Origin of the sequence: Ferranicluibacter rubi, from assembly GCF_011603255.1 — a bacterium.
Lineage (GTDB): Bacteria > Pseudomonadota > Alphaproteobacteria > Rhizobiales > Rhizobiaceae > Ferranicluibacter > Ferranicluibacter rubi.
Genome location: NZ_JAANCM010000021.1, coordinates 1 through 53,433 on the forward strand (window position 1 = coordinate 1; position 53,433 = coordinate 53,433).

48 protein-coding genes and 1 riboswitch are annotated in these 53,433 nt (G+C 64.0%); of the genes, 16 read left to right on the forward strand and 32 right to left on the reverse strand.

All coding sequences use genetic code 11. From position 1 onward, the window contains the following. Positions 1-85 precede the first annotated feature (85 nt). Both glyS and G8E10_RS24370 read left to right on the forward strand, forming a co-directional pair. Complete coding sequence (glyS, locus tag G8E10_RS24365) at positions 86-2,518, forward strand: glycine--tRNA ligase subunit beta (RefSeq protein ID WP_167131002.1); 2,433 nt, start codon at positions 86-88, stop codon at positions 2,516-2,518. 7 nt (positions 2,519-2,525) lie between these two features. After that, positions 2,526-3,023 carry a 2-thiouracil desulfurase family protein gene (locus G8E10_RS24370; RefSeq protein ID WP_343289875.1) on the forward strand — a complete coding sequence of 166 codons (498 nt, stop codon included), beginning with the start codon at positions 2,526-2,528 and terminating at the stop codon, positions 3,021-3,023. Between the two features lie 129 nt (positions 3,024-3,152). On the opposite strand, the gene G8E10_RS24375 is transcribed toward G8E10_RS24370, so the two are convergent. The 4 genes from G8E10_RS24375 to G8E10_RS24390 form a co-directional block, all read right to left on the reverse strand. Continuing rightward, positions 3,153-3,740 carry a plant virulence effector HPE1-like domain-containing protein gene (locus G8E10_RS24375; protein ID WP_167131004.1) on the reverse strand — a complete coding sequence of 196 codons (588 nt, stop codon included), beginning with the start codon at positions 3,738-3,740 and terminating at the stop codon, positions 3,153-3,155. Positions 3,741-3,838: 98 nt separating this feature from the next. Further along, entirely contained in the window at positions 3,839-5,107 is a 1,269-nt protein-coding gene (gene purD, locus G8E10_RS24380; RefSeq protein WP_167131005.1) for a phosphoribosylamine--glycine ligase, read from the reverse strand. 153 nt (positions 5,108-5,260) lie between these two features. Then, positions 5,261-7,657 (reverse strand): EAL domain-containing protein, encoded by a 2,397-nt coding sequence (locus G8E10_RS24385; protein ID WP_167131006.1) that lies wholly within the window; start codon positions 7,655-7,657, stop codon positions 5,261-5,263. Further along, positions 7,654-8,697, reverse strand: coding sequence for a polyamine ABC transporter substrate-binding protein (locus G8E10_RS24390; protein ID WP_167131007.1), 1,044 nt, complete (start codon positions 8,695-8,697; stop codon positions 7,654-7,656). The genes G8E10_RS24385 and G8E10_RS24390 overlap by 4 nt, the downstream gene beginning before the upstream one ends. A gap of 264 nt (positions 8,698-8,961) precedes the next feature. Here G8E10_RS24390 and G8E10_RS24395 point away from each other — a divergent pair, with 264 nt between their 5' ends. Both G8E10_RS24395 and ubiA read left to right on the forward strand, forming a co-directional pair. Next, the gene (locus G8E10_RS24395; protein WP_167131008.1) at positions 8,962-9,390 is read left to right on the forward strand and encodes a CopD family protein; all 429 of its coding nucleotides are present in this window, start codon (positions 8,962-8,964) and stop codon (positions 9,388-9,390) included. A 99-nt stretch (positions 9,391-9,489) separates the two neighbouring features. Further along, on the forward strand, positions 9,490-10,449 hold the full coding sequence (ubiA, locus tag G8E10_RS24400) for a 4-hydroxybenzoate octaprenyltransferase (RefSeq protein WP_167131009.1): 960 nt from the start codon (positions 9,490-9,492) through the stop codon (positions 10,447-10,449). Between the two features lie 267 nt (positions 10,450-10,716). On the opposite strand, the gene G8E10_RS24405 is transcribed toward ubiA, so the two are convergent. Continuing rightward, positions 10,717-10,878, reverse strand: a complete 162-nt coding sequence (locus tag G8E10_RS24405) for a hypothetical protein (RefSeq protein WP_165916875.1) — start codon at positions 10,876-10,878, stop codon at positions 10,717-10,719. A 147-nt stretch (positions 10,879-11,025) separates the two neighbouring features. After that, the gene (locus G8E10_RS24410) at positions 11,026-11,592 is read right to left on the reverse strand and encodes a DUF6101 family protein (protein WP_167131010.1); all 567 of its coding nucleotides are present in this window, start codon (positions 11,590-11,592) and stop codon (positions 11,026-11,028) included. A gap of 323 nt (positions 11,593-11,915) precedes the next feature. Between G8E10_RS24410 and G8E10_RS24415 the strand changes: the two genes are divergently transcribed. Continuing rightward, on the forward strand, positions 11,916-14,375 hold the full coding sequence (locus tag G8E10_RS24415) for a DUF1217 domain-containing protein (protein WP_167131011.1): 2,460 nt from the start codon (positions 11,916-11,918) through the stop codon (positions 14,373-14,375). Positions 14,376-14,395: 20 nt separating this feature from the next. On the opposite strand, the gene G8E10_RS24420 is transcribed toward G8E10_RS24415, so the two are convergent. The 3 genes from G8E10_RS24420 to G8E10_RS24430 all read right to left on the reverse strand — a co-directional run bounded on the left by G8E10_RS24420 (position 14,396) and on the right by G8E10_RS24430 (position 17,486). Further along, entirely contained in the window at positions 14,396-15,829 is a 1,434-nt protein-coding gene (locus tag G8E10_RS24420; protein WP_167131012.1) for an FAD-binding oxidoreductase, read from the reverse strand. A 24-nt stretch (positions 15,830-15,853) separates the two neighbouring features. After that, on the reverse strand, positions 15,854-16,825 hold the full coding sequence (locus tag G8E10_RS24425) for an L-threonylcarbamoyladenylate synthase (RefSeq protein ID WP_167131013.1): 972 nt from the start codon (positions 16,823-16,825) through the stop codon (positions 15,854-15,856). A 67-nt stretch (positions 16,826-16,892) separates the two neighbouring features. Beyond that, on the reverse strand, positions 16,893-17,486 hold the full coding sequence (locus G8E10_RS24430; protein WP_110727773.1) for a DUF6656 family protein: 594 nt from the start codon (positions 17,484-17,486) through the stop codon (positions 16,893-16,895). A 309-nt stretch (positions 17,487-17,795) separates the two neighbouring features. Further along, positions 17,796-17,989: riboswitch (cobalamin riboswitch) on the forward strand. Positions 17,990-18,158: 169 nt separating this feature from the next. Here G8E10_RS24430 and G8E10_RS24435 point away from each other — a divergent pair. Together G8E10_RS24435 and G8E10_RS24440 are read left to right on the forward strand one after the other, a co-directional pair. Beyond that, positions 18,159-19,403, forward strand: coding sequence for an aromatic ring-hydroxylating oxygenase subunit alpha (locus G8E10_RS24435; RefSeq protein ID WP_132446472.1), 1,245 nt, complete (start codon positions 18,159-18,161; stop codon positions 19,401-19,403). A 46-nt stretch (positions 19,404-19,449) separates the two neighbouring features. Further along, positions 19,450-20,580 carry an FAD-binding oxidoreductase gene (locus tag G8E10_RS24440; RefSeq protein ID WP_167131034.1) on the forward strand — a complete coding sequence of 377 codons (1,131 nt, stop codon included), beginning with the start codon at positions 19,450-19,452 and terminating at the stop codon, positions 20,578-20,580. A gap of 78 nt (positions 20,581-20,658) precedes the next feature. Here G8E10_RS24440 and G8E10_RS24445 read toward each other — a convergent pair whose 3' ends face one another. Then, entirely contained in the window at positions 20,659-21,636 is a 978-nt protein-coding gene (locus tag G8E10_RS24445) for a glycoside hydrolase family 25 protein (RefSeq protein WP_281517797.1), read from the reverse strand. A gap of 234 nt (positions 21,637-21,870) precedes the next feature. On the opposite strand from G8E10_RS24445, the gene G8E10_RS24450 reads away from it, so the two are divergent. Further along, positions 21,871-22,326 (forward strand): BA14K family protein, encoded by a 456-nt coding sequence (locus G8E10_RS24450; protein ID WP_167131015.1) that lies wholly within the window; start codon positions 21,871-21,873, stop codon positions 22,324-22,326. Positions 22,327-22,401: 75 nt separating this feature from the next. On the opposite strand, the gene G8E10_RS24455 is transcribed toward G8E10_RS24450, so the two are convergent. Next, on the reverse strand, positions 22,402-23,394 hold the full coding sequence (locus G8E10_RS24455; protein ID WP_132663698.1) for a transporter: 993 nt from the start codon (positions 23,392-23,394) through the stop codon (positions 22,402-22,404). A gap of 211 nt (positions 23,395-23,605) precedes the next feature. Here G8E10_RS24455 and G8E10_RS24460 point away from each other — a divergent pair, with 211 nt between their 5' ends. After that, positions 23,606-25,369, forward strand: a complete 1,764-nt coding sequence (locus G8E10_RS24460; protein WP_167131016.1) for an acyl-CoA dehydrogenase family protein — start codon at positions 23,606-23,608, stop codon at positions 25,367-25,369. A gap of 9 nt (positions 25,370-25,378) precedes the next feature. Next, on the forward strand, positions 25,379-26,131 hold the full coding sequence (locus tag G8E10_RS24465) for a crotonase/enoyl-CoA hydratase family protein (protein ID WP_132663696.1): 753 nt from the start codon (positions 25,379-25,381) through the stop codon (positions 26,129-26,131). 688 nt (positions 26,132-26,819) lie between these two features. Here the strand turns inward: G8E10_RS24465 and G8E10_RS24470 are convergent. The 4 genes from G8E10_RS24470 to G8E10_RS24485 all read right to left on the reverse strand — a co-directional run bounded on the left by G8E10_RS24470 (position 26,820) and on the right by G8E10_RS24485 (position 32,526). Beyond that, positions 26,820-28,070 carry a class I SAM-dependent RNA methyltransferase gene (locus tag G8E10_RS24470; protein WP_167131017.1) on the reverse strand — a complete coding sequence of 417 codons (1,251 nt, stop codon included), beginning with the start codon at positions 28,068-28,070 and terminating at the stop codon, positions 26,820-26,822. Continuing rightward, complete coding sequence (locus G8E10_RS24475) at positions 28,067-28,876, reverse strand: TlyA family RNA methyltransferase (protein WP_167131018.1); 810 nt, start codon at positions 28,874-28,876, stop codon at positions 28,067-28,069. The genes G8E10_RS24470 and G8E10_RS24475 overlap by 4 nt, the downstream gene beginning before the upstream one ends. Positions 28,877-28,973: 97 nt before the next feature. Then, positions 28,974-30,902: a 1-deoxy-D-xylulose-5-phosphate synthase gene (gene dxs / locus G8E10_RS24480; protein WP_167131019.1), complete on the reverse strand. Its 1,929-nt coding sequence runs from the start codon at positions 30,900-30,902 to the stop codon at positions 28,974-28,976. 265 nt (positions 30,903-31,167) lie between these two features. Then, a complete protein-coding gene (locus tag G8E10_RS24485) occupies positions 31,168-32,526 on the reverse strand; it encodes an APC family permease (protein ID WP_167131020.1) in 1,359 nt (452 codons plus the stop codon). A 276-nt stretch (positions 32,527-32,802) separates the two neighbouring features. Between G8E10_RS24485 and G8E10_RS24490 the strand changes: the two genes are divergently transcribed. Next, entirely contained in the window at positions 32,803-33,960 is a 1,158-nt protein-coding gene (locus G8E10_RS24490; RefSeq protein WP_167131021.1) for a thioesterase domain-containing protein, read from the forward strand. Here G8E10_RS24490 and G8E10_RS24495 read toward each other — a convergent pair whose 3' ends face one another. The 7 genes from G8E10_RS24495 to G8E10_RS24525 all read right to left on the reverse strand — a co-directional run bounded on the left by G8E10_RS24495 (position 33,961) and on the right by G8E10_RS24525 (position 39,640). Further along, a complete protein-coding gene (locus tag G8E10_RS24495; RefSeq protein ID WP_167131022.1) occupies positions 33,961-34,254 on the reverse strand; it encodes an exodeoxyribonuclease VII small subunit in 294 nt (97 codons plus the stop codon). It abuts the gene before it with no gap. A 5-nt stretch (positions 34,255-34,259) separates the two neighbouring features. After that, positions 34,260-35,189, reverse strand: coding sequence for a histone deacetylase family protein (locus tag G8E10_RS24500; protein ID WP_110726702.1), 930 nt, complete (start codon positions 35,187-35,189; stop codon positions 34,260-34,262). 86 nt (positions 35,190-35,275) lie between these two features. Further along, the gene (locus tag G8E10_RS24505; RefSeq protein ID WP_110732813.1) at positions 35,276-35,839 is read right to left on the reverse strand and encodes a biotin transporter BioY; all 564 of its coding nucleotides are present in this window, start codon (positions 35,837-35,839) and stop codon (positions 35,276-35,278) included. A 36-nt stretch (positions 35,840-35,875) separates the two neighbouring features. Beyond that, positions 35,876-36,478, reverse strand: coding sequence for an energy-coupling factor transporter transmembrane component T family protein (locus G8E10_RS24510; RefSeq protein ID WP_165929799.1), 603 nt, complete (start codon positions 36,476-36,478; stop codon positions 35,876-35,878). Continuing rightward, the gene (locus G8E10_RS24515; protein ID WP_132446494.1) at positions 36,475-37,155 is read right to left on the reverse strand and encodes an energy-coupling factor ABC transporter ATP-binding protein; all 681 of its coding nucleotides are present in this window, start codon (positions 37,153-37,155) and stop codon (positions 36,475-36,477) included. The genes G8E10_RS24510 and G8E10_RS24515 overlap by 4 nt, the downstream gene beginning before the upstream one ends. 843 nt (positions 37,156-37,998) lie before the next feature. Further along, on the reverse strand, positions 37,999-38,256 hold the full coding sequence (locus tag G8E10_RS24520; protein ID WP_167131023.1) for a hypothetical protein: 258 nt from the start codon (positions 38,254-38,256) through the stop codon (positions 37,999-38,001). A gap of 436 nt (positions 38,257-38,692) precedes the next feature. Further along, a complete protein-coding gene (locus G8E10_RS24525; RefSeq protein WP_167131024.1) occupies positions 38,693-39,640 on the reverse strand; it encodes a transglutaminase family protein in 948 nt (315 codons plus the stop codon). A 251-nt stretch (positions 39,641-39,891) separates the two neighbouring features. Here G8E10_RS24525 and G8E10_RS24530 point away from each other — a divergent pair, with 251 nt between their 5' ends. The 3 genes from G8E10_RS24530 to G8E10_RS24540 all read left to right on the forward strand — a co-directional run bounded on the left by G8E10_RS24530 (position 39,892) and on the right by G8E10_RS24540 (position 41,817). Next, a complete protein-coding gene (locus tag G8E10_RS24530; protein WP_167131025.1) occupies positions 39,892-41,082 on the forward strand; it encodes a winged helix-turn-helix domain-containing protein in 1,191 nt (396 codons plus the stop codon). A gap of 76 nt (positions 41,083-41,158) precedes the next feature. Then, entirely contained in the window at positions 41,159-41,449 is a 291-nt protein-coding gene (locus tag G8E10_RS24535) for a nucleotidyltransferase family protein (protein ID WP_132440614.1), read from the forward strand. Beyond that, entirely contained in the window at positions 41,446-41,817 is a 372-nt protein-coding gene (locus G8E10_RS24540) for a HepT-like ribonuclease domain-containing protein (RefSeq protein WP_167131026.1), read from the forward strand. Before G8E10_RS24535 ends, G8E10_RS24540 begins: the two co-directional genes overlap by 4 nt. Before the next feature lie 140 nt (positions 41,818-41,957). Here the strand turns inward: G8E10_RS24540 and G8E10_RS24545 are convergent, their stop codons facing one another. The 5 genes from G8E10_RS24545 to G8E10_RS24565 all read right to left on the reverse strand — a co-directional run bounded on the left by G8E10_RS24545 (position 41,958) and on the right by G8E10_RS24565 (position 47,703). Next, entirely contained in the window at positions 41,958-42,242 is a 285-nt protein-coding gene (locus G8E10_RS24545; protein ID WP_132446502.1) for a helix-turn-helix domain-containing protein, read from the reverse strand. Continuing rightward, a complete protein-coding gene (locus G8E10_RS24550; RefSeq protein ID WP_167131027.1) occupies positions 42,235-42,561 on the reverse strand; it encodes a type II toxin-antitoxin system RelE/ParE family toxin in 327 nt (108 codons plus the stop codon). Before G8E10_RS24550 ends, G8E10_RS24545 begins: the two co-directional genes overlap by 8 nt. A gap of 38 nt (positions 42,562-42,599) precedes the next feature. Continuing rightward, positions 42,600-43,700, reverse strand: coding sequence for a 3,4-dihydroxy-2-butanone-4-phosphate synthase (gene ribB / locus G8E10_RS24555; protein ID WP_132711112.1), 1,101 nt, complete (start codon positions 43,698-43,700; stop codon positions 42,600-42,602). Positions 43,701-43,769: 69 nt separating this feature from the next. Continuing rightward, positions 43,770-44,867: a chorismate synthase gene (gene aroC, locus G8E10_RS24560; protein WP_132446506.1), complete on the reverse strand. Its 1,098-nt coding sequence runs from the start codon at positions 44,865-44,867 to the stop codon at positions 43,770-43,772. Between the two features lie 133 nt (positions 44,868-45,000). Further along, complete coding sequence (locus G8E10_RS24565) at positions 45,001-47,703, reverse strand: bifunctional diguanylate cyclase/phosphodiesterase (protein WP_167131028.1); 2,703 nt, start codon at positions 47,701-47,703, stop codon at positions 45,001-45,003. A 271-nt stretch (positions 47,704-47,974) separates the two neighbouring features. Here G8E10_RS24565 and G8E10_RS24570 point away from each other — a divergent pair, with 271 nt between their 5' ends. Beyond that, positions 47,975-48,235: a DUF1344 domain-containing protein gene (locus G8E10_RS24570; RefSeq protein WP_110726688.1), complete on the forward strand. Its 261-nt coding sequence runs from the start codon at positions 47,975-47,977 to the stop codon at positions 48,233-48,235. A gap of 9 nt (positions 48,236-48,244) precedes the next feature. Here G8E10_RS24570 and G8E10_RS24575 read toward each other — a convergent pair whose 3' ends face one another. From G8E10_RS24575 to G8E10_RS24590, 4 genes are all read right to left on the reverse strand, one after another. Beyond that, positions 48,245-48,829 (reverse strand): histidine phosphatase family protein, encoded by a 585-nt coding sequence (locus tag G8E10_RS24575; RefSeq protein WP_167131029.1) that lies wholly within the window; start codon positions 48,827-48,829, stop codon positions 48,245-48,247. Positions 48,830-48,928: 99 nt separating this feature from the next. After that, positions 48,929-49,747 carry an enoyl-ACP reductase FabI gene (gene fabI, locus G8E10_RS24580; protein ID WP_092932534.1) on the reverse strand — a complete coding sequence of 273 codons (819 nt, stop codon included), beginning with the start codon at positions 49,745-49,747 and terminating at the stop codon, positions 48,929-48,931. A 288-nt stretch (positions 49,748-50,035) separates the two neighbouring features. Then, a complete protein-coding gene (locus G8E10_RS24585; protein ID WP_167131030.1) occupies positions 50,036-51,169 on the reverse strand; it encodes a DnaJ C-terminal domain-containing protein in 1,134 nt (377 codons plus the stop codon). A gap of 138 nt (positions 51,170-51,307) precedes the next feature. Beyond that, the gene (locus G8E10_RS24590) at positions 51,308-51,754 is read right to left on the reverse strand and encodes an RT0821/Lpp0805 family surface protein (protein WP_167131031.1); all 447 of its coding nucleotides are present in this window, start codon (positions 51,752-51,754) and stop codon (positions 51,308-51,310) included. Positions 51,755-51,856: 102 nt separating this feature from the next. Between G8E10_RS24590 and pdxH the strand changes: the two genes are divergently transcribed. Then, positions 51,857-52,477 carry a pyridoxamine 5'-phosphate oxidase gene (pdxH, locus tag G8E10_RS24595; RefSeq protein ID WP_110726683.1) on the forward strand — a complete coding sequence of 207 codons (621 nt, stop codon included), beginning with the start codon at positions 51,857-51,859 and terminating at the stop codon, positions 52,475-52,477. Between the two features lie 4 nt (positions 52,478-52,481). Here pdxH and G8E10_RS24600 read toward each other — a convergent pair. Further along, a partial coding sequence (locus G8E10_RS24600) for a polysaccharide deacetylase family protein (protein ID WP_167131032.1) occupies positions 52,482-53,433 on the reverse strand: 952 nt, incomplete at its 5' end.

A 53,433-nucleotide genomic window follows, 5' to 3' on the forward strand; every position in this document is an offset into this window, starting at 1 on the left:
AAACCGCGCCTATCATGGTGACTTTTCGCAGCGGGATTGCTAAGGCGACGGGCATCCGTTCGCTTTACCGAAAAGTCTGAGTGCCATGCCCGATCTTCTGCTTGAACTCCGCTCCGAGGAAATCCCTGCCGGCATGCAGCGCAAGGCTGCCGGCGACCTCAAGAAGCTGTTGACGGACGCCATGGTCGAGGCGGGCCTGACCTATGAGGGCGCCCGCGAGTACTGGACGCCGCGCCGCCTGACGCTCGACATTCGCGGCGTCACCGCCCGCTCCGCCGATGTGCGCGAGGAAAAGAAGGGGCCGCGCACCGATGCGAACGAAAAGGCCATCGAAGGCTTTTTGCGCGCCGCAGGCCTCGCCTCCATCAGCGATGCGCATGTCCATTCCGACCCGAAGAAGGGCGATTTCTACGTCGCGCATCTGGTGAAGCCCGGCCGCGCCGCCGAGGAGATCGTCGCCGACGTGATGCCCGGCATCATCCGCAATTTCCCCTGGCCCCGCTCCATGCGCTCGGGCGTCGCCTCCACCCGCCCCGGCGCGCTGCGCTGGGTGCGCCCGCTGCAATCGATCGTCTGCACCTTCGGCCCTGAAAACGAGGAGACCCAGGTCATCGCCTTCGAGGTCGACGGTCTGGTCGCCGGCAACGTCACCTATGGCCACCGCTTCCACGCGCCGGACGCGATCACGGTCCGCCGCTTTGCCGACTATATCGAGAAACTCGAACGGGCCAAGGTCGTGCTGGATGCCGAGCGGCGCAAAGAGATCATCGCCGCCGACGCCGGCAATCTCGCCTTTGCCAGCGGGCTGGAACTGGTCGAGGACCCCGCGCTGCTCGAGGAGGTCGCGGGCCTCGTCGAATGGCCGGTCGTGCTCATGGGCACCTTCGATGAAGGCGACCTCTCGATTCCCTCCGAAATCATCCGCCTGACCATCAAGACCAACCAGAAGTGCTTCGTCACCCGCCGCCCGGGCGAGGATACCCTTTCCAACCACTTCATCCTCGTCTCCAACATCGAGGCGAAGGACGGCGGCAAGGAAATCGTGCACGGTAACGGCAAGGTCGTCCGCGCCCGCCTCTCCGACGCCCGCCATTTCTGGACGCGCGACCAGCGCGACTTGCCCGACTTGGAGACGCTCCGCGCCTCCGCCGAAAAATTCGATCTCGACCTCGCAAAGCCGCTCGACCAGCGCATGGCGAAGCTCGACGCGCTGAACGTGACGTTCCATGCCAAGCTCGGCACCGAGGGCGAACGCGTGCAGCGCATCCGCGCCCTCGCCGCCGACCTCTGCGCCGTCACCGGCGCGGACCCGAAGCTGGTCGATCGCGCCGTGGTGCTCGCCAAAGCCGACCTGCGCACCGAAGCCGTCGGCGAGTTCCCCGAGCTTCAGGGCATCATGGGCCGCAAATATGCTCTGTTGCAGGGCGAAGACGACGCGGTGGCGACGGCGATCGCCGAACACCGCAAGCCCCAGGGGCCGACCGATACTGTACCGGCTGATGCAATTGCATCGACTCTAGCCCTAGCCGACAAACTCGACACTCTTATTGGCTTCTGGGCTATTGAGGAGAAGCCAACGGGATCCAAAGACCCCTATCAGCTGCGCCGCCACGCTTTGGGTGTGCTGAGAATCATGTTCGAGCGGAAGATCCGTGTGAGCCTTTTGCAGGTCTTTGCTTCTCATGGGGCCCGCGTTCTGCAAGATTCGCTTGCGACCATTCAGGATCAAAGCAAAGGCGGCATAGGGGTTCGTGGTCCTCTGAGGAAATTGAGGCCATATTGGGAAGCTCAGGTGATCGAAAAAGCGAAGGAGGGCGTTCACTTGACGCTTCATTCCTTCAAATTTGACTCTGAAGAGTCATCCGACCTCCTCACCTTCTTCCACGACCGCCTCAAGGTCTATCTCCGCGATCTCGGCGCCCGTCACGACCTGATCGATGCCGTGCTTGCGGCCGGCCCCTCATCCGCCCTCCGGGCACCTTCCCCCCGCAGGCGGGGAGAAGGAGAGGAGAGCGCTGAGGGTGCCGCGTCCTTCTCCCCGCAGGCGGGGAGAAGGTGGCCCGAAGGGTCGGATGAGGGGCACGCCGCCGCCACCAACGACGACCTCCTGATGGTCGCTCGCCGCGTCGAGGCGCTGACGGCGTTCGTGACGTCGCAGGAGGGATTGAACCTGCTGGCCGGCACCAAGCGTGCGACGCAGCTTCTGGCGGCCGAGGAAAAGAAGGGTGCTGTTATCACCGACGCTGTCGATCCGGCTTTGTTTGCCCTTCCGGCCGAAGGCGAGCTTTACGCGGCCGTCAGCACCGCGACATCGGACGCTGCCGAAGCCGTCGCGCGCGAGGATTTCCGCTCCGCCATGGAAGCGCTCTCGACGCTGCGCGCCCCCATCGACCGGTTCTTCGCCGATGTCCTCGTCAATGACGAGAACCCGGCGATCCGGGCAAACCGCCTGGCACTTCTCGGCCGCATCCGCGCCGCCACCGGCACCGTCGCCGATTTCTCGCGCATCGCCGGCTGAGCGGGCGGTGGCTGCGCGGGGTAAAATTCTCGTCAGCGCCTGCCTCATGGGCCATGCCGTCCGCTACGACGGCAAGGCCAAGCCGCTGCGCCATGCCAGCCTCGACCGCTGGCAGGCGGAAGGCCGGTTGGTGACGATCTGTCCGGAAATGTCGGCTGGCATGCCGGTGCCGCGTCCCCCCGCCGAAATCGCTGGCGGCCGGAGCGGCGGCGACGTCCTCTCGGGCGAGGCCCGCGTCGTCGAGGCGACCGGCGGCGATATCACCGAAGGTTTCCGGCAGGCGGCGGAAAATGCATTGAAGCTGGCGCTCGAAACCGGCTGCACCCACGCCCTGCTCATCGACGGCAGCCCGTCCTGCGGCTCGCGTATGATCTATGATGGCGGGTTTTCCGGGCGCAAACACGAAGGGGAGGGCGTTGCCGCCGCACTCCTGCGCCGCAACGGCATCCGCGTCTTCGCCGATCACGAAATCGAGGCGCTGGCCGCAGAGATCGACGGCTCCTGATTTTAGGGGAGGGTAGCCCTCAAAAAAATTGCGCCCCTGCTTCTCTCAGGGACGCAATTTTCCGCCTTGATGTAAGGCGCTTGCCCGTCAGGCCTGGAGGCCGGAGAGGGCAGGGACTGGAAGTCAGGATCAGTTTAGCCGAAGCTGAAGGCTTTGCCCATCAAAATCGTGTGAAGATGATTCGGCTTCGGCGGGAGCCTGATCGGCCAACGGCGAAGAGGCCACCGAGGCCGAGGCGATCGAGACCGCGGTCGCGGGGCTCAGCGAGGCCGTCGTCATCGCCGCATCCACCGCCACGTTCATGCTGGTCGCCGCGGCTGCGCCGCCTCCGGCATCGCCTGCCGCCGTTGCGAGAATGGTGAGGGGCGGCATGGCCGGTTCCCCGCGCGCGATCCGGATCTGCTCGTCGGACGCCTTGCTGACGAACGTCACCGGCGAGCCACCCAGCCAGGCTTCCGCCCGGACGAGCTTCATTTCGCCGTTGATATCCTTGACTTCGGTGCGGTCCGTGCCGGGCGCAAGATCGGGCACGACATAGGTCACTGCGCGCGCATCGGGCTTGAGGGCCGGGCAATCCGTGCAGTGCAGCACCGTCACGCTCGGCGCCGATGCCGGCGGTGTGCCGAGATACTCGATCGAAGAGGCGAGCACCGACGACGGCGTCAGGGCCGGGATGGCCGAGGCAAAAGCGAGGCCCGCCAGCAGAAATCCGCGCATAGTCTTCTCCCACAGGTTCGGGAGCACACTACCGGCCGGCCGTTACGGACCCGTCAGGAGAATTGGTAAAGTTTGAATGAACCGCGCGAAAGCGCGTGTCAGACGTTGCGGCCGATCGCGCGCCAGCCGATGTCGCGCCGGCAGAAGCCGTTCTCCCACGAAACCTTGTCCACGGCCGCGTAAGCCGCATCGCGCGCAGCCTCCACGGTGTCGCCAATGGCCGTCACGTTGAGCACGCGCCCGCCGGTCGCAACCAGCGCGCCGTTCTTCAGCGCGGTGCCCGCGTGAAACACCTTCATCGCAGCCTCTTCCGCCGGCAGCGCGGCGATGGGCGTGCCCTTGTCGTAGGCCGCTGGATATCCCTTGGAGGCCATCACCACGGTCAGCGCCGTGTCATCGCGCCACTCGGCCTCGAGCCCGGCCAGCTCGCCGGTGGCCGACGCCAGCAGCAGCGGCAGCAGGTCGCTCTTCAGCCGCATCATCAGCACCTGGCATTCCGGATCGCCGAACCGCACATTGTATTCGATCAGTTCCGGGCCCTTTTCGGTGATCATCAGCCCCGCAAAGAGAACGCCTTCGAAGGGGTGCCCGCTCTCGGCCATGCCGGCGAGCGTCGGCTCGATGATCTCGCGCATCGTGCGCTCGACCATTTCGGCGCTCATCACGGGCGCGGGGGAGTAGGCGCCCATGCCGCCGGTATTCGGCCCGGTATCGCCGTCGCCGACGCGCTTGTGGTCCTGCGCCGAGCCGAGCGGCAGAGCGTTGGTCCCGTCGCAAAGGCAGAAGAAGCTCGCTTCCTCGCCATCGAGAAAGGCCTCGACCACGACTTCGGCACCGGCCGCCCCGAACGCGCCGGAGAAGCAGTCCTCCACGGCGGCAACGGCCTCCTCGACGGTCATGGCGACGGTGACACCCTTGCCGGCCGCAAGCCCGTCCGCCTTGATGACGATCGGCGCGCCCTGCGCGTGGATATAGGCGATCGCCGCGGCGGCGTCCGTGAACCGGCGATAGGCGCCGGTCGGAATGCCGTAGCGGGCGCAGATATCCTTGGTGAAACCCTTGGAGCCCTCGAGCTGGGCCGCCGCCTGGGAAGGGCCGAAGACGAGGATGTTTTCCGCGCGCAGCATGTCGGCAAGGCCCGCGACCAGCGGCGCCTCGGGGCCGACGACGACGAACTCAATGCCGGCGCTGAGGCAGAAGGACAGGACCGCCTCGTGGTTCTCGACGTCGATCTCGATCAGCGTTGCCACGTCCGCGATACCGGGATTGCCGGGCGCGGCAAAAAGCTGGGTGAGGCGAGGCGACTGGGCCAGTTTCCAAGCCAGGGCATGTTCGCGCCCGCCCGAACCGATCAGCAATACCTTCATCGTGTCTCGTCCTTGAAACAATGGGGGAAGCAACCGGGGAAGCAACCGTGCTGTTGCGGTTAAGGCGGCGCTCCCCCCGGGTCAAGGAAAAACGCCCGCTATCCCGTGCCGCCACGGCTGCCGGGGCATGTCACGCGGGAATGTCTGCCGTCTTTACAGGAGCCGCAGCGTGCCCTGCTTGCGCGGGCCGATCATCGCCCCATGCTCGTCATGCGGTCCCAGTGCCGTCCCGCCCAGCCGGTGCAGCGCCCAGATGCCGAGTTCGTCCAGCGCCAGCGGCTTGGAGATGAGGTAGCCCTGGAAGAAGTCGCAGCCGGCACGGGTGAGGAACGCGACTTTCCGCTCATTGTCGACGCCCTCGCCGATGACCGCCATGCCGCGTGCGTGGCAGAGCGCGATCAGCGCCGTCAGGGCGGGCGAGAGATCCGGCGTCGCCATGGTCTCGACGATCGCCCGGTCGAGCTTGATCGTGTCGGCTGTATATTCGATGATCTGCTGCACGGAGGTATAGCCCGCTCCGAAATCGTCGATGGAAATGCGGAAGCCGCGGCTGCGCAGCGCCTCGATGTTGCGATGCAGCTGGTCGCCGAGCTTTACGGCATAGGTCTCGGTCAGCTCGATCTCGATCCGGTCCGGCGCGATGCCGTAACGGGCAGCTTCCCGCGAGAAATGGTCGCCGATGCTGCGGGAGTGCAGCTCGGCCGAGGAAATGTTGATGGCCAGCACCGCCTGCGGCCCGAACATGTCGCAGATCTTGCCGTAGTCGGCCATGGCACGGGAAACCACCCACCAGTCGATCTTGGTGAACTGGCCGGAGCTTTCCGCAATCGGCACGAACTCGTCCGGCGTCACCCGGCCGAGCGTCGGCGAGGTCCAGCGCAGAAGCGCCTCGCAGCCGGTGACGGCGCCTGCCTGATCCACGATCGGCATGTAGACGAGGTGGAACTGCTCGTCCGGATCGAGCACGCGCAGTTCTTCCTGGATCTGGCGAACCCGGTCGCGCTTGTCCTGCAGATTGCGCGAAAAGCGCGAGGACTGGTTCTTGCCGCTGGTCTTGGCCTGGTACATCGCCGCATCGGCATTGGAAATCAGCGCGGCGACGCTTTCCGCATCGCGCGGGCAGAGGGCGACGCCGATGCTGGCGGTCACGGGATAGATCTTGCCCTGAACCTCGAAACCGTTCGTGAACAGCGCGAGGATCGCGTCGCACGCCTCGCGGATCGCGCCGGTGCCCGGTTCCGCCTGGATGAGCACGGCGAACTCGTCGCCCGACAGGCGCGCGAGCATGGGTTCCGGCAAAGCGCGCTGCTGCATGATGGGTGCCACGGCATCGTGCACCCGCGTTGCAAAGACGCACAGCAGTTCGTCGCCGACCTCGTGCCCATGCTTGTCGTTGACGAACTTGAAGTGGTCGATGTCGATGAAGAGAAGGGCGGCGCTGCCACGGCCGGCGACGGCATCCTGCACGATCCGCCCGGCCAGCACGTTGAACCGGCTGCGGTTCTGCATGCCGGTCAGCGCGTCGGTCCAGGAGGCTTCCTGCACGCGGCGGAGCGCGCTCGACGATTGGTCGTGCAGTTTCTTGATGTTGCCGGTCAGCCGCCCGATCTCGCCATCGCCGCCAGCCGCGACGATCTGTTCGCTCCGCTCGTCCATGACGGCGGTCACCTGCTGGTCGAGTGCGGCGATGGGATCGGTGATGAAGCGGCGGATGAGGGTGATCATCAGACCGATGGAAATGAGGCTCATGCCGATGGTGCCGACGCCCAGCACCAGTGTCAGCTGCCAGAGCGCCTCCGACGCATACGCCTGGGGAACGCGCAGCGTCAGATGCAGCGCCGGGATCAGTTCGACGGAGGCCGAGAGTTCGCCCGGTGCCGCCGTCTTCGGTGCTTCGGGCATGAACAGAGGCTCGGTGCCATATTCGGTCTTCAGCGATCTCAGCATTGCCAGGAACTGGTCTGGCTGGATGGCGACTTGAACCAGGAGCGCCCGGTTCTTGTTGCTCGGCAGCGCGCGGCTGAAGGTCGTGGGGTCGATGAATTCGGAATAGACGACGAGCGGCCGGCTCGTGCCGTCGTTGAGAAAGGTCCAGTTGCGCAGGGCCTCGCTTGCCGACAGCGTCTTTGCAAGCGCCGTTTGCGCCGGGCTGATGTCGGCAAAGGGGTCGTCGCTATTCTCGAAATAATAGCCGATCGAGAGGTCCGGCTGGATGATCGAGAACGAGATATAGGCCCGCATGTCGTCCGACAGCGAGCGGATGGATTCCTGGATGCGCAGCGACAGAGCAGTGTTGCGGTAGCTGGCATCCGGCTCGGATGCGAACAGGCGGACGGCGTTGCCCTCCAGCAGGGAGTAGAGGAAGCTGCGGCTCTGGTTCGCGTCCGTGCGAAACAGCGCCTCGGCATGGTCGAGCTGCTGGAAGATCCGCGCCCGTTCGAGCGACAGCAGGGCCTTGCTTTCCACGACATAGACGAGGCAGGCCGCCAGAAGATATCCGGCAAGCACGATGGGAAAGATCAGGAAGACTGCGCGCTTGCCAAGGGTCACTGGAAATTCGCCATCGCGCTGATGATCCGTCGTCGCGTCTGGATCGAGGAAACCGAAAGCTCCGTCTGGTACTGGCTCCTCTCCATGATGTCGGCGGGCGTATAGATGGCGGGATCGTTCTTCATCGCCTCGGGAAGGAGCGCGAGCGCCGCGGTGCTGGCCGTGGGCATGCCGAGCGTCTGCGCATTCAGGGCAGCGCTCTTGGCGGAGAGGATATGGTCGACCAGCTTCATCGCCTGCGCCTTGCGCGGCGAGGCCGCCGTGACGGCCAGGCAGTCGAGCCAGGACAGCGTGCCCTCCTGCGGGACGGCATAGCGCCAGACGCCGGGTGTGCCCGCCTTCTCGTTCAGCACCTTCTGGTCGCCGCTATAGGCCAGCGCCATGTAGATGTCGCGCCCGTAGTCCGGATTGTCGATGGCGGTGATGACGTAGGTGTAGGTCAGCACGGACGGCGCCTGTCCCTTCATCAGCTCGAAGGCCTGCTTCAGCGTGTCGCTGTCATTGGCATTGATCGATTTGCCGAGCAGGATCAGCGGCGCGATGAAGGCCTCGTTGTGGTCGTCATACATGGCGATGTGCTTTTTCAGCGCAGGTGCCGGTTGCATGAGATCCTTCCAGGAGGTCGGCGTGGTTGTTACCTTGTCGGAACGGTAAACGATCCCCATGGTTCCCCAGAGGTATGGCGCACCATACCCGCCGCAGCGCGACGTCCACTGCGTCGCATAGTCCGTCAGCGACGGCACGTCCTCCGTCGTGAGAGGCGCAAGGACGCCGCGCTTGCCGAAAAGGGCGCTGCCGTTCTCGCCGACGACGGTCAGGTCGATATTGCTGTTGGGGTCGGCGAGGATCTCGTCGCGGGCGTCGCCGCTATCGAAATAGATCTGTCGCACCTCAATGCCGGTCGAGGCCGTCCAGGCATCGAGAATGGCCTGGTCGATATAGGCCTCCCAGATCAGAAGGTTCAGTGTTTCCGCCCGCGCCAGTGTCGTGCAGCTGAAAAGCCCCAGCAAAAGCGCTGTCGCCGCAAGTCCCTGTCGCATCCGGCTTCCCTTCGATCGTCGTGGGGCAGAATAGACTGTAAAACTTGCTGAAACTTTACGGCGCTTTACCGGGAGAACGGGCGCGGTAAAGCCTTGAGAAAGGTCTCGCCGCCCTTACGAAAAGACCTTGCGGAAGACGTCCATCACAGGGCACGGTAGGGGCGATATCGGGTGTTCGCGGCAACGGCCGACGCGCCGTATCGAGACATTGCACAGGGCCATCCGACCGATCCGGGTCGAGGATGGCGCATAGGAGACGTCGCCTTGAGTTATCTTCTGATCAAATCTCTCCACGTCGCCACCATGGTTGCCTGGATGGGCGGCATGGTTCTCCTGTCGGCGATCCATCTCTGGCTGGCGCGGACGCAGTGTCCGCGCACCGACCGCGAGACCGCGGTCATCACAGCCGTCCGGCGCTGGGACGGGCGCGTGACCTCGCCGGCCATGGGTCTGACCTGGCTGTTCGGCCTCATCGCGGCCTGGCAGGGCGCCTGGTTCACGGCGCCGTGGCTGCACGCAAAGCTGCTGCTGGTCGTCCTTCTCTCGGCGCTGCACGGCATGCTCTCCGGCGCGCTGCGCCGCACCGCCGCCGACCCAAGCCGCCTGCCGCCGGCCTTTGCCCGCCATGCCGGCACCATCGTGCTCGTGACCATGCTGATCATCGTGCTTCTCGTCGTTATCAAGCCCTTCTGATCTCCCGATTAAGCCGGCTTGATCGGCGCGTTCAAGCCAGTTTGATCGGTCCGATCAAGCGGCTTGACCGGCCGGGGACGAGACGGCAAACAGGAGGGCATGAACACCATGCCTTCCGATAGCGGGCGCGTCTTCGATGCGCCTTCGACCAACTGGGTCTACCGCATCCTGCCGCGGCCGCTCTGGCCCTATGCGCAGCTTGCTAGGTGGGATAGGCCGATCGGCTGGCAGCTCCTGATGTGGCCGTGCTTCTGGTCGGCAGCACTGGCGGCCAATACGGCCGCGTTGGATGGCACGGCCTCGGTCGGGCGCCTCGTCCTGCATCTCGCTTTGTTTCTCATCGGGTCGATCGCGATGCGCGGTGCCGGCTGCACCTATAATGACATCGTCGACGAGACGATCGACATGGCCGTCGCCCGCACGCGCTCGCGCCCCCTGCCGTCCGGCCGGGTGTCGCGCCGCAACGCCAAGCTGTTCATGGGTTTGCAGGCACTGGTGGGCCTCGTGGTGCTGCTGCAGTTCAACGGCTTCTCGATCGTGCTCGGCATCCTCTCGCTCGGCTTCGTCGCCATCTACCCGTTTGCCAAGCGCTTCACCGACTGGCCACAGTTCTTTCTCGGCATGGCCTTTTCATGGGGCGCGGTCATGGGCTGGGCAGCGGAGTTCGGCAGCCTCGCGGCCGCACCCGTGGTGCTCTACCTCGCCGCCATCGCCTGGACGGTCGGTTACGACACGATCTATGCCTATCAGGACCGCGAGGACGACGAACTCGTCGGCGTACGGTCCACCGCGCGGCGCTTCGGAGAGCGCCCCAAACCCTGGCTGGTCGCACTCTACGGCCTCACCATCGTCCTGCTGTGCCTCGCCTTCGCGCTGGCCGGTGCGGGTCCACTCGCCTACCTCGCGCTCGCCGCCGCCGCCATCATGCTCTTCTACCAGATCCTCGTCCTCGACATCCACGATGCCGGACAATGCCTGACACTCTTCCGCTTCAACGGCATGGTCGGGTTGATCGTGTTTGCAGGACTGGCAGCGGCGTTTCTGGTTCGGCTGGTTTAGGGGGCTTTTTTCGCAGAAGTGGTGTGGGTTTGCTTGGTCTAAAAAGGAAGACCCTCTCTGGCCTGCCGGCCATCTCCCCCACAAGGGGGGAGAAGACTCGGAGCGGGCCGCTCGCTTCATAAGAAACGTTCAAGATGAGAGCTCAGGGCGTCCCCCGAATCCTCTCCCCCCTTGTGGGGGAGATGGCCGGCAGGCCAGAGAGGGTCTTTTTTCCTAGCCCAAACCACCGCCGGACCCGCACCCACACACGCAAAAAAACATACCCGTTCAGGCAGCCGGCCAGTCGTTGGCGGGATCGGGCACGACCTCGTCCTCACCATCGTCGCTATCGACCTTGTTCTGGTCCGCGTCTTTCAGCAACCGTTCGCGCTCGGCCTCCGTCTTCGGGGTTGTCGAGGCGGCATCGTCCGTTGTCTTGTCCGCTGTCATGGCATCCTCCTTGGTGGTTTCACCAAATCAACAGGAACGGCGCCATGATTGTTCCTCTGCAAACCCCACGAAACAAGCTCCCTCCACAAACAAAAAGCCGGCCGCAGGGACGGCCGACTTTTTGCACTGGAGGAGAGATAGGAGATATCAGCGACGCGCGATGATCTCGGAGCCGTCGATCTTCATCGCCACGCCGAGGCTGCCGGTGGCGCGGCGCATCAGGAAGCGCGGGCGGCGCTGGGCGTGAAGCGAATGGCGGCGGCGGGGGACGATCGCATGGGTCTTCACGTCGCCGAGATGGTTGTCGAGCGGCCGGGCGACCCCGTCGGCTTCCACCATCAGCATCGGAATGCGGTAGGCTTCCGACCAGGCGCGCCAGTCGGCGGCGATGTCGGAGAGGTCGTGGGCGACGAGAAGTGGCACGCACAGGTCCGGATCGTCGTGGTGCAGTTCCAGCGTCACCGTCACCTCGCCGTCGCCATGGTCGATGGCACGGGCGGCAACGCCCTTGAAGGCCCGCGCCGGCAGCGCGATGGACAGCGGCAGGCCGCTCGACGGCAGAACCTTGCGCATCACGGCGCCACGTTCGTCGAGGCTGATCGTCACATTGCTCCGGTTGCCCGGCAGCGCAAAGCTGGCATGTTGCGGGAAACGCTTCGGATCGAGCCGCAGTTCGGTATCGACCCATGCAGGTTGAGAAACGGTTTTCAGCATGTCATTTCGCCCTTGTTTTACCTTTGAGAGCCGGTTTCCGGTCTTTTCTCATCGAGACGTTTTCGTCTTCTATGGAGGTCAACATAGGCGGCGCCTGTTTGAGACCGCTTAAAATTCGCGGTTAAAAAACTTTGCATTCCCCGATGGTTAGCAAAGCTCGACGCTTTACGGTTTAGAAGACGTCAACGCGCGACCGCGCATTCTCCGCAAAAAGCCTCGCGCAAGCAGCAGCCGTCATGGTGAAGCGACATGACTGCGGCTTGCCGGCGCGTGCCCTTCGGCGCGTGTCCAGCGCGCGGCGGCGGCAAGCGGCAGGGCGGCAAATGGCATCGACCTATCTCGACTATAATCTCGTCGTTCGAGACATGAAGGAGAGCATCAATCGCATCTCCCAGCAGAAGATGGTCGAGCGCGATACCCAGTATTACAAGGAGAACATCGGCAAGGTCACGACCGTCGATGCCTTCCTCGACGACTACCGGCTCTATTCCTACGCCATGAAGGCCCACGGCCTCGAGGACATGACCTACGCCAAGGCGTTCATGCGCAAGGTGCTGGAAAGCGACCTCAACGACGATGCCAGCTATGCCAACAAGCTGAGCGACGATCGCTATCGCAATTTCGCGATGGCCTTCAGCTTCGACAAGTCGACCACCGTGGCACAGACCGGCGCGCAGGAAGATGCGCTGATCGGTCTCTACAATGCCAATATCGCCAATGCCGACAGCGCGATGAACACGGAAGTGAACTATTTCAACGCAATGACCGTCGGCGGCAATATCAAGACCGTCGATCAGTTCCTGCAGAACGAGCGTCTGCGCGAATACGCCTTCCCGCTTTTCGGGCTGAAGCCCGACAGTTTCGATTTTACGCAGGTGCGCCAGGCCCTGACGAGCGACATCAACGACCCCGCAAGCTACATCAACACGCTGCAACAGACCGCTGCCGACGCGCTGTCGGGTCGCGGAGCGGAGATCCGGGCGACGGTCGTCAAATACGACGAGCGCTCCAGCGCGTCCGCGCAGATCGCGTCGCTGACCGCAAGCCTGTCGCAGCCTGGTGCCGACCAACCGGCCATCCAGGCGAAGATCAATGAACAGCAGGCGATCTACGATGCCCGCAACGCCGAGCTGCCGCCCTTTTCCCAGACGGCGGCCAACGTCGCGGCGCTCTCGTCGGAATATGCGCAGCTGGACTATGCGGGCACCCTCGCCATCAATTTGAAGGCCATGGCGACGGCCTTCAAATTCAATGGCGACGGCACCGCGCCGTCCGCGACCCCGCTCGTGGGCGATGCCGACAAGGCCTCGATGCGCGAGCTGTACTTCGCCTCCGCACCGCGCCTCACGGGCACCGGCGCGCTGATCAACAAGGATTACTTCGAGGCGCACGTCAACGATTTCACGACCGCGACGGACCTGCTGGCCGACAGCCGCATGCGCTCCTTCATCATCACGGCCTACGGCATTCCGCGCGGAACGGGATCGAGCGTGCTCAACGCCATCATCACCAGCGACCTCAACGATCCCGCCAGCTATGCCAATACGACGGGCGCGGAAAACAACGCCGCCTACAAGGTGCTGGCCGCCGGCTTCAACTTCAAGCCGGACGGAACCCTGGCGGCCGGCGACGTACCCCAGACGGCGGCGCAGAAAAGTGCGGCCTCGGCAAACTACATGAACCGCTACAACGATGCGGCGGATGCGACGGATGAGTCCCTGATCTCCGCCTACAAAAAGCTGATCGGCACGGTCACCACCGTCGATGCCCTGCTGAACAACCCGAAGGGCGTGCAGGTCGCGCTCTCGGCTTTCGGCCTGGAGAACGAAGGCAAGAGCGCGCGCGAGCTGCGCAGGATTCTGACCAGCGACGTCAACGACCCGAAGAGCTACGTCAACACGCTGAAGGACGACCGCTACGTCCAGCTGACCAACGCCTTCAACTTCAAGGCCGACGGCAAGGTCGGTGCGCCGAAGCTTGCGCAGTCGGAGTCCGAAATCCTGCAGATCTCCAAGGCCTATGTGGTGGCCAAAGGCCAGTTCGGCACGGAGAAGGACAAGACCGACGCGACGAACGAGGCCAAATACTACGCCGCGCAGATGGAGAAGGTCAAAACGCTCGACGATCTCCTGAAAGATCCGCGCATGACGAACTTCATCCTGGTCGCAACCGGCATCGATCCGAAGACGGTGAAGAAGGACGAGCTGAAGAAGGTCTTCACATCGGACGTTTCCGACCCCAAGAGCTTCATCAACACGGAGGCCGACCCGCGCTACCACGCGCTCGTCGCCTCCTTCAACTTCGATGCGACCGGCAAGACGGTTCGTCCGCAGGAAAACCAGATCCAGACCCGCCGTGGTCTTCTGGAAACGCAGGACCTCTATTACAATCAGACGCTCGAAGAGCAGAAGGGCGAGGACAATGCCGGCGTCCGTCTCGCGCTCTACTTCCGCCGCATGGCGCCCGGTATCGGCTCCACCTTCGACATTCTCGCCGACACTGCCCTGATGCAGGTGGTGCGGACGGCCTACAGCATTCCCGAAGAGATGAGCAGTGCCAACGTCGATGTACAGTCGGAATACATCAAGCGGGTTCTGGACGTTAAGGATCTGCGCGATCCGGAAAAGCTCGAAAAACTGATGAAGCGGTTTACCGCACTTTATGACGTCCAGAACAACACGGACACGTCTCCGGCGCTTGCGATCTTCAACTCGACGGCCGGAAGCGGCGGCATCAGCAGCGAATCGCTGCTCGCCATCTCGCAATTGCGCATGGGTGGCTGAGGACGACGGCCGCCGCGGCTTTATGGCTTGATCTGCAACACCTTGTCCGGGTTCATGATCCCGGCCGGGTCGAAGGCATGCTTGATCCGCTGCATCAGGTCGATCTCTATGCCATGGCGCACCTCCGCCAGCTCGTCGCGCTTCAGCTGGCCGATGCCATGCTCGGCGGAAATCGAGCCGCCATGGGCCAGCACGAGGCCGTGCACGATCGCGTTCATCTCCCGCCAGCGCTCCAGAAACGCCTGCTTGTCGGCACCGACCGGCTGGGAAATGTTGTAGTGGATGTTGCCGTCGCCCATATGGCCGAAGGAGCAGATCCGCGCGCCGGGGATCGCCGCCATCACGGCCGCATCGGCCTGCGCCATGAAGGCGGGGATGCTGGCGATCGGCACCGACACATCATGCTTGATCGATCCGCCTTCCGGCCGCTGCGCCAGCGACAGGCTTTCGCGCATGTGCCACAGCGCCTTTCGCTGCGCCTCGCTGGAGGCGACGATCGCATCGTCCGCGAGCCCGTTCTCGATGGCGCCGGAGAGCAGCGCCTCCATCGTGCGCCCGGCACTTTCCGCACTGTCCGAACTGGAGATGTCGATCAGCACGTACCAGGGATGCACCGTCGCCATCGGGTCCGTGACGCCGGGAATGTTGCGCACCGAAAAGTCGATGCCGATGCGCGGCATCAGCTCGAACCCTGTCAAGGTCTGCCCGCAAAGCGTGGACGCCCGCTCGAATAGCGCCAGCGCATCCTCGACGGTGCGCAGGCCGGCAAGGGCGACCTCATGGCCGAGCGGCTTTGGAAACAGCCGCAGCACCGCACCGGTGATAACGCCGAGCGTTCCTTCCGCGCCGATGAAGAGGTCGCGCAGATCGTATCCCGTATTGTCCTTCTTCAGGCGGCGCAGCCCGTCCCAGATCTCGCCGGTCGGCAGCACCACTTCGAGGCCCAGGCACAGCTGGCGCATATTGCCATAGGCGAGCACCGCCGTTCCCCCGGCATTGGTCGAGAGGTTGCCGCCGATCCGGCAGGAGCCCTCCGAGCCGAGCGACAGCGGAAACAGCCGGTCCACCCGGTCGGCCGCCGTCTGGATGTCGGCGAGAATGCAGCCGGCATCCGCCACGATGACATTGCCGACCGGATCGACGTCGCGAATGCGGTTCATCCGCTCCAGCGACAGGAGAATGTCGGCCGCCCCCGTGCGGGGGATCTGCCCGGCCACATGGCCGGTATTGCCCGCCTGCGGCACGATGGCGACGCCGGTTTCGCTGGCAAGCTTCAGGATCGCCGAGACCTCCGCGACGTTGGCAGGCTTCAGCACCGCCGGCGTCGTGCCGCGATAGAGCCCGCGGGTTTCCACGAGATAGCGATCCTCGACATCGGCCCCCACCTCCGCATGGCCGCCGACGAGATCGACGAAACGCTGGACGAGATCGGGAGAGGGGACGGTGTTGGTCATGACGGTGCTCTCAAGATGGCAGGATCAGCGCGGGGCCGCCGCGCGCTCCAGCCGGTCGCGAATGGCCTCGCCGAGGCCTTGGCTCGGAATGGCGGAAAAGGCGATCGTCCGGGCGCCCGTGGCGTCCGCCTGCTTCATATAGGAAAAGAGATTGGCGGCGGCTTCCCGCAGATTGCCGGATGGGCTCAGATCGAGCACGATCACCGCCGCCGCCTCGCCGGGAAGGGCCATGCCCCCGAAGCGGATCAGGGCCTCGCCCGGCCGCACATCCGTCGCATCCAGACGCACGGCGGCACCCGGCGCATAATGCGAGGCGAGCATGCCCGGCGCCTCCAAAGTGGCACCCGCTGAATCCTGCCGCAAAAGCCGCTGCCCGGCCACAGTCTCGATGTCGGCCGCCTCCAGTCCGCCGGGACGCAGCAGGCGAAGCTGGCCGTTCTCCACCTTGACGATGGTCGATTCGAGCCCGATGCCCGCCGGTCCGGCGTCCAGAATGAGGTCGATGGCCGATCCGAGATCGTCGGCCACATGCGCTGCCGTCGTCGGGCTAATCCGCCCCGACGTGTTGGCGCTGGGCGCTGCCAGCGGCTTGCCGAAGGCGGAAATGACCTCGCGCGCAAAACCGGCCGGCATCCGAAGCCCGAGCGTATCGAGCCCGGCCGTCGCCAGCGCATGCACGGCGCTGCCGGGCGCCCGCGCGACCACCAGCGTCAGCGGCCCCGGCCAGAAGGCCTCCGCCAGCCGACGCGAAACGGGATCGAACACGCCATGGCTTTCGGCCATTTCCATGTCGGACACATGCGAAATCAGCGGGTTGAAACGCGGCCGGCCCTTCACCTCATAGATCGAGGCAATCGCATCGGCTCGCGTCGCGTCGGCCGCAAGCCCGTAAACGGTCTCCGTCGGCAGCGCGATCGGCCGGCCTTGGCCGAGCACATCCACGGCGCGCTCCAGCGCCCGCACCCGGTCGAGGCTCGTTTCGATGATCTCTGCCATGCCGTCTCGCGCTTCCGCCCATTGAGGTGGCAGTCTTAGTGCAAAACGATAACGGCTGCAAAGCGTCTCAGAGCGCGCGGATGATCGTGCGCAGGGCGTCGTTGCGGGCGCCCAGCATCAGCACGTTCTTCAGGGCCGTCTTCGGGTCCTGCGTGCGGAAAAGGAGGCCGCCGTCGCGGACGGTCCGGTTGATCACGAGCTTGCCCTGCTCGCGGTCGAGGTCCATCGCGACGGCGAAATACATGCGCGAATATCCGCGGCGGACATCGTCGAAGAAGTGTTCGTCCTTGCCGATCTCGCAGAAGAAGTTGGCCATGTAGAACGACCAGCGGACATCGTCGTAGTCCGCGAATTTGGTGCGCGCTGCCGTCACATGACAGTAGCCGAGATGCGGGCTGCCATCGAGCGTGCGGTGGAAGATCATCTTGGGAAAGCGGATCGACGCGTGGAAGCCGTTGATGCGGTCGTAGGCGAGCGTGCCGGCGGCCTCCAGCTTGCGGCCCGTGCGCTCGGCCACTTCCTTGTGCGTCAGGTAGCGCTTTGCGGCGCGCGCCTCGGACGTCTGGCGGTTGATCCGGCCGGTGCGGAGGTAATCCGTGTACACGCCCCCGCGTGGTTCCTTGGGAGCCTTGGCATCATCGAAGTAGCGCAGGTTGGCCATGGTCTGGTCCAGCATGGATGATCTTCCTTTTGCATGGTCTTACGGGCCCGCCATGGCGCGAGGCTTGCGTCATCCGGCCATTCGCCGCCGGGGATGGCGGCAGGGGCGCGCTCCTCGATGTCGCAAATGCGCACCCGGCAGCGACGCATCGGCCTGACCGGAAAAGCGACATCTGCCGAAATTTCGTACATCTCGTTGTTTATCTTGAAGGATCGACGCACGAAGCCGCAAAAATGGTCCGCAAATGCGCGTGTCGTCTTTCTCAAATCGCGTGTCGCTTCTTGGCCTCTGAAATCGGCCGGCGCGGCGTTAGAGTGAGAGGCTCAAGGCACCGGTTTCAAAGGGATCCGGAGACATTGGGAAGCCGGTCGAAACCCGGCGCTGCGCCCGCAACGGTGGTGGAGCATGAAGCCGGCAGATCCTTGTCAGGGGTTAAGCATCCCCAGGGTCGGCATGGCGAGATGCCCCTGAGCCCGGACACCTGTCTTGGGGCGATGTGACGGACTTTGATGTGCCAATGTTACGGACTTTGATGTGAATGTCTGGGTGCGGCGGGTTGCCGGGTGTGAGCTTCGAAGGGCTTTCCCGGCCATACCAGCCCTGAAGTTGGCCTGTAGCGGGCCTTGGGATTGCGACCTCTTGGCGAGGTCCGTGGGATAAAGGAACGGGAACATGGATTTTCGCAGCGAAGTGCTCCGCACGCTCCGGAACCGGCGCGAGACCCACAGCCTCGAGCAGGCATTCTACACGGATCCCGATCTCTACAAGCTCGACCTGCAGGAGATCTGGTACAAGGACTGGCTCTTCATCGGCCATGACTGCGAGATCCCCAAGGCCGGCAACTATTTCACGGTCCAGATCGGCGATTATCCCGTCGTCATCACCCGCGACCGCCAGGGTGCCATCCATGCCCTGCACAATGCCTGTCGCCACCGCGGTTCGCGCGTCTGCACGCAGGCCAAAGGCGCCTCGGCGCGGCTCGTCTGTCCCTATCACAACTGGACCTACGAGCTGGACGGCAAGCTGATGTTCGCCCGCCAGATGGGCGAGGACTTCGACAAATCCGCCCACGGCCTCAAGCCCGTCGCCTGCGAGACCATTGCCGGCTACATCTTCATCAGCCTGGCCGCCGAGCCGCTGGATTTTGCGCCCGTGCGCGACATGGTCACGTCCTACCTCGCGCCGCACAATCTCAAGGACACGAAGGTCGCGTTCGAAAGCACCATTGTCGAGAAGGGCAACTGGAAGCTTGTCTGGGAAAACAACCGCGAGTGCTACCACTGCGCCAGCAACCACCCGGAGCTCTGCCGCACCTATCCCGAGGCGCCGTCGGCAACCGGCGTGCAGGGTGCCAAGGACGATCCCGTCATCTCCGAGCATTGGAGCCGCTGCGAAGCCTCCGGTCTGCCAAGCGAATTCCGCATCGATGCGACGGGCCAGTTCCGCGTCGCCCGCATGCCGCTTATTCAGGATGCCGAAAGCTACACCATGTCCGGCGCCCGCGCCGTCAAGCGCCGCCTGTCCGACGCCGTGCCCCAGAGCCATATCGGCACGCTGCTGATGTTCCATTACCCAAGCACCTGGAACCATGTGCTGGCCGACCACGCCATCACCTTCCGCGTGCTGCCGCTCGGGCCCGAACTGACGCAGGTCACCACCAAGTGGCTGGTCCACAAGGATGCCGTCGAGGGTGTCGATTACAATCTCGAGGAACTGACCCACGTCTGGACCGAGACCAACGATCAGGACCGCCAGATCGTCGAGGAAAACGCCTTCGGCATCCGCTCGCCGGCCTATGAGCCCGGCCCTTACTCGCCCGAGCACGAAGGCGGCGTCATGCAGTTCGTCGAGTGGTACACGAACTTCATGCAGGAGCGCCTGACGGGCGTCCGCGCGCCGCTCGTGCGCGTGGCCTGACATGAGCCAGACAAGCATGGGCCAAGGTATGGGCGTGGGCCAAGGCATGGTTCAGGGAACCGGTATCGTGTCGCCGTTCCGTCACTTCGACGAACTCCAGCCCTGGAACGATCGCCAGCACCTGCTCGAATGCATCGCGGTGACGCTCGAGGCGCCCGACGTCATGACCTTCGTGTTCAAGTCGGATCGCGACGGCTGGTTCCGCTACCTGCCGGGCCAGTTCGTCACGCTCGAAATTCCGGTGACGGCCGACAATCCGGTGATGCGGACCTACACGCTGTCCTCGACACCCTCGCGCCCGTTCTCCATCGCCGTCACGGTGAAGGCGCAGGCGACGTCGATCGGCACCCGCTGGATGTTCGACAACCTGCGTCCCGGTATGACGCTGAAGGCCTTCGGCCCGCTCGGCGACTTCTCATTCGTGCGCTATCCCGGCGAGAAATACCTGTTCGTCTCTGCCGGCTCCGGCATCACGCCGATGATGTCGATGACGCGCTGGTTTTCCGATTGCGCGCCGCAGACCGATGTCGCCTTCGTCTCCTGCGCCCGCCGACCCGACGATCTGCTGTTCCGGGCCGAGCTGGAAACACTTAGCCCCGGCATGCCGAACCTGTCGCTCGGCTTCGTCGTGGAAGGCCACGAGCCCCGCCACGGCTGGCACGGCCTGCGCGGCCGCATCGATGCCGCCAAGGTGGCGCTGCTGACGCCCGATTTCATGTCCCGAACGGTGTTCTGCTGCGGTCCCGAACCGTTCATGCGCGGCGTGCGCGAACTGCTGCAGGCATCCGGCTTCGACATGGCCCGCTACCACGAGGAAAGCTTCCAGCCGGCGGCAGCCCCTAACGTCGATGAACTCGCCGTCCGCGCCGGTCCTGGCGATGCTGCCGGCGAGGCCGATACCGACCAGCCGATCGTCGCCCCCACCATCACCTTCACCATGGCCGGCAAGGACGCGAAATGCATCCCCGGCCAGACCGTCCTCCAGACCGCCCGCGCCGCCGGCGTGCGCATCGGCGCCGCCTGTGAAAGCGGCCTCTGCGGCACCTGTCGCGTCATGAAGATCTCGGGCGAGGTCGAGATGAAACACAATGGCGGCATCCTCGACGAGGACATCGAAGAAGGCTACATCCTCGCCTGCTGCTCCCGCCCGCTGACGGACGTGCAGATCGAGGCTTGAGCGGCGAGACGGCCTGATACGATGACCGAGGGTGGGGAAACTGCGCCTTCAGACAACGTGCCGCAGCTTGTCGGTATTCTAGCGCAAGGCGATCCGCGCGCCCCGACCGCCGATGGAGGAGGTCGTCATCGCGTCCACGCCGGTCGCTTGCGTGCCGATGCAGGCAGGGCGGGTGCCGTTGGCCGAGACGAGCATGATGACCGGCGGGCCGAGGGTTGGTGCGGGCTCCGGAGGCAGCGGTTTTTCCGGCAGCAGCTCGCCCTTCGCCCATTCCACCTTCAGCCGCGCGGCATCCATCGGCGCCACGTTGACGTCGATATCGGGCAGGGTTCCACTGACGCGGTAGGGACAGCGGCGCTTGTTGCAGTTGGCGCCGGAGGAAAACTGCCAGAGGGCGTAGCTGTCCCAGTTGCCCATCGGGAAGACGTTGCGGATGCCCGGCTTGTAGCGGGCGTACCAGAGCGGCAGACGCGAGAGGATCGGATAGAGCGCGCGGTTGTCGGCGATGTGGCGGGCGGTCGAGTGGTTGGTGTAGAGCATCGGATACCGGCCCGTGCGCGTCTTGATATGCTGCGCGAAGATTTCGCCATCCTCGAGCGACATGAAATTGTCAGGGTCGATACCCTCGATGTCGAGCACCATCAGCTCGTCGGCCGCGGGTTCGGCATAGTCGAGGAAGTGGTTCGCCTGTTCGATCGGGTTGCCGGGCCGCGCCAGGTGATAGGCACCCCAGAGCAATCCGCTTGCCCGCGCCACCATGCGCCGCGTCTGGTAAAGCTCGCGGCTGACCGCATATTTCCGCCACATCGTCTTGCAGTGCGCGAACGTATCGCCCTCGTGGTCGCCGGTGCAGGAAAAGCTCTCCGGCAGACCGTCGGAGGCTTTCGAGACGAAACCCGCGATCCGTTTGTCCTTCAGCATCTCCTGCCAGTCGACGATGTTGAGTTCGTAGGCATCGATGACCAGCGCCGGCTCCGGCGTCTTCCAGGGCTCCAGATCGACGGCAAGGCCAGGCTGCGGCGAGAACACGGCGCCCAGCGCCACGAGGAGGCTCAGCGCCACGACTGGCCATCGCCCGAGAGGGGAGGGAGTGAACGCGCCGGCAATGGTTCGGGCGATGTTTCGCATGCGCACAATGCTGCGCCCACATGGTTAACGCGCCGTTAATTTTGGCCGCCTAGGGCCGTCATGCGTCCGTCACAGAGGGAACTAACGACGATTCCGGCCGTTGTCAGACCAGTGAATGTCGTGCGCCTCGCCGTCGTTCGATAAAAATCCACGGAGGAAACAATGGGTCTCTTCAACGCAAAGCTCCTTTCGGCCGCAGGCCTCTCGGCCGCGCTTTTCGTCACATCATTCGTCCCCGTCCAGGCCATGGTTCCGATTCCGGTCCAGAAGCCTGTTCAGACGGCAAACGCCGTCGAGCCCGTGCAGTACAGAGATCGCTACCGAGATGACTGGCGCCGTCGCGGCATGCATCGCCGTGGCGATGCCTACTACTACAATGGTCATCGCGGCTATCGCGAACGCCGCCGCGGCTACCGTGAACACAATGGGGTCTGGTTCCCGCTCGCAGCTTTCGCGACCGGCGCGATCATTGGCGGCGCCATCAACAACGACCGCCCGGCCCGCGTCGGTGGCAGCCATGTCGCCTGGTGCCAGGATCGTTATCGCTCCTACCGCGCCTACGACAACACCTACCAGCCCAACAACGGTCCCCGTCGCCAGTGCAACTCGCCGTATTGATCGGCTGAACCTGCAGGCTTGAATACGGAAAAGGCATCGGTTCCCCGGTGCCTTTTGCGCGTTATGACCTCTGTGTCAAAGAATCCCGATCCGTTTCAGGATGGTCCAGGCAAAGGCCATGGACATGACGATAAAAACGCCGGCGATGAGGGTGCCGTGGATACCGCCGGCCAGCGGGAGGTCGCTGGTGTTCATGCCGAAGAAGCCAGTGACCAACGTCGGCGGCAGCAGGAAGGCCGTCATCAGCGAGAGGATGTAGAGGTGGCGGTTGGTCTCGGAGGAGAGCTTGCTGTCGATTTCCTCGTGCAGCAGCCGCGCCCGTTCCTGCAGCGCGAAGACGTCGCGGTCGACCGTCTCCAGCCGGTCGGTCAGGCGTTCGGCGACGTCGATGAAGCCCGTGGGAACCTCGTCTTCGTCCGATGCCGCGGCGCGTCTGAGAAGAGCGAGCAGCGTCCGCAGATGCCGGTGCAGGCGGACGGCGGTGCGGCGGAGCGGCGCCAGCCGCGGCTGGTCGTTGTGCCCCGCCTCGCCATAGACCTCGTCCTCGATGACGTTGAGCTCCTCCGTCAGTTCCAGCACGAGACCGATCAGGGTGCGCTGGAACTCGATCACCATCATCTCGAAAAGGTCGATCGGCCGCAGGCAGCGCGGGTTCTTCTCGATCGCCGCCTTCACCCGGTCGATGCTGCGCAGCGGATGCAGCCGCGTCGTCACGATGACCTTGTCCGTCACGACGAAATGCAGCCAGCCGATGGTCTTCGTCATCTGGTCGAAGGTGCGCTCGAAATCGACCAGCGTGCCGTGCACCATGGCTTCGTCGGTCGTGATCGCGGCTTGCGTATCATGGCTCGACAGGGTGGCCAGCGCGTCCGGCGGCAGGTCGCAGATCTTCTGGATCAGCGCCGGCGTGCGCGCGTCGCTCAGCGCCAGATGCAGCCAGAGCCAGCCTTCGCCCTCCGTCAACGTCTCCAATGGCGCATCCGCGGAAATGCGCTCGCCGCGGCCCTGTCCCGGGCGGAAGCGATAGGCCCAGACGAGGCCGGGAATTTCGGGAGAAACGAGGTTCATGACAGAATTTCCGGCAGTCGGAGTCGTGCTGTATCGACGTTCTATGACAGTTTCGTTGCAAGGCAAAATGAAGCCTCGCGAACCGGGCCGGGAGATCGGGAACATTAGCGATCAATCGCGCATCTCCCAGTTGACGTTTACGTAAAAATCAATAATTTGACCCGCGGCGCAGGAGAAGACGGGTGGGCGCCGGCAAAGGCAGGAGAACCTTATGTACACATCCCCTGTGGACGACATTCTGTTCACGCTCAATCATATCGCAGGTCTCGATGGCGACGCGTCCGTCGATGCGGATATCGTGGAGGCCGTGATCTGGGAGGCGGGCCGCTTCTGTGACGCGACGATCGCGCCGGCCGCCGCGCGCGGGGACAAGGAGGGCTCAAAGCTTGCCAATGGCGAGGTCCGCTCGCCGACCGGTTGGCCGGAGATCTATCGTGCCTGGGCTGCCGCCGGCTGGAATGGCCTCGCCGCGCCGATGGAGGCGGGCGGGCAGGGCCTGCCGCACCGCCTGCAGATCGCCGCGATGGAAATCTGGAACGGCGGCTCGATGGCGTTCGCGCTGGCGCCGATGCTGACCGCCGGTGCTGCAGAAGCGCTCGCCGCGCACGGTTCCGATGCGCTCAAGGCCCGCTTCCTGCCGAAGATGGTCTCCGGCGAGTGGACAGGCACGATGAACCTGACCGAACCCCATGCCGGTTCGGATCTGGGTACGCTGCGCACCCGTGCGGAACGCCGCGACGACGGCACCTACCGGATTTTCGGCCAGAAGATCTACATTACCTGGGGCGAACACGACTTTACGGACAATATCGTCCATCTTGTTCTCGCCCGCCTGGCCGATGCGCCCGAGGGGACGCGCGGCATCTCTTTGTTCCTCGTGCCGAAGTTCATCGTCAATGAAGATGAGACGCTTGGCGCGCGCAATGATCTCTTTTGTCACTCGATCGAGGAGAAGCTGGGCATTCATGCCTCGCCCACCTGCACCATGATCTACGGCGACGGCCGCTTCGGCGAGGAGCCGGGCGCCGTCGGTTATCTGATCGGCGAGGAAAATCGCGGGCTTGCCTGTATGTTCACCATGATGAACAATGCCCGCCTCGCGGTCGGCGCCCAGGGCGTCGCCATGGCGGAAGCCGCCACGCAGGGTGCGCTCGCCTATGCGCGGGAGCGCCGTCAGGGCAAGGCCCCCGGCGCTGCCACGGCCAGCCCGATCATCGATCATCCCGATATCGCCCGCACGCTTCTGACCATGAAGGCGCTGACGCAGGGGTCGCGCGCCATCACCTATCTCTGTGCGGAGGCGGTCGATCGCGCCCACGAGGCTGAAGGCGACGAGAAGCGTCATTGGCAGGATCGTGCAGCGCTCCTGACCCCGATCGCAAAATCCTTCCCGACGGATGTCGGCGTCGAGGTTGCCTCGCTCGGCATCCAGGTTCATGGCGGCATGGGCTTCGTGGAGGAAACGGGCGCCGCCCGCCTGCTGCGGGATGCGCGCATCGCGCCGATCTATGAAGGCACGAACGGCATCCAGGCCATCGATCTCGTCACCCGCAAGCTGCCCCTCGGCGATGGCGCCCATGTGCGCGGCCTGATTGCCGAACTCTCAGCGATCGCGAAAGCCGTGACCTCAGTCGAGGGAGACAAGGGCGCATGGGGCGAAACCGCCGCGCGTCTCGACAAGGCGATCGGCGAACTGATCACGGCGACCGACTGGCTCCAGTCCGAACTCGCCGCCGGACGCCTGGCGGCAGCCCTTGCCGGTGCCACGGCCTACCAACGCCTCTTCGGCCTCGTCCTCTCCGGCGTGCTTCTCGCCAAGGGTGCGGCGGTCGTGGTGGAGGATGGCCGTCAGCCGCAGCGCATCGCTCTTGCGCGCTTCTTCGCCGAGAACCTGCTCGGCGAAACGGCAGCCCTTGCCGACGCCATCCTCCACGGCGCCAACAGCCTCGAGGCTGCGCGCATCGCGCTGAACTGAGACCCTGATATGACCGACGAGACGATCCTCATCGAAAAGCCGGACGCCGCGATCCGCGTCATCCGGCTGAACCGCCCGGAAAAGAAGAACGCCATTACCCGCGCCATGTATGTGGCGATGACGGAAGCGCTCGCTGCGGCCGAGGCAGAAGACGACGTTCGCGTCATCGTCTTCCTCGGCACGCCCGGCTGCTTTTCCGCCGGCAACGACATGGCCGACTTCGCCCAGATGGCGATGAGCGAAACGCTGGGAACGGAGGTCCTCGGCTTTCTGCATGTGCTCGCGACGGCCACCAAGCCGCTCGTCTCCGGGGTCGATGGCTTGGCGATCGGTATCGGCACGACGCTGAACCTGCATTGCGATCTCACCGTCATCTCCACCCGCACCCAGCTGCGAACCCCGTTCGTGGATCTCGCGCTGGTGCCGGAGGCCGCCTCCAGCCTCATCGTCCCCCGCGTCATCGGCCATCAGCGCGCCTTCGCGCTGCTCGCCGCCGGTCTGCCGATCGCTGCCGAAGACGCCGTCGCCGTCGGGCTCGTCTGGAAAGCGGTCGCACCCGAGGCGCTGGAAGAGGAAACGCTCGCCGCCGCCACCATGCTCGCCGCCAAGCCGCCACAGGCGCTGCGCATCGCCCGGCAGCTCCTGCGCGGCGACACCACGGAAACCCTGGCCCGCATCGACCTCGAAGCGGACCATTTCGCCGCCCGCCTCAAAAGCACAGAGGCCCAAGCCGCCTTCATGGCCTTCCTCTCCAAGCGCTGACGGAGCCCGGAAGGGCCTGCGGTGTCTTGCAGCAGGAAGCATCAGGATGTATATTAGCGGAGTGGCAGCCGGAGCTCGAACTCCGGCTGCCTTTCGCTCAGACTTGGAATAGAACCCGCACGCGCATTCGCCAGCCCGTGCGGGTTTTCCATATCTCAAGCGTGATGCTTACGGGTAGATACCCCATTTGCCTCACTCCTGTTCGACAGCAAAGCCTATGCCGAGGTCGGGGAGGCTCATCGTCCCCGACGCGCTGGCTGGCACAGCGCTTTCTACTTCGGCTGCGAACGGCCAAGCGTAGCAGAACGAAATTCTTTATATAAGATATTTCTTCTATATCGTCGGAGCAGCCGACGAGGTGGCTCGACGTGTCTTGCACCCGGCAGACAAGGCTGTATATTAGCGGAGTGGCAGCCGAAGCGCGAACTCCGACTGCCTTTCGCTCAGACTAGGAATATGACTCGCACCTGGACTTGCCAGCCGGTGCGGGTTTTCCTTATCTCAAGCGTGATACCAACGGGTAGATACCCCATTTGCTTCACTCCTGTTCGACAGCAAAGCCTATGCCAAGGTCGGGGAGGCTTATCGTCCCCGACGCGCTGGCTGGCGCAGCGCTTTCTGCTTCAGCTGCGAACGACCGAAGCGTAGCACGGGCTTTTTCAGAATATTAGAAAAAAATGATGGAACATCAGCGCGTCAGCGTCGCCACCGCTTCGACGTGGGATGACCAGAGGAATTGATCGACCGGGGTGACCTTGGTGACGCGGTAGCCGCCCTCGATGAGGATCGAGAGATCACGTGCCAGCGTCTGCGGGTTGCAGGATATGGCGACGATGGTCTTCACCGTCGAGCACGCCAGTTCGCGACACTGCGCCTCGGCGCCGGCACGGGGCGGATCGAAGACGACGGCGTCGTAGACCTTCAGCTCGGAGGTCATCATCGGCCGGCGGAACAGGTCGCGCTTTTCGATGCTGACGGGCTTCAGGCCTTGCGTGTTGCGGGCGGCGAGATCGAGCGCTTTCAGCGCCTTTTCCTCGCTTTCCACGGCATGCACGCGGCCCTTGCGGGCCATGCGCAGGGCGAAGGTGCCAGTGCCGGCGAAGAGGTCGGCGATCCGCTTGGCCTTGCCGAGATGCGTCATGACGAGCTCCGCCATCGCGGTTTCCGCAACGGCGCTTGCCTGCGCAAAGCCGCCGGGCGGCGGCGAGACCGCGATGCCGTCGAAGGTGATGAGAGGCTTCAGCGGCTCGACGATCGTCTCGCCATTGACGGCCAGCCGCGCGATACCGCGCAGTTTCAGCACGGCCTCGATCGCCTGCTGGCGGTGCCGGTCCGACAGGGCCTTGATGCCCTCGGCAGCCAGATCGAGCCCGGTCGTCGTCTCCAGCACGGTGATGCGGAACGGCTCGGCACTGGCGGCGAGCGCCGCTGCGATGATGCGGATGGCTGCGAGCCGCGACACGATGCCGGGGCTCGCGATGGGACACTCCGTTATGGAGACGATGTGATGGCTTTCCGCCTGGTTATACCCAAGCAGCAGCTCCTTCTCGGTGCGCCGCGCGGTAAAGACCGTGCGCCGGCGCTCGCCCGGGCGGGCAATGATAAGCGGCGCCACCTCCGTCTCGATGCCGCGCGACCGCAGGGCGTCGATGACGATCTGCCGCTTGAACGCGTGATAGAGATCGTCGCCGGCATGCTGCAGCGTGCAGCCGCCGCATGTGCCGTTCTCGCCTTCCGGCCCGAAATGCCGGCAGGCGGGCGCGACACGGTCGGGCGAGGGCGCAAGCAGGGACATCACGGTGCCCTGCTGCTTGTTGACGGCCATCGTCACCCGTTCGCCGGGAAGCGTGAATGGCACGAAGACGGGGCCGGACGGGGAGGAGACGATGCCGTCTCCCTGCAGGCCGAGCCGTTCGATCGTCGCGGTTTCCGCGCTCATGCCGCGTCCTCGTCGGTCTCTGTGTCGAGATCGGCATCATCACCGTCGTTAAGGGGTTTGCGGCCGGCGAGAAGAAACTCCTCGTTGCCGTCACCGCCCGTAATGGGGGAGGGGATGAGGCCGAGGCTTTCCCAGCCCATCTCTTCCACGAGCCAGCGCTCCAGCTCCGCCGCCACCTCTGGCGCCGTCGAGGGGTCTTTCAGCAGTCCCGCCTTGCTGACGAAATCGCGGCCGGCCTCGAATTGCGGCTTCACGAGAAGAATGCAAAGCGCGCCGGGCACGGCGAGGTCGAGCGCCGGCGGCAGAGCGAGCTTCAGCGAGATGAAGGAAACGTCGGAGACCACCATGCCGATCTCGCGGTCTTCCAGATGCTCTTCGTCGAGCACACGCGCGTTCAGGCCCTCGATATTGGTGACGCGCGGATCGGCTTCGAGGCGCGGATGGAACTGCCCGTGGCCGACATCGATGGAAATGACGTGGGCGGCACCCGCATGCAGCAGCACCTCGGTGAAGCCGCCAGTGGAGGCGCCGATATCGAGGCAGTCGAGCCCTTCCGGCGACAGCGCGAAATGATCGAGCCCGGCTTTCAGCTTCAGCGCCGCGCGCGAGACATAGGCCTGGACCGGATCGTCGATCTCGATCGTCACATCGTCGGGAAAGGTGGAGCTCGGCTTGGTGACGACGCGACCGTTCACCCGCACGGTTCCGCGCTGCACGGCATCGCGTGCGCGAGACCGGCTGGCGACGAGCCCGAGGTTGAGAACGAGCTGGTCGAGGCGGACGGTGGTTTTCGGTTCGTTTGACATGGGGCCTGTCATGGCGTGTCAGGGCCCGGGTGACAAGCCTTTTGCGTCATATCGCACGGATCTCGGCGGCGTAGCGCGCCATCACAAGCGTCCGAGGTTAGCCCGCGGCGTCGCGGCCGACGCGCTTTTGCCCGAGCGCGCGGAAGACGGTGGAGACGATGCCGGCGCGGTCGAGGCCGGCCTGGGCATACATGGCGTCCTGCTTGCTCTGTTCCATCCAGATGTCCGGCAGCACCATCGGGCGCACCTTCAGGCCCGAATCCATCAGGCCTTCCAGCGCCAGAAACTGCAGCACATGGCTGCCGAAACCGCCGACCGAGCCTTCCTCGATGGTGATCAGCACCTCGTGCTCGCGGGCAAGGCGGCGGATGAGGTCGTGATCGAGCGGCTTTGCAAAGCGCGCATCGGCAACCGTCGTGGAAAGCCCCGAAGCATCGAGGTCTTCCGCCGCCAGCAGACAATCGGCGAGCCGCGTGCCGAAGGAGAGGAGGGCGACTTTGGTGCCTTCCTTGACGATGCGGCCGCGGCCGATCTCGAGGATCTCACCACGAACCGGCATGTCGATGCCGACGCCTTCGCCGCGCGGGTAGCGGAAGGAGATCGGACCCTCGTCATAGGCAGCGGCCGTGCGCACCATGTGCTTCAGCTCGGCCTCGTCGGCCGCGGCCATCACCACGAAGCCGGGCAGGGCGGCAAGATAGGTCGTGTCGAACGAGCCGGCATGCGTCGGGCCATCCGCACCAACGAAACCGGCGCGGTCGATGGGAAAGCGCACCGGCAGCCCCTGGATCGCAACGTCATGGACGACCTGATCGTAGCCGCGCTGCAGGAAGGTGGAGTAGAGCGCCGCGAAAGGCTTCAGCCCCTCCGTCGCAAGCCCCGCCGCAAAGGTCACGGCATGCTGCTCGGCGATGCCGACGTCGAAGATGCGGGTCGGATGCGCCAGCGCGAACTTGTCGAGCCCGGTGCCGTTCGGCATGGCGGCGGTCACGGCGACGATCCGCTCGTCCTCGTTGGCCTCCTGCACCAGCGTCTCGGCGAAGACGGCGGTATAGGACGGCGCATTCGGCTTGGCCTTGGCCTGGGCCCCGGTGATGACGTCGAAGGTGTTGACGCCATGATATTTGTCGGCGGCGGCCTCGGCCGGCGCGTAGCCCTTGCCCTTCTGCGTCACGACATGGATCAGCACGGGGCCATGCGCATTGTCGCGCACATTGCGCAGCACCGGCAGCAGGTGCTCGAAGGAGTGCCCGTCGATCGGCCCTATATGGTAGAAACCCAGCTCCTCGAACAGCGTGCCGCCGGTCACATAGCCGCGGGCATGCTCCACCGCGCGGGTAATCGCGCGGTCGATCGACTTGCCGAGATAGGCCGTCAGCTTCTTGCCGAGCTCGCGGAAGCCCATATAGGTCCGCCCGGAGGCAAGCCGCGCCAGATAGGCGCTCATGGCGCCGGTCGGCGGCGCGATCGACATATCGTTGTCGTTGAGGATCACGATCAGCCGGGCATCGAGCGCGCCGGCATTGTTCAGCGCCTCATAGGCCATGCCGGCCGACATCGCCCCGTCGCCGATGACGGAGATGACGTTGCGCTTCACGCCCTGCAGCTCGGACGCCACAGCCATGCCGAGGCCGGCCGAGATCGACGTGGAGGAGTGCGCGGCACCGAAGGGATCGTATTCGCTTTCGGCCCGGCGGGTGAAACCGGAGAGGCCGTTTTCCTGGCGCAGGGTGCGGATGCGGTCGCGGCGGCCGGTCAGGATCTTGTGCGGATAGCACTGGTGGCCGACATCGAAGATCAGCCGGTCGTGCGGCGTGTCGAACACCTTGTGGATGGCGATGGTCAGCTCGACCACGCCGAGGCCGGCGCCCAGATGGCCGCCGGTCCGCGATACGGCGTCGATCATCTCGGCGCGCAGTTCTCCGGCAAGCTGCGTCAGGTCCTTGTCGTCGATCGCTTTCAGATCCCGGGGCAGGTTGACCTTGTCCAGAAGCGGCGTCGACGGCGGGGAGTTCGGTTGGGTCACGCTGTCCTCATACCCGCGGTCGTTGGTAGGCCGCGATAGAAATCATTCGCAAAAAGGCGTCTTAATCGCAATTCGCCGGAATTGCAAAAGCCCGTCGCCGCAACATCCGCACGATGGTGCAGTGTCCGAAAAAGGCCATGCGGCGGATTGGTCGGTAAGGACGATCCGCTCCCGAATCTGCGTCAAGGGGCGCCGGTCAGGATACCGGAACCCCCGTCTCGATCCTACAACAAAGTTCAGCCTTGAATGTTCGGGGCCTGGCGCATCAGGCCCGCGCGGCATTCGTCCGGCGCATAATGGTGACGGTGGCAAGCCAGAGCACCACGCCGATGCCGAGAAGCGCGCCGGCGATGAGGTACTGGACGGGATCGCGCCCGGTCCACGGGCCGGCGAGGAAGGTGCAGGTCAGCGCGCCCAGCACCGGGAAGACCGTGGGAATGCGGAAGTGCTTGTGCTCCACCGTGTCCTTGCGCAGCACCAGCACGGCGATGTTGACGATGGCGAAGACGCAGAGCAGCAGCAGCGCCGTCGTTCCTCCAAGTTGGGGAACGCCGCCGGCAAAGATCAGCAGGCCGATGGCCAGCAGCGTGGTAAAGCCGATGGCGATGTAGGGCGTCTGGCGTCCATGATGCACGCGGCCGAGAATGGCGGGAATGACGTCTTCGCGCGCCATGCCATAGAGCAGCCGGCTTGCCATCATCATATTGATCAGCGCGGAGTTGGCGACCGCGAGCATGGTGATGACGCCGAAGATGCTGATGGGAAAGCCGGGCGCGCCGGCCTGCACGACCTTCAAGAGCGGCGTCTCGCCCTCGCTGAGTTCGCCGGCCGGCACGAGCGTGATGGCGGCGATGGAAACGAGCACATAGATGACGCCGGTGATGAGCAGGCCGGTCAGCAGAACCTTCGGAAAGATCCGGCTCGGATCCTTGCACTCCTCGGCCATATTGACGGAATCCTCGAAGCCCACCATGGCGAAAAAAGCGAGCGTGGTGGCGGCGATGACCGACCAGAACACGCCGCTATCCCCAGCGGGCGTAAAGGTCGTCACGCGCGACACGTCGCCCTGGCCGTGAAAGATCGCCCAGAAGCCGATGCCGATGATGATCAGCAGGCCCGTCAGCTCGATCATCGTCAGCCCGACATTCAGCTTCACGCTCTCCCCGACGCCGCGAAAGTTGATGGCGGCGACGAGTACGAGAAACAGGACCGCGATCAGCACCACCATGCCATCGCCCACATCGAGCCCAAGCGCCGCCGTGAAGTTGGCGGAAAACGCCCGCGCCGCCGTGGAGGCCGAGGTGATGCCCGACGACATCACCGCGAAGGCGACAATGAAGGTGAGGAAATGCACGCCGAAGGCCTTGTGCGTGTAGAGCGCGGCGCCCGCAGCTTTCGGATATTTCGTCACGAGTTCGAGATAGCTGAAGGCGGTGAGCAGCGCGACGGCGAAGGCGATGAGGAAGGGCAGCCAGACGATGCCGCCGACCTTGGCCGCGACCTGTCCGGTCAGCGCATAGATGCCGGTGCCGAGAATATCGCCGATGATGAAGAGCAGCAGGAGCCCCGGCCCCATCACGCGCTTCAATTCGGGTTGCGTCGTCTGTTTCTCCTGCCCCGTCATCGGAAACCCCTTCTCCCATGGATGTTGTTCGCAATGACATAGCTCTGCCGGCCGCGAAGGAAAGATGCATCCGGTAAGACCATGAGGAAATTCGAAATCGCCTCAGGGTTGCATATTTCCGGGTGGCACGCGGGGCGTATGATGTTGAAAGGACACGCACGGAGCATGTCCTATTCAACGCTTTGGTAATTCGAAGCGTCTATATCCAGGTCATGACGCGGCGATAGGCGCGAACGGGTGGTCGGACCTCCGGCATTCGAACATGGGATGAACGGGATGCTCGCGACACTGACAGGCCTGTGCCAGCAAACGATGCGCACCGCCATTGCCGCCGATGACGATCTGGTGGCCAAAGGCCTGAACGCCAACAAGGCGCTCGCGCTTATCAAGCAGTTCTGGATGCAGACCGGGATCGAACTCGACGTCAACGTGTTCTACCTCAACCGCACGCCCCGCGCGATCGTCGAGGCGATTGGGCAGGGTTGCGTGCAGCCGACCGACAAGATTTTGCTTTTGCGCGAGGGCGACGGCACGCGCCCGCTCTTCCTCTTTGCCGGGGGCGTGAACTGCTTTCTGGAGACGCAGGACCTTGTCGATGCCTTGACCTTCGAGGGCGCGATCTACGGCATCACGCTGACGGATTTCGGCCGGCCGGCCGGCTCTCCGCCTGAGGTCGCCGACGAGGTCGAATGCGCCTATCGCGCCATGAAGACAATCCAGCCGGAGGGGCCTTATCGTCTCGCGGGTTACTCCTTCGGCGGCGTGCTGGCACTGGAGCTTGCCCGCCGGGCGCGGGTGGATGGCGACGTGATCGAGGCGCTGATGCTACTCGATCCGCCGCAGAACGATCATAGCTGGCCGCTCCTGCTCTGGGCCGGGCTGATGCGCCGGACGATCACGCGGCAGGTGAAGTCGGTGCTCGGGAAACTGGCAGGCCGCGCCCTGCGCCGCGGCAAGCCGTCGGCGGAGCGTCAAGGCGATGCCGGTGCCGAAGCCCCGCGTCCGGGTCTCGACGCCTCCGCCGCGCATCACAGCCCGCCCCGCCGGGGCCACCAGCTTTTTTTCCGCTTTCGCAATCCGCGTCACCCGGATTACCCGCTCTACGCGCCGCAATGGGCAGGCGGCTATACCCCCGCTTACGATGCCTGCGCCCGTCAATTGCTGCAGATGAAGGGCCTCTACAGGCCGAGCGTCTATGATGGACCGCTCGTCTTCTTTGCCTCGACATCCGGCTCGCCGATCGATTGCAACGCCAGGCGCATCTGGAAGGCTTACCTGCCGGAGGCGAGATGGGTCTCGGCGTCGGGGAACCATCTCAGCATGATCGTCGCCAGAAAGGCCCGAAAGCTTGCCGCCGTGATGGACATGCATCTGCGGCTCATACCCATATCGACATCGGAAACATCCGCGCCCGCGAAAAGCGCGGCCGCCTGATCAGTTGCCGTCCAGCGGCTCCACACCCTGCGGCTTGCCGGCGCGGTCGAGGCGAATCTTCTCGATGCGGTTTTCGGCCGCGTTGAGCAGCGCTTCGCAATGCTTCTTCAGCGCTTCCCCGCGCTCGTAGAACTCGATCGAGCGGTCGAGGGCGACATCGCCGCGCTCCAGCGCCGAAACGATCGATTCCAGTTCCTCGACGGCCCGCTCGAAGGACAGCGAGGCGACATCGGCCGGGCTGGAAGGCTCCGCTGGGCCAGCGGCTGGCGATTGTGTGCGTGTTTCGTTTGCCATGGCGGTCATCCCCTCATCAGGCGCTGGATATGAAGACCCGCCGATTCGGCGAGCCCCACGAGGTCATAGCCGCCTTCGAGCAGGCTGACGATCCGGTTGCTGGCATGCTTGCCCGCAACATCGAGCAACCGGCCGGTCGCCCAGTCGAAATCGTCGCCGACGAGGTTGATCTGCGCCAGCGGATCGCGGTGATGGGCATCGAACCCGGCCGAGATGATGATGAGATCCGGCTGGAAACGCTCGAGCGCCGGCAGCACGCGCGACTTGAACGCCTCGCGAAAATGCTCGCTGCCGGTATCGGGGGAAAGCGGCGCGTTGACGATGGTGTTGTGCGTGCCGGTCTCGTCCTTCGCGCCGGTGCCGGGATAAAGCGGCATCTGGTGCGTCGAACAGAAGAGGACGGAGGCATCGTCATAGAAGATGTCCTGCGTGCCGTTACCGTGGTGCACGTCCCAATCGACGATCGCCACGCGCTCGGCCCCGTGCACGCGCTGAGCATGCCGCGCGGCGATGGCGGCATTGTTGAAGAAGCAGAAGCCCATGGCCTTCATCTTCTCGGCATGGTGCCCGGGCGGGCGGGAGGCGACGAAGACGTTGTCGGCCTTGCCGGTGAAAACCGCGTCCACCGCAGCCACCGCGCCGCCGATGCCGGTCAGCGCCGCCTGCAGGCTCGCGGGGCTCGCATGCGTATCGGCCTCGAAACTGTTGATGCCCTCTTCGGGGATCACCGACATCACGGCCCGCAGGTGCTCTTCCGGATGGGCGAGCAGCACGAGATCCTCGTTGCCCTGCGGTGCTTGTTTGCGGACGAGATCGGAAAACCGCTCGTGCTCCAGCGCCAGATTGAGCGCCCGCAGCCGATCCGGCCGTTCCGGGTGGCCCTCGGGCACCTGATGCTCGAGGAAGATGGGGTTTTCGTAGAGGATGGTTGTCATGGGCGCCAAGCTAGAGCGCTAAAGGGGCAGGGTCCAGCACCTTGCCGGCTTTTCCCCGCCCGTTCGCTCTTCAAGCTAGGTTCCCGTCAGCTCCGCTGCGGTAGCAGCGGATAGCCGACGAGGACGGCGCGGGCGGCAAGTGCTGCGATGCCGGCCTTGAGGATGTCGCCCGGCAGGAAGACGGCATTTGCCGAGAGAGCGGCCACGAAGCCCATGCCGGTGTTGATGGCCAGCCAGATCGTGCCCATGAGGTAGACGACGCCGATGCCGCCGATGATGGAGGCGAGGAAGAAGCCGGCGATCTGGCGTGCGCCGCCCTGAGTTTCGCGAACGATCCGTTCGGCGACGAGGCCGGTGACGAAGGTGCCGACGACCCAGCCCGCGATGTAACCGCCGGTCGGGCCGGCAAGGACGGCGAGCCCGCCGCGGCCGCCCGAAAGGACCGGCAGGCCGACGGCCACCATGAGGATGAGGAGGAGATAGGCGAGCGCACCGCGCTTGGCACCGATGATGCAGCCGGCCAGCATGACGCCCATCGACTGCGCGGTGATCGGCACCGGCACGAAGGCCAGCGTGATCGGCGGGATGATGCCGAGGACGATGATGATGGCAGTAAACAGGGCGGTCAGAACCAGGTCGCGCGTCGACATTCGCCTCTCCTTTCACGAGTTGCTGATGGAGCCCGATTAGTGACGCCGCAGGCCCCGTGCGTCAATGGCCATCGCAATCATGTCGGCATCTTTCAGCGTGAGGATGATCAACGGCGCCAGCATTTTCAGCGGGCGCACGGGCAGGCCCCGCGCCGCATGCGCTTCCCGCAGGCTCTCGTAACGCGTCGAGATCTCCGGAACGAAGCGCAGCACCAGCCCCAGCGCCAGCCCGATATCGGCGGCATTGACAAGCCCCAGCCGCTCGAACGGCATCATCAGCCGGGTGATCTCCTCCATGAAGTCGCCCACCTCCGTCGAGGCCGTGACGGTGGCGGCAAGGAGAATAAGCGTGGCGAACCGGAAGAGGACGACGAGACCGTGAACCGGCGTCTCGAAGAAAGCCGTCGCCCCCGCCACAAGCCCGATGGAGACGAGCGGCCAGGCAAGCCGCGACAGGCCTTCAGAAAACGACACGCCCACAGTGGCGAAGACGAGCGCCGAGAGCAGAACCGCCCCGCCGAGAACGAACGGATCGACCGTGAGAAAGACCGCAAGGCTGGCGACGAACAGGACCGCGAGCTTGGTGCGCACGGACAGCCGGTGCAGCAGCGTCGCGCCCTCGACATGCAGGCTCTTCAGCACAGCGCCACCGCCTCATAAGCCTTTACGACATCCCCCGGTATGCCGTCGGCGATCAGGCGGCCTTCGTGGAACAGAAGCACGCGCTCGAAGCTCTCGATCAGCGACAGGTCGTGACTGACGACGATGGCCGCCTCGTCGAGGCTCGCCAGCGTGTCGATCACCCGCTTCCGGTTCTTGAGGTCCAGCTGGTTGGTCGGCTCGTCGAGAATGAGGATGTCGGGTTCGGTCACCAGCACGCTTGCCATGGCCACCAGCTGCGTCTCCCCGCCCGACAGCGCATGCACCCGCCGCCGCGCCAGATGCTCGATGCCGAACCGCATGAGAATGCCCTCGACCCGCGCCGCGACCTCCGCTTTCCCAACGCCCCGGCTCTTCAGCCCAAGCGCGATATCGTCGGCGACGATCGGCAGGATCAGCTGGTTTTGCGGATTCTGGAAGATGAAGCCGACCGTGCCGAGAACGGCCGGGCCATCCGCGACCGTATCGAGCCCGTTCACCGTCACGTGGCCCTGGCTTGGCTTGACGAGGCCGTTGATGGCCCGCGCAAAGGTCGTCTTGCCAGACCCGTTAAGCCCGATCACCCCGATCCGCCGCTCGGTGAGCGCGAGGTCGAGCGGATGCAGCGCGACGGTCTCGCCATAACGAATGCTGCAATCGGCAAAGCGGATCTCCAATCCCGTCTCCTCGGATGTCGCAGTGGATCGCCGGTTCATAGGCGAACGCGGGCAAAAGGCAAAGCGGGTCTGTTGGGCACGACGATGCAAAGACGTCCTCAAACTGACAGGGCAACGGCTTGAACGGTGTCGGGATTTCGGCGAGGAGAGGTTCGCAGAGCGATGCGTTCGCGTCGATCACCGCAATCTGAATCGGTTCAGCAGGTGGATTGCCGCCCAGCAAACGGGATTGGACGGGCTTTTGGCAGAGGCTCGAAAGGGCGATGGTGCGGCCGGAGGAGCGAGAAGGCGAAACTCGTCAGGGCGGGCAGGAACAGAGGTAAGCCGAACAGTCAGAGTTCACACACGAGCAGCGCGACAGGCTGCTCGGAAGGACACGTGCTTCAAAACACGTAGGAAGACATGAGAGAGGCGAGCATGAAAGGTGATATATTCTAAAATAAAGTAAAATATTAATATAATATAGCCCATTTTTTTGCGGAATCTACTGCTGTTTTCAACGACTCATACCCATTTTATCTTTCGTATACAGGTGTATCTAAAAACAACTATATAGAATTTTCTCTGATATTTGCTACTTTAGATTCATTTTGCTTCTTTCTTTGGGAATCTACGATTTGTACTTAGTACATATTATTTTCCAAATGACGGAAGCATATAAATACGTAGATATGATTGCCATATTTAGATTTTTCCCATACTTCAATCTTTTCGTACATTTTTACTCCAATGGCTCCCATCGGCCAGATCGAATTCGCTGTATCGTATTTTGTCTTGTATTTCTAAATTGCGTTACATATTGGCCCTGATTATTCGTAACAACCACCCTATCACCCTTAACGGTTACAGTATTTCCTGTTTCTGTGTCTCTGAATGAGCGCCCTTCGCGAATAACTCTACCTTTTCAACCACGGATCTATGCGGATCGTTTTTTGCTTCTTCAGCCCGTTGCCTTCCATGAACGGTGTATGCGTCAGCGTTTTTCTTTTTACCATTCGGATCATTATCGTCATCATCTGGGTCAGGAGTTGGGCCTTCAGCCGAGGCATCATCTTTTTTCGAAAAGCCCGAATTATCTTGACCATCCCCATTTCTTGCCATGTTGGAATTACATCCACCAGGACACATATCGTTCGGGGTCCCTGCAGGTGATGCCCCAAAAGACTACGGCACCGACGGCGACAGCACCGGTACCCATCGTGGCCGCGTGGCTCCGCCACCTAATCCAAGCGCTGCACCTAATCTAGATAGTGCACCGCCTATAGCTTCAGCCAGTCCACCCCAAAATCCACCAGTGGCTGTACCCGCTATATGCCCATTCAGATCGCTCTTGTTGACCGGATCATTGCCTGCATAGGCATAGCGGTTGGTGCCGACACCCTGCAGTGTTGGGTCCATCGTATCCGGTGACATGAACCGAGCGTTGGCCGCCGACCCGAACGACACTGACAGCATGCTGCAGATGAGCAGCAGGCTCAGAATGCGGGCCAGAAACCCGCTGGAAAAGCATTTCAAAGCCCCCGCTTGGTTGAGATCGTTATTGCGCCTGGCCGTCCTGTGGCCGCCACCCCATGGCTTCCGCCTTGGCGAAAGCCTGCATATTTTCCTCGTACCACCGGTCGGCTTTTACCTTCAGGTCAGCCGGGATGTCTTCCATTCGCAAGTATTTTCCCGCCAACTCCCGCCGCAGCAGGCCGCTATAGGCGCTGCCCTTCTTCACCAGCCCATAGGCGAAGGTAGGATAATGCTGCAGAAGGACGTCGGAGATGGCAATCGCGTGTTCGAAGGCGCCGGCGTCGATCTGATGCTCGATCAGAAAGGAGGCGATCAGCGCTGCCGATTGCTCATGGGAAAGAGGCCGGAGATAGACTCCGTTCGTGACCGCTTTGTCCGACATCGGCAGCTTCTGCCGGTACCAGGCATCGCGGGTGAAACCGCCGCCGCTAGTGGCCTCCAGATTCCAGATTACGCCGTCGTCGTCGGTGTATTTGACGAAGACATGCAACGGCGCTTCGGCCAGCGTCAGTTTTAGCCCCAGCCGTTGGCCAACGAAGAGCATTAGCATGGGCATGGTAATGCAGTTGCCGCGCCGGGTCGTCAGGTACCGTTGCAGCAGGCGGTTTGCCGGTTTTTCGCCGAGCGGATCATCGAGATCGTATTGAAAAGGCCTGTCGTCGTTCCAAGCGCCGCTCTCGTAAAGATACCGCTTCAGAGCCGTGAGCGTTTCGGCGCTCTTTGCATTCTGTCCGGCCATGGCTTTCACATTATCGGCCATGTTGTCGATCAGGGATGTCGCAGCATGCGCATTGGTGGCGGGATCGACCATCTGGTCGACGGACAGCTTCACGTCGAGCAGATCGCGGGTTGGCGCGAACAAGGCCTCTGTTTTGCTTTGAAGCTCACCAAAATCGTTCTCTGGCGGAGCTGCGAAGGCTGCTGCTATCGGAAGGCTGAGGGCCAGAATGACGACACGATAAATTCTCATGAGACATACAATCAATAATTGAATTAGAAATACATGATCAAATTATTTATATCAACGAACGGCCCAGACCTTTCAGCGGCTTCGTCGTGGACTGAATCAGCTGTGCGGACCAAGAGGTAACCATATTTCCTCCTTTCTAGCCAATCATGAAGCCGTCCCCGTCCCCGTCCCCGTCCCTGTCTTGTTGCGGAAGGATTGAATTTTGCGAAGCGGCAGTTGATTCTATTCTAGAACAAAGCATGATCAAAAACATGACGATTCTCGTATCCAACCGCGATGCCCGCCGCATCTTCCTCAACCGCCAAGGGCTGGCATCGCCGCCCAACCGGGCGCTGACGAAGGCCGGCCTGCTCGACCTCGTCACGAAGATCGGCTTCGTGCAGGTGGACAGCATCTCCACGGTGGAGCGCGCCCACCATATGATTCTCCACGCCCGCAGCCAGACCTATAAGCCGGAGCATCTGACAGCCCTTCTGGAGAAGGACGGCGCGCTGTTCGAGCACTGGACGCATGACGCCTCGATCATCCCCAGCGCCTTCTTCGTCTACTGGAAGCACCGATTCGCGAGCGAAAGCGAGACGCTGGTGGAGCGCTGGCGGAAATGGCGGGAGGCGGGGTTTGAGGATGTGTTCGACGACACGCTGAAGCAGATCACCGAGACCGGCCGCGTGCTCGCGCGCGATTTCAAATACGAGGACCGCACCTCCGGCGGCTGGTGGAACTGGCACCCTTCCAAGACCGCGCTCGAATATCTCTGGCGCACCGGCAGACTGGCGATTGCCGGCCGCGACAGCTTCCAGAAGATCTACGATCTGACCGAACGCGTGATCCCCGAGACCTATCGATTAGGCGAGGTGGACCGCGAGGCCTTCATCGACTGGTGCTGCAGGGCGGCGCTCGAGCGTCTCGGCTTTGCCACCCACGGCGAACTCGCCGCCTTCTTCGCGCTGATCTCGCCGGAAGACGCGCGGCAATGGGTGCTGTCGCATGCGCACGAGCTGCAATCCGTGGTCATCGAGCCCGCCGACGGCAGCCGTCCGCGCGCCGCCCATGCGCTCGCCGGCTTCCCCGATACCCTCGGCGACCTCGAAGACCCGCCGGCCCGCCTTCGCGTCCTCAGCCCGTTCGATCCGCTCCTGCGGGATCGCGCCCGCACCGAGCGCCTGTTCGGTTTTACCTATCGCATCGAGATCTTCGTGCCCGAGCCGAAGCGCCAATATGGCTACTACGTCTTCCCGCTCCTCGAAGGCGACCGTCTCATCGGCCGCATCGACATGAAGGCCAACCGCAAGGCGGGCCTCCTGGAGGTCAAGCGCCTCTGGTGGGAGGCCGGCCTCCGCCCATCGGCAGGACGCGCCGCGCGGCTCGACGCCGAACTTGCCCGCATCGCCCGCTTTGCCGGTGTCGAGCAAGTGGTATGGCTGGAGGGGGCGAGGGGGTAGGGCTGTTTTATTTCAGCGGCATCTGTTGTACGATGCCGAGGCGAGCGCATGATAAGAGCCACCCAGAGGATCGAAGATGAAGCCGTCCGCCGCCGTTGAGAAACACCGCGAAGCCGTCCACGCGCTGGTCCGCCGCTTTCACCTGTCCAACCCCCGGATCGTCGGTGCTGCAGGAGAGAACGGCGAGGCGGAAGGCGACGAACTCGAATTCCTCGTCGACGATCGCCCCGGCACCACGCTCCTCGATCTCGGCGGACTTCAGGTCGAGTTGGAAGAGCTTTTCGGCACGCAGGTCTATGTGCTGACGCCGGGCGATGTTCCCGAATATCTGAGAACGAAAGTCCTGAACGAAGCCCGTCCGGTATGAGGGCATTCAGTGTCCTCAATCATCTCCTGACGTTGCAGGAGGCGGGTCAACAGGCTCTGGAATACTGTGTCGGCATCGACCATGCCGAATTCCTTGCCGACAAGAAAACGCATCAGGCCGTGCTGTTCAACCTGATGATCGTCGGCGAATCCTCAGCGCGTATTCTCAAGAGCGATCCATCGTTCACCAGCCGCTTTCCCGAGATCCCCTGGCGAAACATGAAGGGCATGCGCAACCGCATTGCTCACGCGCATGCCACGCTCAATCTGGCCATCATCTGGGCCACGCTCGACCAAAGCATGCCGACGCTGATCGAAGCCCTGCCAGCTCTTCTTAAGGCCGCCAAGAGTGAAGAAGGCACCGTCTGACGATCAGCCGAAGCCAAACCTCACAAAATCACCGTCTCCGAAATCCCGAATCCTTACAGCCCGACATAATGCCGCTCGTAGGTAGAGAGGAGCTTGATCGAGGAGATGCCGAGGTCTTTCAGGTCTGGGCCGCACGCCTGTCAGGCCGCGTGCGGCTCGTCGAGCGCGATGCGCAGCTTGAAGCCGGCAGCCGTCGCGATATTGACGAGGGCGTCGAGTGAGAACTTATCGACCTTGCCGCGCATCAGGTCGTTCAGACGCGGCCGTGTCAGGCCGAGCCGCACGGCGGCCTGTTCCTGCGGAATGTCCCAGCTTGTCACCTTCTGCCGGATGCCGATCATCAGGTCGGCGCGGGCCGTCAGATTGGCAGCTTCCGCTGCATTGTCCGAAAGCGCGTCGAAGACATTGTCGAACGTTTCATCCATGAGATGCCTGCCAGTTTCTGAGACGTGTCGCTGCCAAATCGAGATCGCGCTGCGACGTTGCCTGTGTCTTCTTCTGGAACGCGTGCAGCACGAGAACACGATCCGCAAGCGTCGCGAGGTAGATGATCCGAAAGGCCCCCGTTTCGTCTCGGATTCGGATTTCCCGTACACCGGAACCGATCGCCTTCATCGGTTTCCAGTCCGCAGGGTCGAGGCCGTGTTGCAGCGTTCGAAGCGCAACGCCGGCACGGTAGCGAACCGATTCCGGGAAATGCCGCAGCACATCCCGGCTATCTCCAAGAAATGAAACGGGCTTCACGCCCTAACTGTATCAAATTCGATACAGTCCGCAAGACCTCACAAAATCACCGTCTCCGAAATCTCGATCCCGAACCCTTCCAGCCCGACGTAATGCCGCTCCCGGGTCGAGAGAAGCTTGATCGAGGAGATGCCGAGGTCTTTCAGGATCTGGGCGCCGAGGCCGATTTCGAGCCATTCGCTGTCGCGGGCCTGGGCTTCGCTGTGGCCTTCGCGGTCCTGCATGCCCTTGCGCGCGGTCTGCGAGGCGCCGACTCCGACGGAGCCTTCGCGGAGATAGACGACGACGCCGCGGCCGTAGTCGGAGATGCGCTGGAGGATGTGGTCGAGCTGGCCCTGCTTGCCGAAGACATCGGCGCCGACGTTTTCCAGATGCAGCCGCACCGGAATATCGACGCCGTCGCGGATGTCGCCGAAGACGACGGCCAGGTGCTGCATCGGGTCCCAGGGCAGGGAGAAGGCGTGGCCCTTGGCCATGCCGAACGGCGTCTCGATATCGAAGACGTCGCCGCGGTCGATCAGCGTTTCCTTGCGCTGGCGATAGGCGATGAGGTCGGCGACGGAGAGTTGCTTCAGGCCATGCGCTTCCGCAAAGGCCGCGACCTCAGGCCCGCGCATGACCGTGCCGTTGTCGTTGACGAGTTCGGAAATCACGCCGATCAGCGGCAGGCTGGCAAGCTTACAGAGATCGACGGCCGCTTCCGTATGGCCGGAGCGCATCAGCACGCCGCCTTCGCGCGACACCAGCGGAAAGATGTGGCCCGGCCGGACGAAATCGGCGGCACCGGCATTGGGATTGGCAAGATTGCGCACGGTCAGCGTCCGGTCGTCGGCCGAGATGCCGGTCGTCGTGCCGTGCTTGAAGTCGACGCTGACGGTGAAGGCGGTGGTGTGGGCGCTGTCGTTGTCGGCCACCATGGCGTTGAGGTTCAGCCGCTTTGCCTCTTCCTTGGGCATGGGCGCGCAGACGATGCCGGAGGTGTGGCGCACGATGAAGGCCATCTTCTCGGCCGTGCAGTGGACGGCGGCGACGATCAGGTCGCCCTCGTTCTCCCGGCCGTCATCATCGGTAACGACGACGATTTCGCCGGCCTCGAAGGCCCGGATGGCATCGACGACGCGCTTCTGGTCGAAGGACATGGATGGAATCCTCTCGTTTCGCATGGCCGCTCGGGCCGCAGGGTCTTGTCGGCTGGCCCGACCGTTTGACTAATCGAGACGGCCGGTCTGGCCGCGGTCGCGCAGGTAGTGGTCGGCGATCGCGCAGGCGACCATGGCTTCGCCGATCGGCACGGCGCGGATGCCGACGCAGGGGTCGTGGCGGCCCTTGGTGCGCACGTCCACCTCCTGGCCGTCCGCGTCGATGGAGCGGCGCTCGGAAAGGATCGAGGAGGTCGGCTTGATGGCGAAACGCGCGACGACGGGCTCTCCGGTGGCAATGCCGCCGAGAATGCCGCCAGCGTGATTGGAGAGAAACACCGGCTTGCCATCCGGGCCGATCCGCATTTCGTCGGCGTTTTCCTCGCCGGTAATGCCGGCAGCCTCGAAACCGTTGCCGATCTCCACGCCCTTGACCGCATTGATCGACATCAGGTTCGAGGCGATATCCTGGTCGAGCTTGGCGTAGATCGGCGCGCCGATGCCGGCCGGCACGCCCTCCGCCACAACCTCGATGATGGCGCCGACGGAGGAGCCGGCCTTGCGGATGCCGTCGAGGTAGTCTTCCCAGACGGGGACGATGGCAGGGTCCGGCGCGAAGAACGGATTGTTGCCCACCTCCGACCAGTCCCAGTTCGCCCGGTCGATTTTGTGCTGGCCGATCTGCACCAGCGCGGCCCGCACGGTGAGGCCCGGCACCACGCGCCGCGCCAGCCCGCCGGCGGCAACCCTTGCTGCCGTCTCGCGGGCGGAGGAGCGCCCGCCGCCACGATAGTCGCGAATGCCGTATTTCAGGTCGTAGGTGTAGTCGGCATGGCCCGGGCGGTAGCGCCGGGCGATCTCGCCATAGTCCTTGGAGCGCTGGTCGGTGTTCTCGATCAGCATGGAGATCGGCGTGCCCGTGGTGATCAGCGTCTCGCCGTCCGCATCCGGCATCACGCCAGAGAGCACGCGCACCAGATCGTCCTCGCGCCGCTGGGTGACGAAGCGCGACTGGCCCGGCTTGCGCTTGTCCATCCAGGCCTGCAGCTCGGCCAAAGTGAAGCGAATGCCCGGAGGGCAGCCATCCACGACACAACCGAGCGCCGTACCGTGGCTTTCGCCCCATGTGGTGACGCGGAAGAGATGACCGAACGTATTATGCGACATGCTGCGGCAACCATTGTCTGCTGCGGGCGGCCTCCACTGGCAGCGCCCGTTCTCTGGCGGACACTCTTACTGCATAAGTCGCAAGGCGGAAACGCTTTGCGCAGAAAAACAGGGGATGCCGGCGAGAGATCCGTTACGAGGCGAGCTGCCACTTCGCCGCCGCGAGATCCGCGAGCCGGTCGGCCGGCAGCGGCTTGGAGAAGGCATAGCCCTGCAGAATGTCGCAGCCGAGGACGGCGAGCATTTCGGCATGCGCAAGCGTCTCCACGCCTTCGGCCACCGTCCCGATGCCCAGCGACCGGCCGATCTCGATGATCGCCCGCACCAGCGCCTGCTCGCGGGGCGCATGGGTGATGGGGGAGACCAGCTGCCGGTCGATCTTCAGCCGCTTCGGCTTGATCTTCAAGAGGCTGACGATCGAGGTGTGGCCGGTGCCAAAGTCGTCGAGCTCGATATCGATGCCGAGCGCGACGATGCCGGCGATGTTGGCGGTGATGATCTCGTCGTCGCCATCCAGAAAAATCGCTTCCACGAGTTCGAAACAGAGCTGTCCCGGCGCGAATGCGAGGTTGGAGAGCGTGTCGAGCAGCGCCTCGTCCCGCAGCCGCCGCGCCGAGACGTTGACGGAGATTCTGGGGATGGAGATGCCGGCGGCCGTCCAGTGCATGAGGTCGATCAGCGCGCGCTCCATCACGATCTGGTCGAGTGTGGCCACGACGTTCAGGTCCTCGGCGATCGACAGGAATCGGTCGGGCGTCAGCACGCCGTCGCGCGGGTGGTTCCAGCGGATCAGCGCCTCGACCCCGCAAAGCTCCAGCGTTTCCGCGTCGAACTGCGGCTGATACCAGGCCGTGAATTCGCCGCGCTCGATGCCCTCAAGGATTTCGTCGCCGATGCGCTTGCTGTTGAAGATCTCGGACTGGAGCGCCTCGCTGAAGAATTCGTAGCGATTGCGGCCCTTCTCCTTCGCGCGGTAGAGCGCGATATCGGCGTTGACCAGCAGTCGGCCGAGATCGGCGTCCGCACCGCGGCCGACGGCAATGCCGACACTGACGCCGAAACGACAGGAAAAGCCCTCGTAATCGACGGGCTGGCGCATCCGGGTGATGATCCTGTCGGAGAGCGCTTCCAGCTGTCCCAAAACTGGGTTCGGCACGAGAACGACGAATTCATCGCCGCCGATCCGCGCAACCAGATCGCCCGGCCCGGCCTCCGTCTTCAGCACCTGCGAGGCGTGCACCAGCATGGCGTCGCCTGCGGCATGGCCGAGCGTGTCGTTGATCTGCTTGAAGCGGTCGAGGTCGAGATGCAGCAGGGCCACGTCGGTGGCGCGCTCGGCATCCCGCTCCAGAAGGGCGGCGAGCGCGGCGTCGAGCATGCGCCGGTTGCCGAGCCCGGTCAGCGGGTCGTGAAGCGCATTGTGCTCGATCCGGTCCTTGGCCGCGGCCAGTTCCGCCGACTGCGCCTCGGCAAAGGCCTTGGCTTCCATCATCGCGTTCGTCAGGCGCACGTCCTCGGTAATGTCCCAGCTGAGGCCGGTCACCGTCTTGCGGCGGTCGGCCCCCATGTTGACCGAGCCGATGTGGCGGATATGGCGCGTGCCCGTCGGCAGGACGACGCGATAGTCCGTCTGGTACCGCTCGAAGAACATCACCGTATTGTTCAGCACCTCTTCCGCGTGCGGCAGGTCGTCGGGATGAATGTTCGCTTTCCAGCAGATCGGTCCGGGTGCGCCGTTGCGCGAGGGAAGGCCGTGGAGGCTGTACATCCGGTCGTCCCAGGTGCGCAGCCGCGTCTCCAGGTCGATCTCCCACACCCCGAAGCTGGAACATTCGAGCGCCAGATTGAGCCGCTGCGACATGGCCAGGAATTCCCGGTTGCGACGGTCGAGCGCGGTGATGGCGCGCCGGCGTTCGCCCATCAGCCCGAATGTCAGCACGATCGGCACGATCACGATCATGGCGAATGCCATGATCGTCAGCGCGATCTGTTGCTGGTTGTCGGGCCGCTGGTCGAAGCCGCCGACGGGCGCACCGGCGAGCTGCCACGTGCCCCCGGGCAGAACGACATTCTGCAGCACCGCCTCGGCATGAAACGTCGCATTCGTACCGAAGAAGGCATCGCCAATGTTGGCGGAATCGGAAATGTCGCGAATGCCGAGCATCACCGGCGTGCTCCTGCCGGCGGCCACCGCGCCGCGTCCGGCCCCGGTCGTCAGATTGGCGCCGAGATAGACGGCGCTTTCGTCGATCACCGCCTCGACGAAGCCCCAGAAAGCGGGCACGCCGTCGGGGCTGTGGAAGACCGGCGTGTAGACGTCGAAACCGGTGGAGCCGTCGGGAAGCACGAGCAGGCTGCCGATGGCGGCGCGCCCATGGGCTTGCGCACGCTGCGCTGCGGTGCGTTGGGAGTAGAACCTGTCGAGCCGCATGCCCGCCATCCGGGCTTGCTCCATGGATGGCATGACTCGGGAAATGACACCGTCGGGCGCAAGGCTGATCCGGCGGATGCCGGGATTGCGCTCCATGATTTTCGTGGCGAGCGCGGCGAACCGGGCGGAGGATATGTCGCCATCGAGGGCGATATCGTTCGCAAGGCCGGAAAGGGCGACGGTATTGCTGTCGATATTCGCCTGGATCTGCGCCTCGGCAAGGCGCAGCGTGCTCTGGACGTCGCTTCTCAGCGCTTCGCGGAAGTTCGTGCTGTTCTGTGCCTGGTAGAAATGCCCGACGGCAAACAGGATCAGCGTCGCTAGGAGCGACGGGATGATGGAGGAACGGGTGAAACGCACGAAGATCGACGCTCTGGCGCGAACAGCGTCCCCAATTCCCGCCATGTGACCGGTTCCCTGTGCACTCGTCCACCGTGTGAACTCGCCCGAAGGTAGTGCCCGAAGATTAAGATCCTCTTATGCTCGGGGGTGACCGGCGTGTTGCAAAGCATCCTGCAGCGACGTCAAGACTTTGCTAACCATGTTCGCGCTAACCTGGTTCGCCGTCACATGCTCATCGGATTGTCACAAGCTTGGTGAATTTTTGCCACAATCGGCGCCCAAAAACTGCATCATATTCGAACAGTGAATCAAACGGTCAAGAGGGAGACTTGGGATGCGTTTCGTCGTTGCGACATTGATGGCGACCGCCAGTTTCTTCTCGCCGCTCGCGGCCTTTGCCGATAGCGCCGATATCGAAGCCACGATCACGGGCATCGACACCGAGCGGCTCAGCCTCTCGCTGGATGACGGCAAGAGCTATCAGGCGCCGGAAGAGTTCAATTTCGAAGGCCTGAAGGCCGGCGTCAAGGTCGTCGTGTTCTACACCGAAGTCGACGGCAAGCGCGTCATCAACGATCTCGAAGTCGTTCAGTAGGAGGGTCTTTCAGACCCAGCCGACTGTCCCGTTCTCGATCTTCAATATCCGGTCCTGCGGAATGGCGCCCATCGAGGCCTCCTCGGCCGCCATGGCGCCCAGAAGCTTGAAGACGCTGCGAATGACGCCGCCATGGCTGACGCAGACGGTGGGAACCGTGACGTCCTTCATCCAGGATGCGATGCGCCAGGAGAGGATCTCGTAGCTTTCCGCGTCGTCGCCGGGGGGAATGAAGTCCCACTTGGAGGCCTCGCGCTCGGCGACCCGCTCCGGCACGCTCGCCTCCAGCTCTTCCAGCGTGAACCCTTCCCAGTCGCCGAAGGAAACCTCCTTCAGACGGTCGTCGGTCCGGTAGGCCTCGGGCGCGAGCCCCATGGCGCCGCGCAGCAGCTCCATCGTCTCGCGCGTCCGCCCGAGCGGGCTTGCCACATAGTCGAACGCGGTGGCTTGCGTGCCGAGGATGTCGGCCAGCGCCCGGCCATTGCCGCGCGCTTGGTTACGCCCCGTATCGTTGAGCGGAATGTCCTTCTGGCCCTGGAGGCGAATTTCCGCGTTCCAATCGGTCTGGCCGTGACGGATCATATAGATCAACATGGAGAATTGCCTGACTGTGGGGGAGGGCGCGACGCGCATCCCACGGAAAGGCCGGATCACAGGCCGGCCGCGTGGCGATGCGCGATCGAAGAGCGGACGTCAGTCCTTGACGACGGCGATATCCGGCGCGTCGACCGCCTTCATGCCGACGACATGGTAGCCGCTATCGGCATGGTGCACTTCGCCGGTCACCGACCGCGAGAGATCCGACAGCATGTAGAGACCGACATCGCCAACCTCGTCGATCGTTACAGTGCGGCGCAGCGGTGCATTGTACTCGTTCCACTTCAGGATATAGCGGAAGTCGCCGATGCCGGAGGCGGCCAGCGTCTTGATCGGGCCGGCGGAAATGGCGTTGACGCGGATGTTCTTGGGGCCGAGATCGACCGCGAGATACTTCACGCTGGCTTCCAGCGCCGCCTTCGCAACGCCCATGACGTTGTAGTTCGGCATCACCTTTTCGGCGCCGTAATAGGTCATGGTCAGCAGCGATCCGCCATCCGTCATCAGCTTTTCCGCGCGGCGCGCGACCGAGGTGAAGGAGTAGACCGAGATCTGCATGGTCTTGGCGAAGTTGTCGGGCGAGGTATCGACATAGCGGCCGGTCAGTTCGTCCTTGTCGGAAAAGCCGATGGCGTGGACGACGAAGTCGATCTTGCCCCAGGTCTTCTCGATATGGTCGAAGACGGCGTCGATGCTGGCTTCGTCGGACACGTCGCAATGGCCGGCGAGAATGCCGCCGAGTTCGGCCGCGAGCGGCTCGACGCGCTTCTTCAGGGCATCGCCCTGGTAGGTGAAGGCGATCTCGGCACCCTGCGCATGGATCGCCTTGGCGATGCCCCAGGCGATCGACCTGTTATTGGCGACGCCCATGATCACGCCGCGCTTTCCACTCATCAAACCGGATGTCTGCGCCATCGTGTCTGTCCCCGAATGCCTTTTGGATCGGACCGGCCAGGCGCCAGCCGAAATCGTCTCTGAAAATTGACTGCCCGGAACGCGTCCGCACCCGCTCGTCAGCGAGGGGCGGTCCGGTTCGCGAGGCCTCGCTATGGCATAGGCTCACAAGGCGTTCAAGCTTGGGGAGGATCAGGAACTGTTAGGACCGGTAACAAACGGTCAGTGTCCACCGTGAATGTCGCATGTTCGTCACGAAGGGGGGCGATTTTCACGCGCAAGCTGTGTGAAGGGCGCGGTAAAGAGGCGTCAGAGCACCAGTCCGTCGCGCTGGCTGCGCATGAGGTCCATCAGCTTCTGGTCGGGACGCGCGCTCAGGGTCAGGCTGAGTTCGACGATCAGGGCGCCACGTCGGCCGTCGGCCGTCGGCAGGCCCTGGTCCGGGATGCGCAGCGGCCTGTCCGGGCCCGACCACGGGGGCACGACGAGCGATGCCTGTCCGGTGACGGTCGCGACCGTCGTGGTGCAGCCGAGCACGGCGTCGTGCAGCGATAGGGACAGGGTGGTGTGCACGTCCGTGCCGTCGACGCGGAACTGCTCATGCCGCGCGACACGGATGCTGACGAGCGCATCGCCGCGCGCGGTGCCCTGCCGGTAACCCTGTTCCCGCAGGCGAATGAGGCTCCCGTCGGTCGTGCCGGCCGGCAGCGCCACCTTCAGCACCTGTCCATCGGGCAGCGTCGCCGTCACGCGCCGCCTGCGGAACAGGTCCTCCACCGTCGCCACGGCCTCGCAGACGAGATCCGGAACGCGGTCGGCAGCAGGCTTTTCGCCGGTCTTTTCATGCGCCTTTTCGCCGCCCTCGAGCGAGGATGCCGGCAAGATCCGGCGGAAGAGGCTGGAGACGATCTCGGCCGCCGGTGCCGCAGCGCGGGCAAGGATGCCCGGGCCGAAGGGCACATGGCTCGCCGGAGCGTCAGTGGCGGTCTCGGCCGCAGCCTCCTCCGCAACCTTCGCCTCGGCCGGTGCCTCGTTTCTCGGAGGCGGGGCAGGGCGTGCCGCCGCAGGCTTCGGGGCAGCGGCTTTCGCCGCCTCGGGCTTGCCGCTGTCCGTCCCGAAGATGCGCGATACCGCCTCCTCGGCCGTTTCCGGGCCGACGGCCTGTTCGGGTGCCGAGGGGTTGGCGCGGCGCTTCATTTCCTCCATGCGGCGCAGGTCCGCATTGCGGCGGGCCTGGTCGTAGCGGTTGCGCATCTGCGGGTCCTTCAGGACCTCATAGGCGCGGCCGGCCTCGGCAAAGCGGGCGGTGGCATTCGGATCTTCACGGTTCTGGTCGGGATGCACGGCCTTCGCCACGGCGCGCCATGCGGCCTTGATCTCGTCGGGGTCGGCATTGCGGCGCACACCGAGGACGGCATAGGGGTCCTGCATCGACATCTTCATCGTTCATCCTCGTCCAGCATTGGCCGGGTCGCCATTGCCGGCGGGGATGATGAAAAGAAGCGCCTTAAGGACAGGTTTATTGCGGCAGAACCCGGGCGCATATGTGCGCAGAGGGTTAAGAAAGCGTTTGCGAAAGGGTCAGCTGCGCCGCGCAAAGCTGGTCAGCGTCCAGTCGCCGTCGCCCGTCCGGCAGGTATTGCCGTCGAACTTGGCGATGCCCTGATAGGAATGGCGCGTCGTCGTGAAACGGCGGCACACCACGCCTCCGACGGTCTGCTCCTCAATGCTGGAGATGACGCCGGCGCTGCCGGATTGCGCATTGGCCCAGGGAATGGGGTTGCCGGCGACCTCGCGCACATCGGCGGTGGAAACCGCGGTCTGCACGGCGGCCGCATCGATCATCGCGGGGCTCGGCGGAGCCGGGATGGAGCCGGTGCGGACGCTGTCGACGCCGGCGGCGTCGCCGAGGCCGATCCCGTTGCCCATGCAGCCGGAGAGCCCGGCCACGCAGAGCCAAAGCGTCATCGCTCCCGCAAGGCGCGAGAAGAGCTTGGTGTCGCAGACGCGTTTTGCTATGTCTTTCACGGTCACCCTGTCGGACTGGAAATGGCTACGGTGTCGCTCGAAACGGCATGTCCGCGGCCTACATGTGAGGTCAGCATCGGCAGCCTGCATTGGAAACGGAATATGACGGAAACCCGGTTAACAACTGGTGACTTCACCGAGGAAAACGAACCCTTTACGCTGTTCGGCACCTGGCTGAAGGAGGCGCAGGAAACCGAGATCAACGACCCCAACGCCGTGGCGCTCGCTACGGTCGATCCGGATGGCCTGCCCAATGTCCGCATGGTGCTGCTGAAGGACTTCGACGCCGACGGTTTCGTGTTCTACACCAATTTCGAAAGCCAGAAGGGCCGCGAGATTCTGGCGACGCGCAAGGCGGCGATGTGCTTCCACTGGAAGAGCCTGCGCCGGCAGGTGCGACTGCGCGGAACGGTCGAGATCGTCAGCGACGCGGAGGCCGACGCCTATTACCAGTCGCGCGCCCGCGGTAGCCGCATCGGCGCCTGGGCCTCGAAACAGTCCCGTCCGCTCGAAAGCCGCTTCGCACTGGAAAAAGCGGTCGCCGAGTTCACCGCCCGCCACCCGATCGGCGAGATCAAGCGCCCGCCTTACTGGTCCGGCTTCCGCATCCGTCCGGTGTCGATCGAGTTCTGGAAGGACGGCGCCTTCCGCCTCCACGACCGTATCGAGTTCCGCCGACCCGAGACCGCCGGCGACTGGTCCAAGGTGCGCATGTACCCTTGAAGCTTTAGCGACCCTTCATCAGGCGGAAGGGAATGCCCGAAGCCAGTGCCGAGACATGGCCCGGCGTCTGGAAATGCCCGTTGAGCGAGATCCGGGGCAGGGCGGTCAGGTCGGCATCGCTTGCAAGCGTGCCCGGCCGCGTCGTCACGGCGACAAGACCGTGGCTGCCGGCAAGCCGCATGTCGCGCGAGGAGACCGCTCGCCCATCGCCATAGGGGTAGGCAAACGTCGTCGGACGAACGCCCGTGATGGCGGCCACGGCATCGACGGACCGTACGATCTCGTCTTCGGCGTCCGCATCCGACAGCCGCGCCAGCGCCCTGTGGGTCAAAGTATGCGCCCCGATCGCCGCCCCCGGCAGGCGGGACAGCACGCCAAGCCCCGCCGCATCCAGTGTCAGCCGATCGGTGAGCGACAGCGGATCGAGCCCTTCCGCGCGGGCCAGCCGGTCGATATCGGCAATCGCCGTCGCCTCGTCCCCGGCATGCACGAAATCGGCAAAGCGCGCGAACGCCGCCTGCATCTGCTGCGGTGTCTGGAGGTGCAGGCGCTCCGGCCCGGCTCCGAAGTCGAAGGTCAGCCGGGGCTTCGCCTGCAGCAGCTCCGCCAGCGTCTCCCACCAGAGGCTCCGTGCGCGCTTAACGAAGCCTTCCGTCGCAAATACGGTGAACGGTACGCCATGATGGGCAAAGACCGGAGCGGCATGGTCGAGATTGTCGCGATAGGCATCGTCGAGCGTGAAGACGGCAACCGGGCGCCGGTCGTCGCCGGCGAGATGCGCGGGCAGGTCGGCAAGCGCGATGAACCGGTAACCATCCCGCTTCAGCCGGACGATGGCCGCATCGAGAGACTGCGGCGTGATCTCCAGATGCGCATTCGGCGAAAACATCGCGGCTACAAACGGCCGCACATGATGCAGCGTAAAGATCGCCCCGCGCCCCCGCGCGCCCCGCAGC

What these genes read in the sequence shown, in the direction of transcription:
- glyS (WP_167131002.1), top strand. Translation starts at nt 86, where the DNA reads ATGCCCGATCTTCTGCTTGAACTCCGCTCCGAGGAAATCCCTGCCGGC.
- G8E10_RS24375 (WP_167131004.1), bottom strand. Translation starts at nt 3,740, where the DNA reads ATGCGCGGATTTCTGCTGGCGGGCCTCGCTTTTGCCTCGGCCATCCCG.
- purD (WP_167131005.1), bottom strand. Translation starts at nt 5,107, where the DNA reads ATGAAGGTATTGCTGATCGGTTCGGGCGGGCGCGAACATGCCCTGGCT.
- G8E10_RS24390 (WP_167131007.1), bottom strand. Translation starts at nt 8,697, where the DNA reads ATGCGACAGGGACTTGCGGCGACAGCGCTTTTGCTGGGGCTTTTCAGC.
- ubiA (WP_167131009.1), top strand. Translation starts at nt 9,490, where the DNA reads ATGAACACCATGCCTTCCGATAGCGGGCGCGTCTTCGATGCGCCTTCG.
- G8E10_RS24405 (WP_165916875.1), bottom strand. Translation starts at nt 10,878, where the DNA reads ATGACAGCGGACAAGACAACGGACGATGCCGCCTCGACAACCCCGAAG.
- G8E10_RS24410 (WP_167131010.1), bottom strand. Translation starts at nt 11,592, where the DNA reads ATGCTGAAAACCGTTTCTCAACCTGCATGGGTCGATACCGAACTGCGG.
- G8E10_RS24415 (WP_167131011.1), top strand. Translation starts at nt 11,916, where the DNA reads ATGGCATCGACCTATCTCGACTATAATCTCGTCGTTCGAGACATGAAG.
- G8E10_RS24420 (WP_167131012.1), bottom strand. Translation starts at nt 15,829, where the DNA reads ATGACCAACACCGTCCCCTCTCCCGATCTCGTCCAGCGTTTCGTCGAT.
- G8E10_RS24425 (WP_167131013.1), bottom strand. Translation starts at nt 16,825, where the DNA reads ATGGCAGAGATCATCGAAACGAGCCTCGACCGGGTGCGGGCGCTGGAG.
- G8E10_RS24430 (WP_110727773.1), bottom strand. Translation starts at nt 17,486, where the DNA reads ATGGCCAACCTGCGCTACTTCGATGATGCCAAGGCTCCCAAGGAACCA.
- G8E10_RS24435 (WP_132446472.1), top strand. Translation starts at nt 18,159, where the DNA reads ATGGATTTTCGCAGCGAAGTGCTCCGCACGCTCCGGAACCGGCGCGAG.
- G8E10_RS24440 (WP_167131034.1), top strand. Translation starts at nt 19,450, where the DNA reads ATGGTTCAGGGAACCGGTATCGTGTCGCCGTTCCGTCACTTCGACGAA.
- G8E10_RS24450 (WP_167131015.1), top strand. Translation starts at nt 21,871, where the DNA reads ATGGGTCTCTTCAACGCAAAGCTCCTTTCGGCCGCAGGCCTCTCGGCC.
- G8E10_RS24455 (WP_132663698.1), bottom strand. Translation starts at nt 23,394, where the DNA reads ATGAACCTCGTTTCTCCCGAAATTCCCGGCCTCGTCTGGGCCTATCGC.
- G8E10_RS24460 (WP_167131016.1), top strand. Translation starts at nt 23,606, where the DNA reads ATGTACACATCCCCTGTGGACGACATTCTGTTCACGCTCAATCATATC.
- G8E10_RS24465 (WP_132663696.1), top strand. Translation starts at nt 25,379, where the DNA reads ATGACCGACGAGACGATCCTCATCGAAAAGCCGGACGCCGCGATCCGC.
- G8E10_RS24470 (WP_167131017.1), bottom strand. Translation starts at nt 28,070, where the DNA reads ATGAGCGCGGAAACCGCGACGATCGAACGGCTCGGCCTGCAGGGAGAC.
- G8E10_RS24475 (WP_167131018.1), bottom strand. Translation starts at nt 28,876, where the DNA reads ATGTCAAACGAACCGAAAACCACCGTCCGCCTCGACCAGCTCGTTCTC.
- G8E10_RS24485 (WP_167131020.1), bottom strand. Translation starts at nt 32,526, where the DNA reads ATGACGGGGCAGGAGAAACAGACGACGCAACCCGAATTGAAGCGCGTG.
- G8E10_RS24490 (WP_167131021.1), top strand. Translation starts at nt 32,803, where the DNA reads ATGCTCGCGACACTGACAGGCCTGTGCCAGCAAACGATGCGCACCGCC.
- G8E10_RS24495 (WP_167131022.1), bottom strand. Translation starts at nt 34,254, where the DNA reads ATGGCAAACGAAACACGCACACAATCGCCAGCCGCTGGCCCAGCGGAG.
- G8E10_RS24500 (WP_110726702.1), bottom strand. Translation starts at nt 35,189, where the DNA reads ATGACAACCATCCTCTACGAAAACCCCATCTTCCTCGAGCATCAGGTG.
- G8E10_RS24505 (WP_110732813.1), bottom strand. Translation starts at nt 35,839, where the DNA reads ATGTCGACGCGCGACCTGGTTCTGACCGCCCTGTTTACTGCCATCATC.
- G8E10_RS24520 (WP_167131023.1), bottom strand. Translation starts at nt 38,256, where the DNA reads ATGGCAAGAAATGGGGATGGTCAAGATAATTCGGGCTTTTCGAAAAAA.
- G8E10_RS24525 (WP_167131024.1), bottom strand. Translation starts at nt 39,640, where the DNA reads ATGAGAATTTATCGTGTCGTCATTCTGGCCCTCAGCCTTCCGATAGCA.
- G8E10_RS24530 (WP_167131025.1), top strand. Translation starts at nt 39,892, where the DNA reads ATGACGATTCTCGTATCCAACCGCGATGCCCGCCGCATCTTCCTCAAC.
- G8E10_RS24535 (WP_132440614.1), top strand. Translation starts at nt 41,159, where the DNA reads ATGAAGCCGTCCGCCGCCGTTGAGAAACACCGCGAAGCCGTCCACGCG.
- G8E10_RS24540 (WP_167131026.1), top strand. Translation starts at nt 41,446, where the DNA reads ATGAGGGCATTCAGTGTCCTCAATCATCTCCTGACGTTGCAGGAGGCG.
- G8E10_RS24545 (WP_132446502.1), bottom strand. Translation starts at nt 42,242, where the DNA reads ATGGATGAAACGTTCGACAATGTCTTCGACGCGCTTTCGGACAATGCA.
- ribB (WP_132711112.1), bottom strand. Translation starts at nt 43,700, where the DNA reads ATGTCCTTCGACCAGAAGCGCGTCGTCGATGCCATCCGGGCCTTCGAG.
- aroC (WP_132446506.1), bottom strand. Translation starts at nt 44,867, where the DNA reads ATGTCGCATAATACGTTCGGTCATCTCTTCCGCGTCACCACATGGGGC.
- G8E10_RS24565 (WP_167131028.1), bottom strand. Translation starts at nt 47,703, where the DNA reads ATGGCGGGAATTGGGGACGCTGTTCGCGCCAGAGCGTCGATCTTCGTG.
- G8E10_RS24570 (WP_110726688.1), top strand. Translation starts at nt 47,975, where the DNA reads ATGCGTTTCGTCGTTGCGACATTGATGGCGACCGCCAGTTTCTTCTCG.
- G8E10_RS24575 (WP_167131029.1), bottom strand. Translation starts at nt 48,829, where the DNA reads ATGTTGATCTATATGATCCGTCACGGCCAGACCGATTGGAACGCGGAA.
- fabI (WP_092932534.1), bottom strand. Translation starts at nt 49,747, where the DNA reads ATGGCGCAGACATCCGGTTTGATGAGTGGAAAGCGCGGCGTGATCATG.
- G8E10_RS24585 (WP_167131030.1), bottom strand. Translation starts at nt 51,169, where the DNA reads ATGAAGATGTCGATGCAGGACCCCTATGCCGTCCTCGGTGTGCGCCGC.
- pdxH (WP_110726683.1), top strand. Translation starts at nt 51,857, where the DNA reads ATGACGGAAACCCGGTTAACAACTGGTGACTTCACCGAGGAAAACGAA.